The sequence below is a fragment of the Corynebacterium sp. HMSC077G07 genome, from assembly GCF_001809225.1.
Classification (GTDB): domain Bacteria; phylum Actinomycetota; class Actinomycetes; order Mycobacteriales; family Mycobacteriaceae; genus Corynebacterium; species Corynebacterium jeikeium_D.
On record NZ_KV796522.1, the window covers coordinates 1 to 49,834 of the forward strand.

Here is a 49,834-nt window from a genome sequence, read left to right on the forward strand (position 1 = left end):
TTTTTGACATAAACGCAGTCAGTAACTCGGATCGCCAGGCGACCTGCTGGCGCCAGCCAGAAACGCAGCCACTACCAACAGGCACCTAGATAATCAGCAGGCTTACTTCAGCTGCTCCATGCGCTGTGCAATCGACTCGAGCAAGGACTGCCAGGAGTCCACGAACTTCTCCACGCCCTCGCGCTCCAGGACAGCGAAGACGTCATCGAGGTCGATGCCAATCTCGCTGAGCTGAATCATAACGGCGTTGGCTGCGTCACCCTGGCCGCTGACGGCGTCGCGAACCTCGCCCTCGAAGCCCGCGGCAGCACGCAGCGTCTTCTCCGGCATGGTATTCACAGTCTGCGGTGCAGCCAGCTCAGTGACGTAGAGAGTGTCCGGGTAAGCCGGGTTCTTCACACCGGTCGAAGCCCACAGCAGGCGCTGCGGCTTAGCACCGGCGTTTTCCAGCTGTGCCCAGCGAATATTCTGCGCCGAGAAAGTCTCCTCGAACTTGGCGTAAGCTGCACGGGCATTGGCCAGACCAGCCTTGCCGCGCAGAGCCAGGGCCTCCTCGGAGCCGATCTTGTCCAGGCGAGCATCGATTTCGGTGTCAACGCGGGAAACAAACAGCGACGCAACAGAGTGAACCGAAGCCAGGTCTACGCCGTTGTCCTTCGCACGCTCAATGCCCTCGATGAACGCATCAATGACCTGCAGGTAGCGCTCCACCGAGAAAATCAGGGTGACGTTTACCGAGATTCCCTCGGACAGAGCCTGGGTGACAGCCGGCAGGGAAGCATCGGTCGCCGGAATCTTAATCATCGCGTTCTGCTTGCCGACGCGCTCCCAGAGCTTACGGGCCTGCGCAATCGTGGCCTCGTAGTTGTCGGCGTAGCGAGGATCGACCTCGATGGACACACGGCCATCGACACCGTCGGTTTCTTCGGATACACCAGCGAAAAGGTCACAGGCATCGCGGACGTCGTCGATTGCCATCGCGAACACAGCATCTGCCGGGTTCGCACCCTCTGCAGTGAGCTGCGCCAGCTGAGAGTCGTAATCCTCACCGGCGGTCATCGCCGAAGAGAAGATTGCCGGGTTAGTAGTGACACCGACAACCCGAAGCTCTTCAATAAGATTTTTCAAATCGCCCGAGGTGAGGCGCTGGCGCGAAAGATCGTCGAGCCACGCCGAAGTCCCTACCTTGGCGAGCGCTTCCATCGTGGTGTTTCCCATAGTGTTTAACGCCTTTCTGTCAATACCGCTTCGTTGCCTAAAGACTTCGCTAAAAGTTGTATGTCCTTAAACTACTGTGCGTCACAAACAATACTGGCGCTACCGGAGCGCGGTACGGTTTTCACAAATCCCGTCCCGACAACGGCCGATAGCGCCAGGTTTTAACAAACTTACTTAGCAGCCTCGATGGACTCCTTGGCGGCATCGACAACAGCCTCTGCTGTGATGCCGAACTTCTCGAACAGCTCCTTGTACGGAGCCGATGCACCGAAGTGCTCCAGGGAGACAGCGCGACCAGCATCACCCAGGTGGCGGTACCACGGCATTGCAATACCGGCCTCAACCGAGACACGAGCGCGGACGGACTTCGGCAGAACCTGCTCGCGGTAGGCATCGTCCTGCTGCTCGAACCAGTCAAGACACGGAACGGAGACAACGCGGGCGCTGACGCCTTCCTCAGCCAGCTTGTCAGCAGCTTCGACAGCGAGGTGAACTTCCGAACCGGTAGCCATCAGGATGACGTCCGGGGTCTCCTTGGCGCCGTCGACAAGCACGTACGCACCACGACGGACGCCCTCAGCGGCCTTCTCCTTGGTACCTTCCAAGACCGGAACGTTCTGGCGGGTCAGGGCCAGAGCCTTCGGGCCTGCCTCGCCCTGAAGAACAGCGGCCCAAGCCTGAGCGGTCTCGTTAGCGTCAGCCGGGCGGACAGTGGACACACCCGGGATAGCGCGCAGCGAAGCCAGCTGTTCAACAGGCTGGTGCGTCGGACCGTCTTCGCCCAGACCAATGGAGTCGTGAGTCCAGACGTAAATAGGGGAGATGCCCATCAGCGATGCTAGGCGGACAGCCGGACGCATGTAGTCCGAGAAGATAAGGAAGGTGCCACCGTACGGACGGGTACCACCGTGGAGCAGAATGCCGTTGAGGATCGAGCCCATGGCGTGCTCACGAATACCGAAGTGCAGGTTGCGGCCGTACGGGTCGGTGGTCCAGGTGCCGGTGGTGATGGACTTCGGGCCGAAGGACGGCTCACCCTTCAGGACGGTGTTGTTGGAGCCAGCCAGGTCAGCCGAGCCACCCCACAGCTCCGGCAGGGTCTTGCCCAGTGCCTGCAGCGCGGCCTCAGAGGCCTTGCGGGTAGCAACGCCCTTCTCGTCCGGCTCCCAGGTCGGCAGCTCAGCGTCGAAGCCCTCCGGCAGCTCGCCAGCGGTCAGACGGTCCAGCAGAGCCTTGCGCTCCGGGTTAGCATCAGCCCACTCATCAAACTTGACCTGCCACTGTGCGTGAGCCTCAGCACCGCGCTCAACTAGCTTGCGGGTGTGCTCAATGACCTCGTCAGCGACGTTAAAGCTCTTGTCGGTATCGAAGCCGAGAGCTTCCTTGATGCCGACAATCTCCTCGCCACCAAGAGCAGCACCGTGCGAAGCGCCGGTGTTCATCTTCGTCGGAGCCGGGTAAGCGATCACAGTGCGAACGCGAATGAAGGTCGGACGCTCCGTATCCTTCTTGGCCTCCTCGACAGCAGCCTCGAGTGCTGCGACGTCCTCGCCGCCGTCGACCTCAATGACCTGCCAGCCGTAAGCACGGTAGCGATCCGCGACATTCTCGGTGAAAGCAATGGTGGTGTCGTCCTCGATGGAGATGCCGTTGTCATCCCAGAAGACAATCAGGTTGCCCAGCTGCTGAGTGCCGGCCAGCGAGCCGGCCTCGGCAGTGACACCCTCCTGAACGTCACCATCAGAAGCGATGACGTACACGTAGTGGTCGAACGGAGACTCACCCGGAGCAGCTTCCGGGTCGAACAGCCCACGTTCCCGTCGCGAAGCCATGGCAAAACCGACAGCCGACGCCAGCCCCTGACCCAGCGGGCCAGTGGTGATTTCCACGCCGTCAGTGTGGCCGTACTCCGGGTGACCCGGGGTGAGTGCATCCCACGTACGCAGCGCCTTCAGGTCATCGAGCTCCAGGCCAAAACCGCCGAGGTAGAGCTGGACGTACTGCGTCAGAGAGGTGTGACCACAGGAGAGAATGAAACGGTCACGGCCAATCCACTTCGTATCCTTCGGGTCATGGCGCATAACGCGCTGGTAAAGAGAGTAAGCCAGCGGTGCGAGGCTCATCGCAGTGCCGGGGTGCCCCGAACCTGCCTTTTCAACGGCGTCTGCAGCCAGCACACGGGCCGTATCTACGGCCTTCGTATCCAAGTCAGACCAGTCCGAGGGGTAGTTGCGCACAACCCGTGCTTCATGCTCAGTCGACAGTGTCACGTGAATGACTCCTAGTATCCAAATGGATTAGTAAAATTCTCTTCCATACTAACTAGGATTGCGCGCTCCGGGTTCAAACCGGGCCGAATAGCTGAGAGATAAGTCTCAGAGGGCGCGCCGCACATGCTTTACGACGGTCATTATTGGAACCGTTATGATTACCGGTAAACTGATTGCCTGCCCCTCATTTAATTTTGCGGAAAAACTCGTCGGGAACTTTCCGACCGTTACATCCGACTATCTGTAAACGGGGGGTTTGTTTATGGCGCGTGAAAGGGACATTGCTTTGTTGGAAACAGTCAAGGCGTATATTGCACTGACTAAGCCAAGAATTATCGAGCTCCTGCTCGTCGCGGCCATTCCCGCAATGCTTCAGGCTGATCGCGGTCATGTTCACGTTGGACTGATTCTTCTCACCTTGTTCGGTGGTTGGTTGGGTGCCGCAGCTGCGCACACCTTCAACATGGTCATGGATTACGACATTGACCAGAAGATGCGCCGTACTCGCCGTCGCCCGCTCGCGCGCAACCAGGTTAGCCGTCGAGCGGCAGCGATTTTCGGCACTGTCTTGATGATTGCGTCGTTCCTATGGCTGTGGTTGCTGTGTAACTCGCTGCTGGCCGCCGTTTTCATTCTGATTACGATTGCCTTCTACATCTTCGTCTACACGTTGTGGCTGAAGCGCCGTACTGATCAGAACGTAATTTGGGGTGGCGCTGCGGGTTGTATGCCGGTGATGGTCGGCTGGGCCGTAATCACTGACAACAACCCGGAGATTACGGGGCTCGCTCACTGGTGGCAGGCATTCATCCTGTTCCTGCTTATCTTCTTCTGGACTCCGCCGCACACCTGGGCATTGGGCCTGCGCTACAAGGAGGACTACAAGGCCGCTGGCGTGCCGATGATGCCAGTGGTCAAGCCGGCAATCGTCGTTTCCAAGCGCATTATTTACTACACCGCCGCGACCGTGATTACCACTCTGCTGTTGGTTCCGTACGCGGGTTGGATCTATCTGATTGGCGCCGTTGGCGCTGGTGCCTGGTTCCTGTGGGGCGCCATTGACCTGCACCGCCACGTTAAGACCGGTGGCAAGATCAAGCCGATGAAGCTGTTCTTCATGTCGAACAACTACTTGTCTATCGTCTGTGTGGCGCTTTCTCTCGATGCCGTACTCGGATTGCAGACAATTTCGAGCATGTTCTAGGGCAGCTGCTGAGCTCCTTTGAAGAGGCCCTTTCCGGTTGCGGGAAGGGCCTCTTTTTGTGTGTGGAGATGGGCACGGGCTGCAAATGTGAAACTGTGCGAGTTTATGACACTTTCAGGCCATTTTTCGCGCGATTTCTGTCATAAACATAGTCAGTAACTCGGATCGATAAGTGGGCAGACCGCCCCCTTGCACCGCCCGCGCAGCCCGCACCGCCCGCGCAGCCCGCTAGCCACTGGGAAACGCACATCCGAGCACACGGAGCCGAGCAGACAGCAGAACCGCCTAAACACGCACAACCAAAGCGCGTGTTTAGGCGGTTCGAGAAGGAATCAACGGCCGGTAACCACAGTCGTTAACACAGCCGCTGACCGGCAGCTAGCTACGCGGTAACCTCGACGTTCTTCTCCGAAGCAACAGTGGCGGCAGCCGCATCGCCTTCAAGCGAGCCAGTGACTTCTGCGCTCCCACCGACAGTGCGGTAACCGTGCTGGAAAAGTACTGCAGTCAAAGCGGTGCAGATACCAGATCCGGCAACGTGAACCGGCACCAATGCCTCCGGTACACCGGACCAATACTGAATCATTCCAACTACGCCCTGAGCCAAAATGAACACAACGAGTGCGATGGCAACCTTACGCACAGGTGCAAAGGCTTCCGAGGCCAGCAGACCGAAAATGAGGCCGATAACCAGGCCAAGGTAGAGGTACATAAAACCAGCGTGGATATGCGCCAGGTCAACAATCGGTAGCTGGAGGCGATCCTCCGGGAGCACCGAAGCATCTCCAGCGTGTGGTCCCGCACCGGTGACCATAGTTCCGGTAATCAGCGTCATCGTCAGGGCCAAGCCGGAGGCGGCAGCCAGATAGCGCAGATAGCGCGGGTACATGCGGGTAGCAGTGCCGTCGTCAGGCTCCGAAATCTTGACGAAAAGCATGCCAGCGAGCCAGACCAGAATCATCGAAGGCAGGAAGTGCAGCGCTACGGCGTACCACTTCAGGTCAACCCAAACGGAGATACCGCCGATAACAGCCTGGACGATAACGCCGAGACCGTTGAGGAAGGCCAGCAACTTTATTTCCTGACGGCGACCGACACGCATAACCGAAAGGAAGAGCAGAAGTGTCAGAGCAACCAGCACAAAGGTGAGCAGCCGGTTGCCAAACTCAATAATCTGATGGAGCATTTCTGCTTCCCCCGCGACAGGAACGAAGCTGCCTGGGTGACATTCAGGCCACGAAGCACAACCGAGACCTGAACCAGTAACACGGACGATAGAACCGGTTACCGCAATTGCCGCCTGTGCAATCAAAACCAGCAGGGCATAGAGCTTCTGGCGCCCGATTGGTGTCAGCGGCAAAAACGATAGGGGCAAACTTCGATCTGCAGTATTCACATTAAGAAATTCTACCCATGCTGGCGGAAAATGGTAATAAGCGAAACCCCTGCGTTGGGCTGCGCTTTTCTATGCAGATTTCCCGACAGATTCCTAGTCATTCGGCATATCAAAACGGAACCAGCGAGCCGCCAGTGCAGCGCCAAGGACACCCCATGCGATTAGCACCCCGATAGCTGACCAATGGACGGACATGGCCAATGCCGCGGAGATCACGTCGGTAAGCGCGACGGACGGCAAGAGGTGTAGCAGTACAGAGCTGATGTCATCTAACGATGGCGCGACGGCCACATACGTAGTAGCACCAATGAGGATGAACCAGATCAGGTTGGCCAGACCTAGGATTAGCTCGGCTCCCAACGTACCGCCCATGAGCAAGCCCAATGAGGTAAAGACGAACGTTCCCAGAAGCATCCCCACATAAGCCAGCAGCCAGCCGCCAATCGACAGCTCTGCGCCAAGGGAGAGCCCCACGAGACTAAACAGTACGTACTGCAACGTGACGGTGGTGCAGACCGACACAATCTTGCCAGCGATAATGCCCCAGGGTGGCACACCTGAGGCACCGATGCGCTTCAGGGCTCCGTAACGGCGGTCAAAGCCCACGGCAATTGCCTGCCCGGTAAACCCTGCAGACATGACGGAAATCGCCAGCACCATGGGGAAGATACGCTCGAGCGGATCATCGAGCTCCAACACCGGCACCATCACCAGGCCGATGAGCATCGCCAACGGGATAATGATGGTGAGGAGCATTTGCTCACCGTGTCGCCAGAAGAGCTTCGTCTCCAACCACGCCTGCGACATGACCAACTTCGCCATGTCCGAACGCTGTGGCGCTGGGGCGAAAGTGCCCTTCGCAAAGCGGGAGGCATCAGACCTCGGTGCGGTAGTCATTAGCTCCTCATCTCCGTTCCAGTGATCTGCAAGAAGACATCTTCAAGCGATTGCGTCGCCCTATTCATCGAGGTGATCAGCACCTCTTGCTGCTCGCAACTCTGCGCCAAGACAGTCAAGGCGCGCGGTGAAGCCTCACCAATCAGGGAAAACTCTCCACCGCCAGAACGCTGCAGACGCTGTGGAAGACCGGACTCGCTGAAGTTGCGGTTGACCTCTTCGAAGTCAAGGCTGCCTCGAACGCTGATCTTCATAGCAGTGCTTGACGACGTTCCCTGGAGAGCCGATGCGCCTGCGCTAGTGATCTCCTCGGTGGTACCGGCCACAACTAAATGGCCCCGGTCGATAATCGCAACGTCGTCGGCAAGCGATTCGGCCTCGTCCATGAGGTGCGTTGTCAGGACCACGGTGACCCCATCACGGCGCAGCGACGAGATGAGATCCCAGACGGCTAGACGGGACTGAGCATCGAGGCCTGCTGTCGGCTCGTCGAGGAACACAAGCTCCGGGCGTCCGACCAGGGCACATGCGAGCGACAGTCGCTGCTGCTGACCGCCAGAGAGCCTGCGGTAGTTCGTCTTACGATGGCGTTCTAGGCCAACGACTTCAAGGAGCCAATCAGTGTCCAGCGGGTTTGCGGAGTAACTGGCAACGAGGTTCAGCATTTCGCCAACGCGAACACCGGGGTAGGCACCTCCGCCCTGGAGCATGATGCCAATGCGACTGCGCAGTGCTGTGGTTTGAGTGACCGGGTCGAGATCAAGAATGCGAATTCGCCCTTCATCCGGCTTGATGAAGCCCTCACACATTTCAACGGTTGTGGTCTTACCAGCACCGTTGGGGCCGAGGAGCGCAAGAACCCTACCTCGATCCAGGGAAAGCGAAAGGTCTGATACAGCCTCAACGTCATCGAATTTCTTCGTTACGTTCTCAAGGCGCAGAGCAGGAGAATTGGCAGCGTTATTCACGGTTAGTCAGTCTAATCTCACAGTTTTAATGAAGGCGAAATACCTTAGATCGCGTCGAGTACGCCAAGATGACGAACATGACTGCGACGAAGAATACCAACGCCAGTAGGTAAATCTGAGCGACGGTGCCCGGAGGCAACCCCAGGCCGCGTGGTAGTACTACAAAACTGAAAATTGCCGAGTACAGAACCACGGCAATGCGAAATTGTACCCGGTTGGCCCAAGCGGACAGGGGCACGATGGCCCATAGCAGGTACCAGGGGTGCACGACGGGGAAGAGGATTACTAGAGCGAACATCGCGAGGCCGTAGCCGCCGAGCGGGTGAATGCGCCCACGGAACGTCGCTAACAGCATGCGCAGGAGCCAGGCAGCCACCAGCACTACGCCAATGCCGCGGGTAAACAGCAAAGCACTGTCGCTGATATCGCCAAGCCCCAGAAGCCTGCCGAAGAAACCAGCGATAATCCCGAGCAGGGTAGTCAACGACATCCAACTGCGCACCGTTGCGGCGCCACCCTGCGCGGTGATCCAACCAAAGCCCAGACCAGTTGCTAAGGAAACAACGACTGCCGTGACGACGGTTATTGCGCCCGTCACTACCGCGGAAAGAGCAACGGCCTTCCAGGTGCTGCCAAACTTTCGGGCCAGCCACATGCCGGCAAAGCCGAGCGCCACGAAACCGGTGACTTTGACCATTCCGGCGAGGCTGATGAGCACGATACCGCCTGCATACAGCGCCCACGATCTACCTCGGCTTTGGTTCTCGTGTCCGATCGGTCCGGGTTCTGGCAGCTCATCGGGCACCATCGATTGCGCAGGGCCGTGGATAGCTCGCAGACACAGTTCGAGACCAACGAGCAGGAGAGCCAGCAGCAGGGCCTCATTGTGGATACCGCCCACCAGGTGCAGCAATACCAGCGGATTGAGCGTGCCCAGCCAGAGCGTGAACTGAGAGCTAACGCCGCAGCGGCGACCAAGCTGCACCAGCGCCCAGGACACCACGAGAAGCGAAACAATGGCGACGAGTCGATGCAGAAAGACGGAAGCGATCACCCCGTCGCTGGTTATTTTGGCGATACCCCATGCCACTGCGAGGGCTGTGGGGCCGTATGGGCTCGGAGAGTGCGACCAAATCAATGGCACCGATCGGGCAAGTGGGTCGTTGGCTCCCAATAGGTCAACAGGCCCTGCGAGGTAGGGATCCATACCCCGCTCCACAATTGCAGCCTGCGCCAAATAGGAATAGATATCCTGCGTAAACAGGGGAGCGGTAAACATCAAGGGCAATACCCATGCCGCGTAGGTGCGTATGAGCATCGGAGTAGTCACTGCGGTGACGCGAGTCCGCGCACCGGCCAGAACGAAAGCGCCGACACCCAACCAGGCTGTGACTAACATGCCAATGCCCACGAAGGTGACGATTGTCGTTGCCACCAACATTCGACCGAGGATTAGCCCAAGTGGTGTACCCCAAAACTCATTTCCAACCACCGGTGTCGCGCCTGCGCCGATCCCGGCGACCATAATAAAGACCGCCCCGAGAGCACCCAGCCAACGCAGCCAGGTGAAGCGTCGGAGTTCGCGGTAATTGATGCGGTGTTGGAGCGGCTGTTCTGAGCCCTGGTGGAGGGTTGCCGACCTAGAACCGGCCAGACCAATCTTCGGAATGGCGTCACGCACCCCGAGAGCGTCGTCGAAGGTGGACGAGCGGCGCGGGGTAGGTCGGTTAGTTTTCACAAGGTCACATAGTAGACGATTCGACACGCCGAAAGGGCGTTCTAATCAGCGACGTTGCATTGATATTTAAATGCGTTGGACATTGTGACCCAATTACGACACAATTATGTTGTCTAATACACCAGCGGCGCAAGTGGGATACTTGCCTCGCTGAGCCACCTAGACACCCATTATTATCCAGCAGTCCAATCGCAGGAGGTGACTCACCAGTCATGGCAGATCGGAAGCCGACAGTCAATGATGGTGATACGCGCAAGCGCATTCTCCAATTGCTTCTGGAACACAACCCGGCGTCCGCGACTTTTATCGCAGACACCCTGGGACTATCCGCTGCAGGCGTCCGCCGTCATATTGACATTCTGGTGGACGAAGGTCTTGCCGAAACCGCTCCGGCACCCAGCACCGGCCCCCGGGGCCGAGGCAGGCCAGCAAAGTCCTATCGCCTGACAGATCGGGGCCGCGCTAGATTCGGGCACGCTTACGACGATCTTGCCAGTGCAGCTCTGACCGCACTGCGCAAGGCCGGTGGTGAGCAGGCAGTTGCCCAGTTTGCCCGTCAGCGCATTGATGACATTCTGCTCGGCGTCACGCCAGTGGGGCAGGACGCAGAGAAGGAAGAGGTCGTAGAGGCCGTCGTCGATGCTTTCCGACGGGCCGGGTACGCGGCAACTATCAACCAGAACACTGGCGGCGTGCAAATTTGCCAGCACCATTGCCCAATTAGCCACGTAGCCTCCGAGTTTCCGGAGCTCTGCGCGGCGGAGCATGAAGCCGTTAGTAAATTATTAGGTCAGCACACCCAACCGTTGGCGACTATCGCTGATGGAAACGGTATCTGCACTACGAATATCCCACTCACTCCCGTAACAAAGACACTTACTGAATCGCCACAAGAAAGGAGCGGAGAATGACCCTCGCCCATGAGAACTCCACCGACGTGGCTGAATCCACGAAGGCTGCCACTCCGCAGACTGACGAAGAGATTATCGAGTCCATTGGTGCCTACCAGTTCGGTTGGCACGACCCGGATACCGCTGGCGCTTCCGCGAAGCGTGGCCTGTCTGAAGCGGTCGTTCGCGATATTTCGGCTAAGAAGAACGAGCCGGAGTGGATGCTTGAACGTCGCTTGAAGGCTTTGGAAATCTTCGACCGCAAGCCGCTGCCCACCTGGGGCGCGGATTTGTCGGGCATCGACTTCGACAACATTAAGTACTTCGTTCGCTCCACCGAGAAGCAGGCCCAGACCTGGGAAGACCTGCCGGAGGATATTAAGAACACCTACGACAAGCTCGGCATTCCGGAGGCTGAGAAGCAGCGCCTGGTCGCAGGTGTCGCCGCTCAGTACGAGTCTGAGGTTGTCTACCACCAGATTCGCGAGGATCTGGAGGCCCAGGGCGTTATCTTCCTGGACACCGACACCGCTCTCAAGGAGCACCCGGAGCTGTTTAAGGAGTACTTCGGCACCGTCATTCCGTCCGGTGACAACAAGTTCTCCGCTCTTAACACCGCAGTCTGGTCCGGCGGCTCCTTCATTTACGTGCCGAAGGGCGTCCACGTGGACATCCCACTGCAGGCATACTTCCGTATCAACACGGAAAACATGGGACAGTTCGAGCGCACGCTCATTATTGTCGACGAAGATGCCTACGTGCACTACGTCGAGGGCTGTACCGCTCCGATTTACAAGTCCGACTCGCTGCACTCGGCTGTTGTGGAGATCATCGTGAAGAAGGGTGGCCGCTGCCGCTACACCACGATCCAGAACTGGTCGAACAACGTCTACAACCTGGTTACCAAGCGCACCAAGTGCGAAGAGGGCGCAACCATGGAGTGGATTGACGGCAACATCGGTTCCAAGGTCACCATGAAGTACCCGGCAGTGTGGATGACCGGTCCGCATGCCAAGGGCGAGGTGCTGTCCGTGGCTATGGCTGGCGAGGGCCAGTTCCAGGACACCGGCGCCAAGATGGTGCACATGGCTCCGCACACGAGCTCCAACATCGTGTCCAAGTCCGTGGCCCGCAACGGTGGACGCGCTGCCTACCGCGGTCTGGTGCAGGTCAACAAGGGTGCCAAGCACTCGCACTCCAACGTCGAGTGTGACGCACTCCTGGTGGACACGATTTCACGTTCGGACACGTACCCATACGTGGATGTCCGCGAGGACGACGTCACCCTCGGCCACGAGGCAACGGTTTCCAAGGTCTCTGACGATCAGCTTTTCTACCTGATGAGCCGCGGCATCGAGGAAGAAGATGCAATGGCCATGGTCGTGCGCGGCTTTGTCGAGCCCATCGCCAAGGAGCTCCCGATGGAATACGCCCTCGAGCTCAACCGCCTCATTGAACTGCAGATGGAAGGTTCGGTCGGTTAATACCAATGACTACGACGATTAACAACGAAAACCAGGCTGCTCATAGCCGCCGCGTGCTGGCGAACAAGGGCGACGTTTTCACATCCTTCAACGTGGAGGACTTCGCCGTGCCGCATGGCAAGGATGAAGAGTGGAAGTTCACGCCGCTGCGTAAGCTCCGCGGTCTCCACAACGGCACCGCAGCAGAGCCGGTTGCAGCCTCAATTTCGGTCGAGACTGCTGGTCAGGATGGCGTCGCTGTGGACGTCGTCAAGCGTGACGACGAGCGCCTTGGTCGCGCCGGCGCCCCAACGGACCGCGTGGCAGCACAGGCGTACTCCAACTTCGACGATGCGCACATCGTGACCTTCGCGAAGAACTCGGTTTCCAAGGAGCCTGTCGTCATCGACATCGACGGTCCGGGCGAGGACAACGTGTCCTACGGCCATATCGTCATTGACGTGCAGTCTCACGCCGAGGCCGTCTGCGTCATTAACTACCGAGGCAGTGGCACGTTCGCGGACAACATCGAGTTCGTAATCGGCGACGGCGCCAAGCTGGGTGTCGTGACCATGGTGAACTGGAACGAAGATGCCGTTCATGGTTCGGCGCACCACGTTCATGTCGGCCGGGATGCTACGCTGCGCCACACTGTCGCAACGTTTGGCGGCGAGGTTGTCCGTATCGTTCCGCGCGTTGCTTTCACGGCACCCGGCGGCGACGTCGATCTGCTGGGCGTGTACTTCGCCGATGCCGGTCAGTACTTTGAAAACCGCATGCTGGTCGACCACGCTGTGCCGAACTGCCGCTCCAACGTGATGTACAAGGGCGCGCTGCAGGGCGAGCCGAATGTCGCTCATCGTGAGGCCCGCACCGCGTGGGTGGGAGACGTGCTCATTCGTGCAGAAGCGACGGGCACCGACACCTACGAGCTCAACCGCAACCTGCTGCTCACCGAAGGCGCGCGTGCCGACGCAGTTCCGAACCTGGAAATTGAAACCGGTGAGATTGCCGGTGCTGGGCACGCTGCCACCGTTGGCCGCTTCGACGAGGAACAGCTCTTCTACCTGCTCTCGCGCGGTATTCCGGAGCTGGCCGCTCGCCGTCTGGTGGTTCGCGGCTTCTTCAGCGAGGTCATCAACCTGATTCCGGTCGAGTCCGTTCGCGAGAAGCTTGAAAAGCTCGTTGACGAAGAGCTCAACACCGCTGGCTTCTAACCGCTTATCTTCTTTCTCACCCTTTCCGTCCTGTCAACCCGGAAGTGCCGGGGACAGGCCACTTACACCGATTAAAGGAAAAGATTTCACTATGAGCACTTTGGAAATCCGTAACCTCCACGCGCAGGTGCTGCCGACCGATGAGTCCGCCGAGCCCAAGGAGATTTTGAAGGGCGTCAACCTGACGATCAACTCCGGCGAAACCCACGCTGTGATGGGGCCGAACGGCTCTGGTAAATCCACCCTGAGCTACACCATCGCAGGTCACCCGCGTTACGAAGTCACCGAGGGCGAGATTCTCCTCGACGGCGAAAACGTGCTGGAGATGAGCGTCGACGAGCGCGCTCGCGCTGGGCTCTTCCTGGCAATGCAGTACCCGGTCGAGGTCACCGGCGTGTCCATGTCCAACTTCCTGCGCTCTGCAGCAACCGCTGTCCGCGGCGAGGCTCCGAAGCTGCGCCACTGGGTCAAGGAGGTCCGTGAGGCAATGGCTGACCTGGAGATCGATTCGTCGTTCTCCGAGCGCTCCGTCAACGAGGGCTTCTCCGGTGGCGAGAAGAAGCGTCACGAGATTCTGCAGCTCGACCTGCTGAAGCCGAAGTTCGCCATCCTGGACGAGACCGACTCCGGCCTGGACGTCGACGCTCTGCGCGTTGTCTCTGACGGCATTAACCGCTACCAGGACGAAAACGACGGCGGCATTCTGATCATTACTCACTACCAGCGCATCCTGAACTACGTGAAGCCGGACTTCGTCCACGTCTTCCACGATGGTCGCTTCATCACCTCCGGTGGCCCGGAGCTTGCAGACGAGCTGGAAGAGCACGGCTACGAGAAGTACATCAATGCCTAACGCCGAACTACTCAGCCCATCACTCCGCGAGGACTTTCCGATTCTGTCGCGCACTGTCCGTGACGGAAAGCGGCTGGTCTACCTGGATTCCGGAGCGACCTCGCAGCGCCCCAAGCAAGTCATCGATGCTGAGGTGGAGTTCCTAACCCACCACAATGCACCGGTGCACCGCGGTGCCTACGAGATTGCTGAGGAGGCCACGGACGCCTACGAAGATGCCCGCGAAGCCATTGCAGGCTTCATCGGCGCCGACTATGACGAGCTGGTCTTCACCAAGAACGCCACCGAAGCGTTGAACACAGTGGCATTCGTGCTTGGCGACGACCGCGCAGGTCAGTACCAGGTCGGCGAGGGTGACGAGATTGTCGTCACTGAGCTGGAGCATCACGCGAACTTGGTGCCGTGGCAGGAGCTGGCTCGCCGCACTGGTGCGACACTGCGTTGGTATGGCGTGACTGAAGACGGCCGCATTGATATGGACTCGCTGGAGCTCAGCGAGAAGACCAAAGTTGTGGCCTTTACCCATCAGTCAAACGTCACCGGTGCAGTAACCGATGTGAAGGAAATGGTGCGCCGTGCTCGCGAGGTCGGAGCGCTGGTAGTCCTCGATGCCTGCCAGTCGGTGCCGCATATGCCTGTCGACGTCAAGGAGCTCGATGTGGACTTCCTGGCGTTCTCCGGCCACAAGATGCTCGGCCCCAACGGGGTCGGCGCGCTCTACGGTCGCCGGGAACTGCTCGAGGCACTGCCGCCGTTCCTCACTGGTGGCTCGATGATTGAGGTCGTCACCATGGAGAAGACCACCTTCGCGGCGCCTCCGCAGCGCTTCGAGGCGGGTACCATGATGACCTCCCAGGTCGTCGGCCTGGGTGCTGCGGTGAAGTACCTGGATGCCATCGGTATGGATAAGGTAGCTGCTCATGAGCACCACCTGACCGCGCTCGCACTGGAGAAGCTGCAGGAAATTGATGGCGTGACCATCATCGGTCCGACTACTCCAGAACAGCGTGGCTCTGCAGTCTCCTTCAAGGTCGAGGGCATTCACCCGCACGATCTTGGCCAGGTTTTAGACGACCAGGGCGTGTGCATCCGCGTCGGTCACCATTGCGCGTGGCCAATTCACCAAATCCTCAACGCCCAGTCGACCGCCCGGGCATCCTTCTACATCTACAACACGGAAGAGGACGTTCAGGCGCTTGCCGACGCAGTGCGCCATGCACAGAAGTTCTTCGGTGTCACCCCGTAGCTTTAAGAAAGGAGAAGGACATGAAGCTCGAGCAGATGTACCAGGAAGTTATCCTGGATCACTACAAGCATCCGCAGCATGCGGGTTTGCGGGAGCCTTTCAATACGGAAGTGCATCACGTCAACCCGTCGTGTGGCGATGAACTCACGCTTCGCGTCACTCTGAACGACGACCTCACCGTCGTCAATGACGTCTCCTATGACGCCGTGGGCTGTTCTATCTCGCAAGCCTCCACCTCAGTTATGGCTGAGGAGATTGTCGGCAAGACTGTCGACGAGGCCATGGCCAAGCTTGCCGAGTTCGAGAAGATGGTCACGTCCCGAGGCAAGATTGAGGGCGATGAGGACATTATCGGCGATGGGATTGCCTTCGCTGGAGTTTCTAAGTACCCCGCCCGCGTGAAGTGCGCACTTCTCGGATGGAAAGCTTTCCAGGCCGCAACCGCTGAGGCCCTGGCCAACGCTGCTGAAGGCAACGGCGTTGGTACCGCGACTGTAACCGTTACCAATGACGAGGAAGGCCATCGCCATGACTGAACCAATCGCTAATGACGCCACCTCGCCCGCACAGCCTGATGCTGTCGACGAGGACACCATGACTACTGGTGCTCCCATTGATGAGGGGGATGCGTACGAGTCCATCACCGTCCCGCCGGCACCGGAGCAGACCGAAGCCGATAACAAGCTGGCTATCCAGGTTGAAGAGGCAATGTACGAGGTTGTTGACCCGGAACTTGGAGTCAACGTCGTGGACCTGGGCCTGGTATATGACATCTGGATTGAAGAAGGCGACATTGCCGCTATCTTCATGACACTCACGTCCCCGGCCTGCCCGCTGACCGATATGCTCACCGACCAGACTGCCTCCGAGGTTATGAAGGTCGAGGGTATCCGCGACTTCCGCCTCAACTGGGTCTGGTCCCCGGCATGGGGCCCACACATGATCACTGAGGACGGCCGCGAGCAGATGCGCGCTCTCGGTTTCTCGGTCTAGATGATCAGTGACAGCGGTGATTAGGGAACCGCTACGCTAAAAGTGCTTGGCGACGAGCTCCTGGCTCGTTCAGCTAGGCACTTTTTCGTTTGTTTTTTGAGTTGCTGACTGCGTTTATGGCCGGGATCGGTAGGGCGATGCGAGTTACTGACTGCATTTATGTCAAAAATGGCTCAAAAAATGGCCTGAAAGCGTCATAAAATTGCACAGTTTCACATCTGCAGCCCGTATTCACACGAGCATCCCCGCAATTTTTTCGAGCTGTCCGACTCGGAGCTAAAAACGACCCCACCTGGCGCTGAAAAGTGCCAAGCGGGGTCGCTATTGTCTTCGACTGCTAATCCAAGTTGTGAGAGTTAGATGCGAGATGCATAGCTACTCGCATCTATTCACAGCTCTTCGCAGCTATTCGCGACTCATGTCTGCGGTGGCCGGGTCAACGAGCTTGGAGCCCGTGACCTTCTTATGGATGAACCACAGCAGGACGAATACCGGAATACCCAGGTACGGAGTGAGGATAGCGAAGATATTTTCGCCAGTGCGGATCGGATCAAGTGCCTGTCCGGCCACCACAAAGAAGCACATAATCAGTGCCAGCACAGCACCGGCAGGGAAAAAGTTCGCCTTGTAGGGAAGCGAACCCAACGGGATGTTCTGGGCCTTCAGACACTTGCGGAAGCGGTAGTGACTGTAAGAGATGCCAAACCAGGTGATAAAGCCCGCGAGCGCAGAAAGTGTCAACAAGAAGGTGTACGCCACGCCATCGCCTACCAATGAAGTAATGAAGCCAGCCATACCGATCACAGCGGTGGCAATCAGAGCGCGCAGCGGAACGCCGTGCCCGGAAAGCTTGCCGAAGTAACGCGGAGCGTGTCCCTGGCGGGCCAGGGAAAACAGCATACGAGTGGACACATACATACCGGAGTTACCCGCGGACAAGACCGAAGTCAGAATGACAGCGTTCATCAGGCCAGCGGCAATCGCGATACCTGCGCGTTCAAAGACCAGGGTGAACGGTGAAATGGAAATGTTGTCCTCGGCGGCGTTCAGAAGATTCGGGTCCGTGTACGCAATAAGGAAACCAATAACAGCGATGGCACCGATGTAGAACAGCAGGATACGCCAGAAGATAGTGCGAATCGCGCGGGGAATCGTACGCTCAGGATCCTCGGCCTCACCTGCTGCTACACCAACCATCTCGGTGCCCTGGAAGGAGTATCCGGCTACGACGAAGACAGCCAACAGTCCCATTCCGCCATTGACGAATGGGGCGTCGCCCGTGGTCCAGTTTTCGAAGCCGGGGGAGGACCCGCCCAAGATGCCGAAAATCATGCCGACACCAAGAACGAGGAAGACGATGACGGTAATGACCTTGATGGTCGCAAACCAAAACTCACCCTCGCCGAATGCACGTGCGGACAGGGCATTCAGCCCGAATAGAATCGCGAGGAAGAGCGCGGACCAGATGATTGAAGGCACATCCGGGAACCAATAGCGCATCACCAGCGCAGCAGCGACGAGCTCTGCGGCCACAGTAATCGCCCAGTTAAACCAGTAGTTCCAGCCCATGGCAAAGCCGAAGGATTCTGAGACGTATCGGCGACCGTACTCCTGGAAGGAACCGGGCACCGGCAGGTAAGCGGCCATCTCGCCGAGAGACTGCATAACCAGCCACACCATGATGCCGATAAGAGCGTAAGCGATAAGCGCACCGCCTGGACCGGCCTGCGAAATGGTCGCACCGGAGGCAACAAACAGGCCCGTACCAATGGCACCACCAATGGCAATCATGTTCAGGTGGCGAGCTCTCAGCCTGCGCTGAAGCTTATGGTTTTGTGAGGAAGTCTCCTCAGATTGCGTCGAAGTCATTCATTTATCATAAGCGTTTGTACTCCGGTGAATGCAAAAACCACACCGCTTTAATTGTTGGTATCACCCCACAAATCGGCTGATGTATATGCTCCCGGTCAACGAGTTCTCCATCTCCCAGGTCCCCGCACAAACCCAGCGATGAGCTTTCCGCACGTACGCGGACTCATTTTCAGCAAAGGCACGGCCACTTTCGCCATAGCGCGAAGCGTCGTCAGTGGGGATGTCCCTATCAAATAGGCAAAAATGTCCTTCTCCGGCAACGAAAAGAACGCCCGGAAAAACGCACCCGTCTGTCGTGCATCGAACCCCAGCAACGCCGCGAGCCCACGTTCGCGTAGCCATCGCTGCAATCGCATGCTTAACGACGTCCCCAGCGTCCGGCTTCCCTTCTTTTCCATATCGGCCAAGAAGCGGTCGACATCTTCGATAACCGAACCCACCGAGTAACCAGTGGCAGGATGCATCCAACCACCAGCAAAGCCGAAGAGAGTGCCCATGGATGGTCCACTGTGCGTCACGTCACCGCGGCGAGAGGGAAGGTTTGCCAGTAGGGGAAAGGACACCACTTCTTCGTCGATGGCCAGATCTTCCGAAAGCCCCAGGGACTTCAACCGTGCACTTTGGCGTCTACGCAACAGCGCTAGAAGTACGGAGTCATCGGCCTCACCGCCGCTGCCGACTGGCGCACCGGCTTCGCCACGATACCCGTCAACCATAGGAGTCGGAGTAGCGAGAATGGTCTCTTCAATGAGGAAGGTCCTGTCATCCAAGAAAATGCGATAGGAGAAACTAGCCGGCTCTGTCGCTGGGTCAACCGGTTCAGCCGGAGTGAAGTCCATGAAAACTGCGCGGCGGTGGGCGCTGGGGACGTCGTCAAGCGAAAAGATGTGCCCGATGGCGAGCTGCCGTACCTGCCCACCTCGCCCGACTGCGGCGTGCGTGCGCCCGGTGGTGACAATTGTGATGTCAGTACCCGTGGTTTCGGAATCGGTGAGTGCGCGGCGTTCGATGTGGAAACCGCCAAGTTCTTGCAGGCAGTCCTTGTTAACAACGCCGTAGTTGCGGGCAAGCTGACGTTCGGTGCCGTCGGCAAGAATGACGCTGGGTTGAAAAGTGGCGGCGAGGAAGTCGCTGGGCAACCAGTCGGGGAGTTGGTCGCACCAGAGACCAATCGTCGAGGGCAGTGTGCCACCGGCTGGGTCATAAGCGGTGACATCCCAGCCGCGAGCGGATGCACGGTGGGCGGCGATTCTTCCGGCGGGCCCGAGGCCGACGACGGAGGCGGTCACGGGAAATGAAGTCATAACTGGTAGGCTACTCGTTCGTGATTGTGACCCATGACCTTGAAGTCCGAGTCGGCGCCCGTACCCTGCTCACTGCTCCGGGTGAGCAGCTGCGCGTCCAGCCGGGAGACCGGATTGGACTCGTCGGGCGAAATGGTGCTGGCAAAACGACGACTATGCGTATTCTCTCCGGTGAAACTGAACCCTATGGCGGTTCAGTAGTGCGCTCTGGCTCGATTGGTTACCTGCCACAGGACTCGCGCGAGGGCAACATCGACATCTCCGCCCGCGACCGTGTGCTGTCGGCGCGAGGTCTTGACCAAATCCGCCGCAGCATGGATCGCCAACAGGAGATCATGGAGACCGCGACCACTGACACGAAACGCGATGCGGCGATTCGGAAGTTTTCGCGTCTCGAGGAGCGCTACCACGACCTCGGCGGCTACGAGGCGAACGCCGAGGCAGCCCGCATTTGCGACGCGCTGGGGTTGCCGGAGCGCGTACTCGACCAGCCGCTGAAAACGCTTTCGGGTGGTCAGCGCCGCCGCGTCGAGCTTGCTCAGATTCTCTTCGCCGCTACCGAAGGCTCGGGCAAGTCCGCCACGACGCTGCTTCTCGACGAGCCGACGAACCACCTCGATGCGGATTCGATTACCTGGCTGCGCGAATTCCTCAGTAAGCATGAGGGCGGCTTGATTATGATTTCGCACGATGTCGAGCTGCTCGAGGCCGTGTGTAACAAAGTCTGGTTCCTCGATGCGGTGCGCGCCGAAGCTGATGTGTACAACATGGGCTGGAAGAACTACCTGTCGGCACGCGCGACCGATGAGGCTCGACGTCGCCGTGAGTTCGCCAACGCGGAGAAGAAGGCCAGCGCACTGCGCAAGCAGGCCGAGAAGCTAGGCGCGAAGGCGACGAAGGCCCGTGCGGCCAAGCAGATGGTGGCTCGTGCTGAGCGCATGATGGACAGTCTCGACGAAGTCCGCGTCGAGGATAAGGTCGCCCACATTTCCTTCCCCGAGCCGGCGCCCTGTGGCAAGACTCCGCTCAACGCCACGGGACTGACCAAGATGTATGGCTCGTTGGAGGTCTTCGCCGGTGTTGATCTTGCGATTGACAAGGGTTCCCGCGTGGTTGTCCTCGGCTTCAATGGTGCTGGTAAGACGACGCTGCTGAAGCTACTCGCCGGTGTGGAGCGCACCGATGGCGAAGGCGGCATTGTCTCCGGCCACGGCCTGCGCATCGGCTACTTCGCCCAGGAGCACGACACGATTGATCCGGACAAGACTGTCTGGGAAAACACCGTCTACGCCTGCCCTGACGTCAACGAGCCGGAGCTGCGGAGCCTGCTCGGTGCCTTTATGTTCTCCGGCGACAAGCTGCAGCAGCCAGCGGGAACCCTCTCCGGTGGTGAGAAGACGCGTCTGGCGCTGGCGACGCTGGTTAGCTCCCGCGCAAACGTCCTGCTTCTCGACGAGCCCACTAACAACCTCGACCCGCAGTCCCGCGAACAGGTTCTCGATGCACTTCGCACTTACACCGGGGCCGTCGTTCTGGTTACCCACGATCCAGGTGCGGTCAAGGCGCTAGAGCCCGAGCGCGTCATCGTGCTTCCCGACGGCACCGAAGACCTCTGGAGCGACGACTACATGGAAATCGTCGAGCTGGCTTAAGACGGATCCATTGGCCCTGGCAGGTAACCGTCCTGCTGAGCGAGCCTATACATCTCCGACTTGTTAAGGCTGTTCTCGGCCCGGCCAGCTGCCGCATACTTGGCTCGAATACGACCCAAGTAGTCCAACACGGTGTTCGGTGTCAGCCCTGTCATCGACGCGACTCGCTTCGTCGACTCACCGGAGGCGTAAAGCTCCAGTACCTCACGCTGGCGTTCTGACAAATCGACAGAGTCGAGCAGGGGATCAGAGTCAACTACCGATGCCCATTCTGTAGTCAGCGCACCCTTGCCAAGTGCCGCCAGCCGTACTGCAGACACGATTGTCTCCCGGGTTTCCGATTTTTGCACAACCCCCATCACTCCGGTACGCACTGCCTTTCGGACAAGGTATGGGCTTTCAGCTGACGAGAGGATGAGCACGTGATCGGTAACCAATTCCAGCGACAGAACGTTCTGCGCTGGATCTGAATTATCCGCCAGCCGTAGATCCAGCACGACCACATCCAGGCGGTCATCGGTGCCCACATCGGCCAGTAGCTCCGGCACAGTTTGATAACAGCCGACGAGCTCAAAGTCTGGCTCTGCAGAAAGCAGGGTTTCGAGCCCCTGCAGAGTCAAGGCATGATCATCAATCGCAGCAACGCGAAGCAAACGATCCGACTGCACGCTGTAATCTCCGATGTTGTCGGAGTCAATTGCAGCCGAGACGTCGATGGAAGCATTGCTCATTCCCGCAATATTCTCCCTAGTCACGTGACATCACTATCCTCTCACCGGCTTCATCAAACCTTTGCACTCCATTGTCATCAGAAATAGATGCAAATGCACGTCTGCCCGGGGGCAATAGGCGAATTGTTACCGATCCTTCTTCGGCGTTATCGATTGCTTCGAGGAAGTTCGGCATCAACTTGGCCACCGCGGAATCGTCGTCGACAAGCGGAATACGGCGCACATCGGTGCTATCGGAAACGGCCTGCGTGTGATTGCGGTCATCGAGGAGCCGGACATGAACACCTCTTGCGCGGGCATCCCAAACAGCTTGGTGAAGGGACCCAACATTTAGATGCGGCGAACGTAGGACGTCTCGGAGAAGCTGCTCTGTAAGCCGCGCACGCAACTGCAGTCGCGGGGTCGGTTCTTCCAAAACTGCAGCGGCGCTAAAAATGGGGCCGACCCGGCGCTGCAGCCATTCGTAGTTACTCTGGCTGCTAATTTCGTACTCTTTTGCGGCCCCGGCAGCGTACAGCGCACGATTATAATCCTGAATAGACTGCGGAACGGTGCGCATAAAAAAGCGGACCATGATGGACGTCAAAATTCCCGCGACCAACATCACGGAGCGAACTAACAGGTCAACTCCAGAGATACTGATGTGGGTCGTATCCGAGGGGGCAAAGGGGAAGAACTTGAGAAGCTCCACCATGATCGCGCCACCGAGCACTGAATTCAGCGCAACCCAGGGGCGGCCGCGGATGGCGAGCAATGCAGATGCAAAAGAAATTAAGCTAAAGTGCCAGAAATACGACCATTCCAAATTATTTGGAATGGGCTGGTAGAGCCCCACCACAGCTAATACAACGATCGCGACACCAGTTACGATTGCACGGGCTAACGGCAATTGTGAATGGCGGCCATACATAATCAGCCCGAGAAGGCCGATCGCTAATGCCAGACTGATTTGCCCGGCCGCGGTAAATAATTGTCCATTACTGACTAGAACCATGAACAACACGCCGACGATCGCGCCGTAGAACTGCCAGGAAAAAACAATTGACATTCCCATGAGGTCATACAGCGATGTCGTGTGAGCGGAGGAATCGACTACATCTTCCTCTTCCACAGGAGAGGTATTACCGTGCCATTTGAGAATAACCTGAGTACCTTTCCCAGGCTTTGAATTAACGAGAGCATCTCCACCGCGAAGGGCCTCCATTCGCCCTTTAACGCTCAACCGGATACCTGCACGATGCGGGTCAATTCCCTCGGGGTCGAACCCGGTGCCATCGTCACGAAAATCAATGGACACCTCTCCCGAGGCAACACGAATGTGGCATTTCTTTTCCGCTGCGGCACCTGCGTGACGCTTGGCATTATTTGCCACCTCGGTTGCGGCTAATAGGAACGTGTTAGCAACTTCTCCTGGCAGCCGAACTGGACCGCCTTCTTCGCTGGTGTCTAGCGTTACCGAAATGTCGGGGCTCACCGACATCAATTGCGCCCGTACAGCCTCAGCAAAAGTTCTACCGCTTACTGTTTGCCGAGGCGAGAAAAACAGCCCAGTCTGCTCGTCTAGCGAGAAGTCAATCTTAGAGCCCTTACCGATTGCAGACAGTGCGGCCAATACATAGTCATGGACATAGGCGTTGAAGCTGCTCATCGCCTCGCCGCGGACACGCATACGCTCCGCTCTCTCATTGACCTTCCGAGAGTTCTCGTAGGTGAAGTCAATAAGCCTTGCGACGGGTTGTGCAGAGCCTGCAATAATCACAAATGGAAAAGTGTTGATGAGATTGAAACCAACATCCGACAACATGTCGAGCCAAAAAGTGTGTCCCAGCAACCACGAATTAATGACCGCAATAAGTCCGGGAACAAATACCATCACGGACAAACTGATGTGGAGTGGCACTGTCAGAGCAAATGCAGCGAGGGCTAAACCTGAAAATGGGCTATACCAGAGCGCATTTCCAACGAGGTTATGAGGGAGATCCCAATAGGTTGAAACCAACATCAGGAAAACCAACATGATGTACATCGGCACACGCAGTGCGGTGATAAGGCCTCGCCGCGTATTATTAATCACAGCCCAAATCAGCAACATATCGCTGAGAATGAATATGAGCAGTGATGCAAAAGGGAACCAGTGGCTCAGAAAGTTTTCAAAGGGGACAGAACGAACAGCCGATTCAACCTGCCACAAAAAGCCGGTGACGGCAATAATAATCGCGCCGGATCGCAGCACAGACATTTCAATTGATGGTGACTGTCCGGCAAGTGCCGAATCGGGATTCCACCTCTCCATGCGACAATCACATTCCTTTTGCTTATTGCCACTAGACAAAACTAATTAGTCTCTACATGCGGTATGGAGCCGAGCGAAATTCTGAAGAATACGCCCACTTCGAGCAACATCCAACTGTCGCGCGGCCGACACCGCTTTAAGATCTGTTCCTGGTAAATAGTAGCCCTCATTTGCGTAAATCTGGAGACGCTGGGCAAATGTGTTGGCATCTAATTCCGGGTGAAACTGCGTCGCATATGCATTGCGGCCCAACCGAAACATCTGTACGGGGCAGTCCTTACCAGTTGCCAACAACGTAGCGTCGCCAGGCAGTTCTTCGATGGCCTCCTTGTGGCCGACGATGGCGTGAAAGTGGGCCGGTAAACCATCAAGAATTGGATCTGATTCGCCATCTGGAGTTGCAGCTACTTCGATTACAGCTGCCTGCTCCCCGTGCTTGCGGGAGACACGGCCATGGCCAGCAGTACCGAGCAGGCCGACGCCATAACAAGCTCCGAAGAAGGGGAAGTCTCGTTCGAGCACTTCTGCCAACAAATCCTCGAACCAGGTCTCGACTTCCTTCTGTAGATAGCTCTTATCGTCATCAGAGGCGTTAAAGGGTCCTCCGCCAACGATTACGCCCGAGTAGTTATCTAGATTCAGATTCCCCGGACGAGACTGTTCCAGGCGAATTTGATGCAACTTTGCCGGCGCCAATGCACACCTCCTGGCAAATGAGAGATGTTCAGCGTGAGTTGCGGCATCTTCGCCGCGTGTGGAAAGCAAGAGGAAGGGCTTGGCGGAGGTAGACATTTGCGGGAACAAATTTCGTGAAAAAGGGAGCTAGAGGGGGACGGAGACTACTGCACCACTAGCAGGCTCGGATTGGCTGCATGCGTACATACGTGCATAAATCGGGGGATGATTGACGAGACGGCCTGGAGGTCCACATCAGATACCTTTAGTCGAATCGCGTCGACTTCCAACGGGTCAAAGTAACCGACGTCGGTGTAGAAAGACATTCTGCGGAGCAGTCCGTTAGCATTCATCTCCGGATGAAATTGGGTAACCCAGTTATTCGATCCGATCGAGTACATCTGCACCGGACAGGTTGGACCTGTGGCAAGCAAAGTTGCGTGATTGGGAAGTTCCGCAACGGATTCCTTGTGGCCAGTCAACGCATAAAAAACCGGAGGCAACACCGAAGCTATTGGATCTTGAGTGGCGGCTTCGGTGAGCTCTACCCGGGTAGAACCCGCTACTTCGCCGTGGCGCAGGTTAACCAAACCACCCGAAGTAAAGGCTGTGTAGCTAGCGCCGTAGCAGATAAGCAGTGCGGGGACAGGACTCCTAAGTACGTCGTAAAGCACATCGTGCGAATACTTCTGCAAACCCGAATGCTCAAGGTCGGTGATGTTAAATGGGCTGCCTCCGACAAATACGCCGTCATAGGAGGTCAGGTCGGGCAACTTAGCGCCGACAGCGTCGATGGTAAACAGATCCAACTGGCTGGGCTCAAGCCCGGTGGAATCCAGAAAGTCCTGGTACTCGGCTTGCCCCGCACCATCTGCGGGGCGGAGCGCCACCAACAAAAACTTACCCACACTCATAAATAGACAGCTTAGTCCATATTGGGTGAAATCTATGCATTGTCACCGGTCAAACGGGATAAATGTACGGAAGAAAGCCAGAACCCGCTCCCGTATTAGGGGAGCGGGTTGCACGGCACGCTATCAGGCCTAGCCTGAGTGGCTAGTCCTTGCGCCGTAAGCTGTCTTCAACTAAATCAAGCACGGAATCCAATTCGTCGACAGTGCGACCAGATGCCAGACGAACGATGATGCCATCGAGCATCAGCTCGAGAAAAAGCTGCATCGTGCGAACCGAATAATCCGACCGTAGGGAGCCGGATGAGGATGTCTGGGTCAATCGGTGGGCAACAGCGTCATCCAATTGATCCTGATGACCCAACCATTGGCCCTTAAACTCCGGATCGCTGCGAAGGCGACGGGCAATCTCAAGGCGAGTTCCCAGCCAGCCATGCTTGTCTGGGTTCGCCACGATGTCACGCATTACTTCCACTAAGCCGGAAGCCTCCGCGACTTCCGCCATATTTGCGGCATCTTCTTCGGCCAATGCTAAGAACAGACCTTCTTTGGATCCGAAGTGATGGAAAATAGCACCGCGAGACTTACCGGTAGCGGACTCCAGACGAGAGACCGTTGCGCCGTCGTAGCCGAATTCTGCAAAGCACTGCCGAGCGCCGTCGAGAATTTCGTGCCGCCGTTGAGCTAAATCCTGGTTACTCACTTTTGGCATAAGGAAACTCTTTTCTTGCCGGCGACGCCCAGGGACATGTTTCACTGCATGACGTGGCAGCGCCATTCCTATACTTCCCAAGCCTCATTTTGGTTGGGGTAGAGAAACCCGAGGCCGGCAGGGCGCTAGCCCGTGGGGTATGAATCCGCGGGCTAGCGCTACCTACCGGCCTCTAGAAGCGCTGCTTGTAACAAGCCCTAGCGCGCACGAGTCAAAGGGAAACTAGTTGCCCTTGATCATGTTGCGCAGGACGTACTGCAGAATACCGCCGTGGCGGTAGTAGTCAGCCTCACCAGGGGTATCGATGCGGACCACAGCGTCGAAGTCGAAGGACTCGCCGTTTTCCTTGGTAACCGTAACCTTGACGGTCTTCGGGATGGAGCCGTTGTTCAGCTCCTCCAGACCAGCGATGTCGAAGGTCTCAGTGCCATCGATGCCCAGGGACTTCCAGGACTCACCCTCCGGGAACTGCAGCGGAACAACGCCCATGCCGATGAGGTTCGAGCGGTGGATACGCTCGAAGGACTCAGCGATAACAGCCTTGACGCCCAGCAGCAGGGTGCCCTTAGCTGCCCAGTCACGGGAGGAACCGGTGCCGTATTCCTTACCACCAACGACGACCAGCGGAGTGCCAGCCTCCTTGTAGTTCATGGCAGCGTCGTAGATGAAGGCCTGCGGGCCACCCTCCTGGGTGAAGTCGCGGGTGTAGCCACCGGTAACACCGTCAAGCAGCTGGTTCTGCAGGCGGATGTTAGCGAAAGTGCCGCGCACCATGACCTCGTGGTTACCACGACGGGAACCCAGGGAGTTGTAGTCCTTGCGCTCAACGCCCATGGAGTCGAGGTACTGAGCAGCCGGGGTGCCCGGCTTAATGGAGGAAGCCGGGGAGATGTGGTCGGTGGTCACCGAGTCACCCAGGGCAGCAAGGACGCGAGCGCCCTTGATGTCGGAAACCGGTGCCGGCTCCATTTCCATCTCGTCGAAGTACGGTGCCTTGCGGATGTAGGAGGACTTGTCATCCCAAGCGAAGGTCTTGCCCTCCGGGGTCGGCAGGTTCTGCCAGCGCTCGTCACCAGCGAAGACATCCTTGTAGTCCTCGTCGTACAGCTCGGAGGAGATGGAGGCCTCGATGGTTGCTTCGATCTCTTCGGTGGACGGCCAAATGTCGCGCAGGAAGACATCGTTGCCCTCTGCGTCCTGACCCAGGGCGTCGGTTTCGAAGTCGAAGTCCATGGTACCGGCGATCGAGTAGGCGATAACCAGGATCGGGGAAGCCAGGTAGTTCATCTTCACGTCAGGGGAGATGCGGCCTTCGAAGTTACGGTTACCGGACAGAACCGCGGTAGCAGCCAGGTCGGCCTCGTTGATGGCGGAGGAAATCTCAGCCGGCAGCGGACCGGAGTTACCGATACAGGTTGCACAACCGAAGCCGGACAGGTAGAAGCCCAGAGCCTCGAGGTCCTTCCACAGGTCAGCGCGCTTGAAGTAGCCGTTAACAACCTGGGAGCCCGGAGCACAAATGGTCTTGACCCACGGCTTTGCCTGCAGGCCCTTCTCGACAGCCTTGCGTGCCAACAGACCAGCGCCAATCATGACCGACGGGTTGGAGGTGTTGGTACAAGAGGTGATGGAAGCGATAGCGACCATACCGTGGTCGAGCGTGTACTCGCCGCCCTTCGGGGAAGTGACGGTAATCGGGGAGCTCGGGCGACCTTCAGCGCCGTTAGCGGCGGACTCGCCGTGGCCCTCGCGGGACTCGTTGTAGTCTGCGGCCAGCTCGGAGGTCGGTGCGGAAGCCTTGACAGCGCCCTTAATCTCGCCGTCGGAGTAGTTGTGCAGGTCCTTGCGGAACTGCTCCTTGGCGGAAGCCAACTCGATGCGGTCCTGCGGACGCTTCGGGCCAGCGATGGACGGAACGACGGTGGACAGGTCCAACTCGAGGTACTCGGAGTACTCAGCCTCCGGAGTGTTCTCGTCCAACCACATGCCCTGAGCCTTGGCGTAAGCCTCGACGCGCTCCAGGGTCTCCTTGTCACGGCCAGTCAGGGCCAGGTACTTGACGGTCTCATCGTCGATCGGGAAGATTGCGGCGGTGGAACCGAACTCCGGCGACATGTTACCGATGGTCGCACGGTTGGCCAGCGGCAGCTTGGAGACGCCAGCGCCGTAGAACTCTACGAACTTGCCGACGACGCCGTGCTGGCGCAGCATGTCGGTGACGGTGAGCACAACGTCGGTTGCGGTAACGCCCGGCTGAATGTCACCAGTCAGCTTGAAGCCAACGACGCGCGGAATGAGCATGGAGATTGGCTGGCCAAGCATTGCGGCCTCAGCCTCGATACCACCGACACCCCAGCCCAGGATGCCCAGGCCGTTCTGCATGGTCGTGTGGGAGTCAGTACCAACACAGGTGTCCGGGTATGCCAGGCCGTTGTTCTCGAAGACAACGCGAGCCAGGTACTCGATGTTGACCTGGTGGACAATACCGGTTCCCGGAGGAACAACGCGGAAGTTGGAGAATGCGCCAGTACCCCAACGGAGGAACTTGTAGCGCTCATCATTGCGCTGGTACTCAATCTCGACGTTCTTAGCCAGAGCGTCTTCGCTACCGAAGGCCTCGATGATGACCGAGTGGTCGATGACCATCTCTGCCGGGTTCAGCGGGTTAACCTGATCCGGGTCGCCGCCGAGAGTCTTAACAGCCTCACGCATGGTAGCCAGGTCGACAACACAGGCGACGCCGGTGAAGTCCTGCATAATAACGCGAGCAGGGGTGAACTGAATCTCGATCGACGGATCAGCCGAAGGAACCCAGTTGGCGACAGCCTTGATGTGCTCCTCAGTGATGTTGGCGCCATCTTCGTTGCGCAGCAGGTTCTCACCGAGAACCTTCAACGAGTAAGGCAGCTTCTCCATACCCGGCACGGCGTCAAGAGCGAAGTAGTCATAAGACTTGTCTCCGACCTCAAGCTTGCGCAGGGCGTTGAAAGAGTTCTTGCTTTCAGCCACAGTCAGCTCCATTTCTATTCGGGTGAATTGTCGCCTTAACTGAAGAGTCCGGCACTCGAATTTCGGCTCTCCACAAGGCATAGGTGCGATCACGCCGCCCCTTATCAACCAATTAAAGCAATAATCACGACGCGGGGCACACGAGCCCACACACACGTTTTTAAGGAAGCGTTACCGTCCTTGCATCAACAATAACAGTACGAACGTTCTGTATGTAGATTGCTCGCGGCGCGCCGAGTCACGCTACCCCCGTTCACATCCAGAGCAGGCCATTATAGATAGGACAAACGAAGCAGCATCTCCGCCAAATTGGGGCGCGTGGAAACCATTCTCACGCAAAACAGGAGCACGATACGGAAGGCAATTAATGCATACGCCAGCAGATTCACAGGCAGCGAAAGAAACCGTCGAGAAGGTGGTCGCTCAGCTACGCACCGACAACATCGTGACAAATAACCCACAGCTCCGAGAAGCGGTCCAGCCAATTGTCGACGATGCAGCAAATCGGGGGGTACCCAATTTCAATATCATCTACCTAGATAGCGAGAAGATTTACCCCGTCGCCGAACAAAAGAACACCGACATCTTTTCCTTTGCCCGCCAAGTAGCGAACCAAGTCGGCGGCACCACTGTCGTGCGCACACCGGGCAATGTGGCCACCGCATCTGCCGATTTCCCCCGCGCAGCCATTGAACGCGCCGACCACGCAATGATGGAGACTCCACGAGACTATCCGGCGGGCCTCGATGCCTATTTGCACGAGCTCACTAACTACGTCGTTCCGTGGACTCTTTACAGCCTCATCGCAGGCGTCGTTATCGTCGCACTCTTCGTCGGACTGACGTTCTACTGGCTACGCACACGCCCAACCGCTTAAGAGTTCACTTTACGACGGACGCTGAAGCTAACGGTCTCACTGAATACATTCACCGTCCCCGGTTTTCCACCCCACGGCAAGGGACAGGGTAAATGCCCCAAAAACTGGTAGCAGTGGAGAACTCAGTCACTATCTCAATTGGATAACACTGTTGCAGTCGCCGTAACCGTGTCAACGATTTTCGCCAAGGTCAAGCATGAGCGCTTGACCGTTTCTTATGCCCGGTACCCCAGGTAAAGGTCCGCGGCAGTCCGGCACGCCGATAAGTCATCACATAGTGACATAATTCACACAGAAAACTGGGGTTCATCATAACCGCAGGCCACGGCATATAACGAAACGGTTACAAAGTGGGGGACAGTTGGTAATTTTGTTACTTATGTTTTTTTAGAGCTTTTTGACCCGTAAAGTGCTTCGTGATGCCAATAGTGGACTCAAGGGTCCAGTATTGACCAATGAAAACTCGCGGGAGCGCCGCTGTTGCTTTTGGTTCTGGTTTCGGTTCGACGTTTTTCGAAGTTCCACTCAAGACCTGGAGGCAACAACGGGAAGATATCCAACGATGGGGAAGTCGCTGGTGTCGATTCTGAGGCGTGAACGCACCCATAGGAGAAATGTAGGAGTAACGCGGTGCCGAGTAATCGCAAAGTCCGTGCATCATATTGGACTCGTCCAATTGCCGGTATTATCACGGCGGGTCTTCTGGCGACGAACACTCAGGTCGCAGCTGCACAACCACTGAATCCGAGCGACGCCCAGATCCGTCAAGCGCGTGAGGCGGCCTCTAACGCCGAGTCGTACTTGCAGTCCCTGGTCGCCGAGGTAACTTCCAGCGAGCGCCGGGTATCTGACCTCGAGCTACGCATGGGCACTCTCCGCGAGGATGTCAACAAGGCCATGGTGGACCTTGAGAACGCTCGAGATGCCGCTAACCGTGCGCGCGAGGCGGTCGACGAGGCGCGAACCCAACTCGACCGTTCCCGCGCTGAGCTCGCTAGTGCCCAGAAGCAGTTCGACGAGCTAGCACGCACCATCATGCGCCAGGGACGTTCCAGTGGCTCGATTCTCGAGGGTGCGCGAGATGCATCCGAGGCTATTAACCGTCTGTCCGCTTTGCGTCGCGAAGCGGATCGTCAAGAGCAGACCGTTGACTCTCTGGATAAGAATCGAACCGAGGCTGCTAACCAGGAGTCCACGCTTCGCAAGAAGAGTGACGAAGCTCAGCAGGCGGAAGCCACCGCAAACCAGCGAAACACCGATGCTCAGAACGCGTACTCCGAGGCAAACGAGGAGCTTCAAAAGGAGCAAGCTGATTACCAGCAGGCTCAGGTCGATCGCGATGCCGCAAAGGCATCTTTGGATGCAGCCCGAAACGCGGTCAACGAGCTGAACTCCCAGCGCCAGAATTATGAGAACGAGCAGGCCCGCAAGGAAGCGGAAGACGCCGCTGCCAAGAAGGCCGCTGAGGAAGCCGCAGCTAAGACTCGCGCCGAGGCGCAGTCGAACCAGACTGATGAGGATTCCTCTTCTGAGTCCACAAATGAAAGCTCTAGCACCACTGGTTCTACGAGCTCGACTGGTTCCAATAGCTCCACCGACTCGACTGGTTCGAGCAGCTCCACGGATACTACCGGCTCGACTCGCTCGACTGGTTCTAACAGCTCCACTGGCTCCACCAGTTCCTCTGAGACGACCGAATCTTCGGATTCCTCTGAGTCCACCGATACCTCGGATTCGTCTAGCACCGGCAGCTCGTCGTCAAGCGGCACCCCGGCACAGACTGTGGCGCCGACGAATCCGGAGACCGGTCAGAGCACCTCGGGTTCTTCCAGCCAGAAGGTCGAGACTGTCATCGCACGCGCGATGGGGCAGCTCGGTGTCCCATACGCATGGGGCGGTGGCAACGCCAACGGCCCGACCAAGGGCATCCGTGACGGCGGAGTAGCTGACTCCCACGGCGACTACAACAAGATTGGTTTCGACTGCTCGGGCCTGACTCTGTACGCCTACGCCGCTGTCGGCATTGACCTGCCTCACTACACCGGCTACCAGTACCAGCGCGGAAAGCACTACCCGGCATCTCAGATGAAGCGTGGTGACCTGCTGTTCTGGGGCCCGAATGGTCATGGCCACGTCGCTATCTACCTGGGCGATGGCAAGATGATTGAGGCACCGCAGTCCGGTTCTGTGGTTAAGATCTCGCCAGTCCGTTATAACGGAATGACACCGAACGTTGTCCGCCTCGTCTAGTTTCTAACGACGTGTTCTACAGGTCGGGCGACCGACCTAAAGAAGGGTTTCTCTGTGACCTACCCAACGCCCACTGACCACACGGACCTCGAGCGCGCATACGCGGAGCTGGGGAAGGTTGTGGTTGGCCAGGAGCACCTGATTAAGCAGCTCTTCATCGCGATGCTCGCAGGAGGTCATGTCCTGCTCGAAGGTGTTCCGGGTGTTGCGAAAACTCTGGCAGTGTCTACTTTTGCCACAGTGATGGGTGGGTCCTACTCCCGCATCCAGTTCACTCCGGATTTGGTGCCATCAGATATTGTCGGCACCCGGATTTTCCGCCAGGACACCTCGGAGTTCATTGTCGAGCCCGGCCCGGTCATGTCAAATATCGTGCTCGCTGATGAAATCAACCGCGCACCGGCGAAGGTGCAGTCGGCACTGCTGGAAGTCATGGCAGAGCACCAGGTGTCCATCGCAGGGGAGTCCACGCCAGTACCGGAGCCGTTTTTGGTTCTGGCCACGCAAAACCCAATCGAAAACCAGGGTGTCTACCCACTGCCGGAGGCCCAGCGGGACCGTTTCCTATTTAAGGTCCTCGTGGGTTACCCCACTCCGGCGGAAGAGCGGGAGATTGTCTACCGCATGGGAGCCACCCCTCCAGTCGCGCAGCAGATTCTCACCCCAGAGAGTGTTCGGGAACTGCAGCGCGCTACCCGCGAAGTCTTTGTCCACCACACACTGATTGACTACATCGTGGCCGTCATCGAACTCACCCGCAATCCGATGCGGGCGGAGTTGAAGGATGTCGACCGCTGGCTTTCCTATGGCGCATCACCGCGTGCAACTCTTGGTGCTGTCGCGGCCGCCCGCGCCCACGCGCTGTTTTCCGGTCGCGACTATGTCGTGCCGGACGATGTGGTCTCCGTGCTTCCCGACGTACTGCGTCATCGCTTGGTCCTGTCCTATGAGGGCCTGGCCGATGGCGTTACTCCCGAACGGATTATTGACATCGTGTTGTCTCACGTGCGCCTTCCCCAAGGCGCGAGCACTGGCTCCGATGAGGGCACTGCCTCCTAATGTCAGCTCGTGAAGACGATCTTGCACGCGTCCTGGCGTACTTAGAGCTAACTGTTACGCGTAAGCTCAACGGACTTTTGCGCGGCAGCTTTCTCTCCACCGCTACTGGAGATGGCTCTGAGCCGGTTGGCTCCCGCGAATATGTCATCGGCGATGATGTTCGCCAGATGAACTGGGCAGTGACAGCCCGCACTGGAGTGCCGCACGTTCGCACCTCCGAGGCCGAGCGCGAGCTGGAGTGCTGGATCGTCGCCGAACCCGCCGCACGTTTGTCCACGGGCTTGGCCGATACCACCAAACGACATCTGCTCACCGCCGCTGCCGGCGCTGTAACGATGCTTAACGACGCCCCGGGGTCCCGAACTGGATTAATCGCCGGTGGCACTCCAGTGCCCGCGGGCCAGGGCCGTGCCCACAGCTTGATGCTGCTCAAGCACTTGGCTGACGCGACCGCTGAGCACAATCTCGCCGCGGATATTGACACAGTAATGACCCAGGCTCCGCGCGCTGGATTATTGGTTGTCATCTCGGACTTCCTTGGATCACTCGATTGGGCGCGACCGCTGCGCGTTGCCTCGGCCTCGACAGAGATTATGGCAATCCGCCTGGTCGATCCAGCCGATGAAGCCTTACCCGGCGATGGCCCGGTGGTCATGGCGGATTCAGCAACTGGTGAAACCATTGAACTCAACATCAACGACAAAACCCGCGCCGAGTACGCAGCTCAGGCTAGTGCCCACCACGAGCGTGTAATCAATGAACTGCGCAAATGCCGTGCTCGCGTTATTACCTTGCGTACGGATTCCGATTGGGTACTGGATTTTGCCCGACAAGTTGGCCAACATTAGCGTCTGAGTAACCGCTTGTTAGTGCTATTTTTAGGCCACCGACTAACCGGCTATAGCCACTGGTTTATACGCGACTGTTTAGGCGACTGGATGTGAGGAAACTGATACCGCGATGACGTTCCTAAACTCAACTTTTGCGCACCCAGGTTGGCTGCTCGCGCTCGCTCTGCCTCTCGTGGCAGCCGTGGCCTATTGGATCAGCACTAAGCAGCGAAAGCAACGTGCCATTGCCTTTGGCAACTTCACCATCGTTGGGTCACTGGGGAATAAGTCGTCGGCACGCCTACGCCATGTCGTGGCTATCAGTGCGCTGTTGTCTCTAGTTCTGGTCATCATTTCGTTGGCCGGCCCGATTTCGGAGACCAAAGTCGCCCGCAACCGAGCGACGGTCATGTTGGTGGTCGACGTTTCGCTGTCCATGTCGGCCACGGATGTTGCGCCCGACCGCATCACTGCTGCTAAAGAAGCCGGCCAAGAGTTCGTGGAGAACCTTCCCGACGACCTCAATATCGGCCTGGTGACGTTCTCTGGCCGCGCTCGCACTGCGGTCAGCCCGACTACCAACCATGACACCGTGAATCGAGCCCTTCAGGCTGCTGAGTTAGATCAAGCGACTGCTACCGGTGATGCCATCGCTGCCGCGCTCGATGCCATCAATCAGTTCAGCGACTCAGTCCAGGGCGGGGGAGAAGGCGCCCCACCAGCGACAATTGTGCTGCTTTCCGACGGCAAACAGACCGTCCCGCAAGAGCTCGACGATCCCCGCGGCGCGTATACCGCCGCCGCCGAAGCCGCCAAGGCCGGGGTGCCTGTCAACACGATTTCGTTCGGTACCGCGCAAGGCGCAATCACGGTTCAGGGCGAGTTAATTCCAGTGCCTAACGACGACGATTCGCTGCGAGAAATCGCACGTCGTACAAAAGGTGAGTTCTTCAGCGCCGGTTCCCTCGAGCAGCTCCGGGATGCATATGACTCGCTGGAGGATGATATCGGTTACGAACTCAAGCGGGCCGAGAATCCGAGGCCCTATCTGATCGCAGCCTTCGCGATGCTGCTAGTGACCGTGGGCTCACTGCTTGTGACCAATCGTCGAATTCCGCAATAGGGCCGGGTTAGGGTGCCGTCGTAAAGCAATTGGATGGAACCCAGCAGGCAGGAGACCATGAGCATTGAGCAGTCGTCTTATGGTGTCCTCAGACTGCGCTACTAAACTGGTTGCCTATGTCTTCTGATAATTTTGACGCTATTTTGCTGTTGTCTTTCGGCGGTCCCGAAAAGATGGCCGATGTGCGTCCCTTCCTGGAGAATGTCACCCGCGGCCGCGGAATTCCGCCGGAGAGGTTGGACGAGGTCGGTGCTCACTATGCGCACTTCGGCGGCAAGTCCCCGCTCAACGATTTAAACCGTGAAATTGTCTCCAACCTTAAGGCTGAGCTCACTCGCCGTGGCTATGACTTGCCTGTTTATTTCGGCAATCGCAATTGGCATCCGATGGCTGAAGACACCGCGGCAAAGATGGCTGATGACGGCGTTAAACGAGCGCTCGTTTTCGCCACTAGCGCCTGGGGCGGATACTCCGGCTGCCGCCAGTATCACGAAGACATTGCTCGGATGCGCGAATCTCTGGGCGACCGTGCTTTTGACATGGAGAAAATTCGGAGCTTCTACGATCATCCGCTCTTTATAGAAGCCTATGCAGATGCCGTGCGTGAGGCGTTTGCCAAGCTACCGGATGACCGCCGTGAGGACACCCGGCTTATTTTCACCGCTCACTCTATTCCGGTCTCTGCGGACAAGGCATCTGGGCCGGTAGAACTCGGCGGAAATCTTTACTCTCGCCAGGTCAACGAAGCAGCGCGGCTCGTCGCCGATGCAGTCGGTATCACCGACTTTGACGTCGTCTGGCAGTCCCGCTCGGGCCCGGAGCACGTGCCGTGGTTGGAGCCTGACATCGTCGACCACGTTGAAGCGGAGGTCACCCAAGGCCTTCGATCCGCAGTAGTGTGCCCGATTGGTTTCATCTCGGACCATGTTGAGGTCGCCTGGGATTTGGATGCTGAGCTACAGGATGAAATGGCTCATCACGACATAGTCATCGAGCGTGTCGCAACACCTGGCCCGACGGCTACTTTCACTGACATGCTCGTGGAGCTCATCGAAGAGCGCATCGCAGATGCCGAACCCCGCCGCCTGGGAAGTGAACCGCTACTCGGCTCGGCCTGCAACGGCGCCCCCTGCGCCGCATCCTGTTGCACCCCGGCAAAGCGCCGCCCACACTGATTCCCTTGGCCTCAATTGGACCGCAGGGCAAGGCAAACCTCTAGCGGGTCCACTCCTGAATCGCGTATTCCACCGCGCTCATCCGCGCCTGCCGAATCTTTCGCCACAGCGGGATGAGCTGCGCATCAAACGCGGCGCTGCCGTGCCCCGACTCGCTGCCCTGTGCCACCGCCAGAATCGACGACACCCGATCAGCTCTGGCGAGCACTCCCAGTGCACGGCGCGGCACATCATCCGGAACAAAAGCCATGTCCAGATGATCATCAAGCATGCCGACCATCAGCCGGGGATCCACCTTCGGGGTACCACTGCTTGACGACGTCAGCGGTGAACGCGGCATCGCCGCAATAGTGGCAGCCGCAACTCGCGCCGCATCCGCCAGCTGCAAATCCGCCTCGCCAGGGGAGAGATAAGCCGGCTCCGGGATGTGTCCTTCGAGCGTGTACCAGTGCCACTGCAGCAGACCGGGCACCGGCGATGTCACTGGTACGAGCGCATGGTTCCAACCCGGCTCCGCATCCGCAATCACAATGGCTGAGCCTGCTGCGCGTGCGGCCTCAGCGGCGTCGGTTCCCGCAGGCAGTGCAGGTGCGTCACCGGATCCGGAGAGAATAAGGCGGACGAGGGGACGATGGTCACTGTGCCAATCTCCCGCGTCAGTAACTGCTCGAAGAAGGCGGAGCATGTCGCTTCGATCGAGATCAGCGTCGCAATCGATGACATTCGGAACCATGGCGTCGGCAAGCACGAATGTCCCCGGAACTGACGTGGGCCCGCCGAGCGAGTCAAGAGCATCGAGGAGATGATCGTAGTTTTCCAAACCCGACAACCATGCGCCCAGCCAAAGGGCGATGTGCTGAGTTGGACTCCAGACCTGGTCGAGAACACTGCGCTGCATAGTGCAGCTCATCCTAGTGCAGTGTGTCGCCGGTTCCGTAACCCATGCTGTTAATCTCAGTATCCATGAGCTTTCAAGACCCGTATCGCAATCAGGACGTGTTTGCTGGCGCACGTGGCCACCGCCGTCGTATCCCGCAGCCGGCACGCGAGGTAACAGCAGAAAATGGTGTTGTCGTCGAGGCGTCCTATGACGGATTCGTCGGTGCGATTATCGGGTTAGAGAAAACTTTTGACGGCTGGTGCGTTCGGCTGGAGGACCGCCACGGAAAGTCGCGGCTGTTTCCCATGCACGAGCGCGGTTTTCTCATCGATGGCAAACCTGTGACTCTGGTACGGCCGAAGGCACAACCAAAGAAGCCCTCGCAGGATCTGTCGGCATCGGGCTCGCGCAAGGTCCACAACGTCAAGGCTAAGGTTGCTCTACCCAGCCGTATCTGGGTCGAGGGTATTCATGACGCGGCAATTGTCGAGAAAGTATGGGGCCACGATCTGCGTGTTGAGGGCGTAGTCGTCGAGTATCTGGAGGGCTTGGACAATCTCCCGGAACGCTTGGCCGAATTTGGTCCAGGTCCGAAGCGCCGCGTCGGAGTCCTGGCAGACCACTTGGTGGAAGGCAGTAAAGAAAGCCGCATGACTCAGCAGCTCGGCCCGCATGTGATGGTCACTGGCCACCCATTTATCGATGTCTGGCAGGCGGTCAAGCCCTCGTCGGTAGGCATTGAAGAATGGCCGGAAGTTCCTTACGGGGAGGACTGGAAGACAGGAATCTGCCGTCGCTTGGGCTGGGGAGACGACCCCAAGGAGGGCTGGCGACGCGTCTACGCAGGTGTACACACCTACCGTGATCTGGAGTCGGATTTGATTGGTGCAGTTGAGCGCCTGGTCGACTTCGTCACTGAGCCACATATGCAGTACTGATCCCGAAATACTGGCTCCACTCGCCCCACATTTGTTCTGCAAAGTAGGTAGGGTGAGGGCGTGATTCCTCTCCTTTGGCTCGGAGCAAGCCTCCTATTGGTTCTCGGTGAACTCGCGGTCGGAGATTTAGCACTGTTAATGCTCGGAGCTGGTGCGCTGGCAGCGTCCGGTGCGAGCCAGCTTGGAGCGCCGCTTTGGCTGTCAGTGGTTATCTTCGCCGTTGTATCCGCCGCACTTGTGCTGACAGTTCGCCCTGTGTTGCGCAAAAAGATGGCAAAACCGGACAAGTCCGCTGAACTGGAGTCGCGTCCGGAACTGCTAGCGGGCCGTCATGCTGAGGTCATCGAGCCAGTTTCCTCGTCAGCGGGTCTGATTAAGGTCAATGGCGAGTTGTGGAGCGCGCGCAGTCTTCTGACTGCGCAGACTTTCGATGCAAAGGAAAGAGTCACGATTGTAGAGATTTCGGGCAATACCGCAGTAGTGGACAAGCTGCTCTGAGCAGTCAACTCACTTAAAGGGCGCTCGGAGCACTCTTAGTTACTGACCATTAAATAACTGACCACACAGTTTCTAGCTACGAGGGAATCCCATGGAAGGCTTTATCATCCTCGTCGTTTTCATTCTCGTGGTTGTTACCTTGGTTCTCAAAGCGATTGTCCTGGTCCCTCAGGGCGAAGCGGCAATCGTAGAGCGACTGGGACGATACACGCAGACACTGAATAGCGGCCTGAACTTCATCATCCCGATCATTGACCGAGTGCGCGAGAAGGTTGATACCCGTGAGCGTATGGTTCCCTTCCCGCCACAGGCAGTGATCACCGAAGACAACCTGACTGTGGCTATCGATACCGTCGTGACCTTCCAGGTCAACGAACCGGATCGGGCAATTTACGGTATCGACGACTACATCTTCGGCGTCGAACAGATCACCACCGCAACGCTTCGCGACGTCGTGGGTGGCCTGACACTGGAAGAGACACTGACTTCCCGTGACTACATCAACCGCCGTCTGCGCGGCGAGCTGGACGAGGCCACTGCCAAGTGGGGTCTTCGTATCGCTCGTGTGGAGCTGAAGGCCATTGAGCCGCCACCGTCGATTCAGCAGTCGATGGAAAAGCAGATGAAGGCCGATCGCGAGAAGCGCGCCATGATTCTGACTGCGGAAGGTACCCGCGAAGCCGACATTAAAACTGCTGAGGGCCGTAAGCAGGCACAGATTCTCGCCGCCGAAGGTAACAAGCACGCAGCAATTCTGGCTGCTGAAGCTGAGCGTCAGGCAACCATTCTGCGCGCTGAGGGTACTCGCGCCGCTACCTACCTTGAGGCACAGGGTAATGCTCGCGCTATCCAGAAGGTCAACGCAGCTGTTAAGGCTTCACAGTTGACACCTGAGATTCTTGCCTGGCAGTACCTGGAGAAGCTGCCTGAGCTGGCAAATAAGGACGGCAATACTGTTTGGATGATTCCGTCGCAGTTTGGCGACAGTCTCGAGAGCTTCGCTAGGGCTTTCGGCAAGAAGGATGCCGACGGTGTCTTCCGCTATGAGCCTCCGGCCGTGAGCCGAGAGACCAAGGAAGAGGCTGAGCAGGGCCGCGACGAGAACTGGTTCGACATGTCGACTAATCCGGAGTTGGCTCGTGCAGTTGCCGCGGCGAACGAGGTCGCTAACCGCCCGGTTGATGATCCGGTAGCTGCAGCAGCTGGTAATACCCCTGAGAGGAAGAAGAATCGCCGCGCTGATTCGGCTCAGCCCGCTCAGCCTGAACAGTTGGGTGGCCAGAACGGCCCGGCAGCGGTTGAACCTGCGACACCGGCTGCGCCCGCTGCGCCGGCCACACCGGCTGCGCCGTCAGTTCCTTCCGGCAAACGTGACCTGCCCTCGGCTCCTGGCACCGGCAATACCAATGCAGGCGGCGGTACACACTCCGCCGAGCGTCCAGATTTTTCAGGATGGTCACGTGACCCTTACGCCCCAGAAAATGGGCAGTAAGCTTTTATAACTCATCAGCTCGCTGAAGCAGGTGGACGGCCAGGTTCCATCCGGCCAGCTCCGCCTGCCAGCCAGCTGCTGCGAGGCGCTGATTGACGGCCTGCTTTGAAACTCCCAATTCTTCCGCGGCCTCTACCTGTGAATAACCAGCGCGAACCAAACCAGTTGCCTCGCGGCCTTCGGGGGACCTGCGAGAGATAACGTGGTGCAGCAATGTGAATGCTGCACCAATATCCTCCGAGTAATCCTTACCACGCGGATTGTTAGTCCGAATGCGGGTTTTTACCGTGCCGGCCCTGCCTCCCTTACCGATGACTGAGCTCGATGCCAGATGCGCTTGCTCAATGTCGTCCTGAGGACAAACACCGATACCTATCGCCCAGTCACCTGCGGCCAATAGCGCCAGCACAAGCGTGGTGACTCCCACAGCATTTTCAGGAGCTGCGCGAAGCTCTTCGATACCTGCAACCTCAACAGTTCCTACGCCTTCCAGGCCGGAAAGTGCCTGCGCAGAGGCCTGAACGTGATCTGCCCTGCGAGTAGATCGACCGCGATACCTGGCAAAGACTGAATACATACGCTCTAGTCTAGCCCCACCCCTTGACAGTTGGGCTAAGACACTTTCCTTCCCTCCGCACACTCACGGGCGCCCCACACCAACTCGCCGAAAACTCACGTCTAGCTCAAGAGCGCCAAGCGGTGTTTTAACGTTTCGAAGAACCGGTTACGACAGGGAACTTGGCGTCCGCAAGAAGTCCCAGCAAGCCAAGCACGAGCAGAATTCCCGTGGCCACCGCAAAGCGCACGTCGAAGCCGACCAACAGCGCGTCGCCAAGCAGAACGACGGCGAGTGTGTTCGGCGCCGAACCTAGGGCAGTGGCGATGATATACGGCACGATGCGTATCGACGACAGTCCACAGGCGTAGTTGAGAAACGAAAATGGCACGCCAGCAATCATGCGCAAGCTGAGCACTGTGAGCCAGCCGCGTTGCTCCAACCGATGGTCGAGACTGAGAAGACGGCGGTTGGTCAGGTGCGTGCGAAACCAATCGCGCCCCAAAAACCGCACAATGCATAGGGAGAGAAGGGCAGAAACCGTCGTCGCAGTAATTGCCAGCAGGAAACCGAGCACTGGCCCGAAGAGGATTCCGGAAGCCAAAGTGAATACGGTGCGGGGGATTGGGAACTGAGTCAGTGCAACGTATGCGAGGAAGTAGAGGAGCGGGAACCAGTCACCGGCATCGATGGACCACTGCCGGATGGTAGCGACCGTGGGAACATCGACGTACAGCGTGACGACGACCCCCACACCTACGGCTAGCACCAGCAGAACCTTTTTGAGTGTAGGGGTAATTCGCACATCGGATACGTTCACCCATTTGAGGTTACCGGGGATTGCGGGGAAGCGTGTGACCTGCGCGTTGGAGGCTCTGCGAGGAGGGGTAGTCAGCGGCTAAAGGCGTTTGCCCATTATTTCACTAGGATGGGAATCAAGGTCACTATGCCTTGGCTCGAGCACTTGACGTGCCCGTCAGCACAAACCGAACGTAAGGGTATTGCACAAGTAGCTGAAAAGTTCAGTGCACGGACACTCGGGTGAGTCTTAGCGTCTGACTAGTGGCTCTTATTGACTATTGGAGGAAGCCAACGCCTTTAGATCCCTTTCCGTCGCGGAGAATTCGGAAATTGTCGCAGCCGAATTTCCTCGGCCGTGGATTGATGGGGGCGTTGCTTAGAAAATGTAAGGGAGAAGGTCTGTCGTGACTGACCGAACGACCCCCGAATCACCTTCCACGCTGCCACCAAACTTCGAGGAATTGCAGAATTCCTGGTATCAGGGCGTGGCCAAGGTATTCGCGCGGGTGCACAAGCAAGACGTTGCAGATGTACCGCTCGATATTTGGAAACGACTGATTCAGACCACCTACGACGGTGTCGATGTCCGCCCGCTCTACACCCGCGCGGACGAGCTCGCGGAAAGCCCAGCTCCGGGCCAGTTCCCATTCGTCCGTGGCGCAAAGGTCACTTCGGACAACACCAACGGTTGGGGTGTTCGGGAGACCTTCGGTCGCCAGTACCCGGGTGAGGATGCCCTTGACCCAAAGGCGGTCAACGAGACTCTGCTGACTGCCCTGGAAAACGGAACCACGGACATCCGCCTGGACTTCACCGGCTCCCTCGAAGCCGCTGATGTGCCGGCTCTGCTCAACAACGTCTACGTCGACCTTGCTCCGATTGCCGTGCATGCCGGTAAGAAGACTGCGCAGGTTGCGGAAGCACTGACGTCCTACATCGAGCAGGCAAACCCGACTAATCCGGACGCCGTCGCAGTCGAGCTTTCCGCGGCTCCGCTGACCTCCGCTTTTGCCGGTATTGACGATATTTCTCTCGACGAGGCCACTCAGCTGGCCGTCAAGGCGGCTAAGCAGCCGGGCGACGTCCGCGCCCTGCTTGTCGACGGCGTTGTTTTCTCCAACCTGGGCGCAAACAACATCCAGGAGATTGGCTACAGTCTCGCCGTTGGTGTCGCCTACCTGCGTGCGCTGACCGAAGCCGGATTGAGCGCTGAAGAAGCGCTCGGCCAGATCGCTTTCCGCTTTGCCGCTACCGACGACCAGTTCGACACCATCGCGAAGTTCCGCGCTGCTCGCGTTCTGTGGGCTCGCGTTGCTGAGGTTATCGGTGCCCCCGAGGCTGGCCGCGCTCCGATGCACGCCGTAACCGCCCCGGTCATGTTCAGCCAGCGCGACCCGTGGGTCAACATGCTGCGTGTAACTGTCGCGTCCTTCGCCGCAGGCGTCGGCGGTGCCTCCTCAGTTGAGGTTCTGCCGTTTGACTACGCAGTTGTCGGCGGCATGCCGAACGTCTCCAAGACTTTCAAGGCTCGCATCGCTCGCAACACCAACCTGTTGCTGCTGGAAGAGTCTCACCTTGGTTACGTCGCTGACCCGGCAGGTGGTTCCTACTTCGTCGAAGACCTGACCGAGGAAATGGCCGACAAGGCGTGGGAGATTTTCACCGGCACTGAGGCTGCCGGCGGTTTCACCTCCGCGGAGTCCGATGTTCGCGCCGCCCTGGACGCTACCTGGGAAAAGCGCCGTGCCGATATCGCACATCGCCGCACCAAGGTCACCGCTATCAACGAGTTCCCGAACCTGGCTGAAGCCCCGCTGGCTCCCGAGGCCCGCCCGGAGGGCGACCCGATTCGCCGTTGGGCAAGCGACTTCGAGGCACTGCGCAACCGCTCCGATGACTTCCTGGCTGAAAAGGGCAACCGCCCGCTGATTGGCATGCTGCCGCTGGGGCCGCTGGCCAAGCACAACATCCGCACTGGATTTACCTCCAACCTGCTGGCTTCCGGCGGTATCGCCGTCGCAAACCCCGGCCAGGTAGTGCCGGGCGAGGCCGGTTTCGAAGAGGCAGTGAAGGCCTCACCGATTGTCGTGCTGTGCGCAGCCGACAGCGAGTACGAGGCCTCGGGCCAGGACGCTGTCAAGGCCGCCCGCGCCGCAGGCGCTAAGGAGGTTCTGGTGGCCGGCTCCGAGAAGAGCTTCGCTAATGCCGCTGAGGACGCTCGCCCTGACGGATACCTGAACATGACCATCGATGCTGTCGCGGAGCTATCCCGACTGCTGAACGAACTGGGAGCGTGAAGGAAATAATGACCACCATCCCAAATTTCGCTGACATCTCCCGCAACACCGACGATGCAGCCGCTGCCACCAACAAGGCAGCTGCCGCGGAAGCTGGTGAAGTGTGGACCATTCCAGAGGGCATCGATGTCAAGCGCGTCTACGATCGCGCTGACCGCGACGCCGCTGCTGCCGAGGGCCACCCGGTAGATTCTTTCCCGGGTATCGCCCCATTCATGCGCGGGCCGTACCCGACCATGTACACCAACCAGCCGTGGACTATTCGCCAGTACGCTGGCTTCTCCACCGCAGCTGAGTCCAATGCCTTCTACCGCCGCAACCTCGCGGCCGGCCAGAAGGGCCTTTCGGTCGCTTTCGACCTGGCTACCCACCGTGGCTACGACTCGGACAACCCGCGTGTGTCCGGCGACGTCGGTATGGCCGGCGTGGCAATTGACTCGATTTACGACATGCGTGAGCTCTTCCAGGGCATTGACCTGGGCGGCGTCTCGGTGTCTATGACCATGAACGGCGCTGTGCTGCCGATTCTGGCCTTCTACATTGTCACCGCTGAAGAGCAGGGCGTTTCGACCGAGCAGCTGCGCGGTACGATCCAGAACGACATTCTCAAGGAGTTCATGGTTCGTAACACGTACATCTACCCGCCGAAGCCTTCGATGCGAATCATCTCCTCGATCTTCGAGTACACCTCGGCAAAGATGCCGAAGTTCAACTCGATTTCGATTTCCGGCTACCACATTCAGGAAGCGGGCGCGACGGCCGACCTTGAGCTCGCTTACACGCTTGCCGACGGCATCGAGTACCTGCGGGCCGGTATTGACGCTGGCCTGGAAGTTGATAAGTTCGCTCCGCGTCTGTCCTTCTTCTGGGGCATCTCGATGAACACCTTCACCGAGATCGCCAAGCTGCGTGCAGGCCGCATCCTCTGGTCCGAGCTGGTTGGCAAGTTTGGCCCGAAGAACCCGAAGTCCCAGTCCCTGCGTACTCACTCGCAGACCTCTGGTTGGTCGCTGACCGCTCAGGATGTCTACAACAACGTCGCGCGTACTGCTGTTGAGGCTATGGCCGCAACACAGGGCCACACCCAGTCGCTGCACACCAACGCACTGGACGAGGCTCTGGCACTGCCGACTGACTTCTCAGCCCGTATTGCTCGTAACACTCAGCTGCTGCTTCAGCAGGAGTCCAACACCACGCGTCCGGTTGATCCGTGGGCTGGTTCCTACTACATCGAGTGGCTGACTAATGAGCTGGTCAAGCGTGCACGCCAGCACATCGACGAGGTCGAAGAGGCCGGCGGTATGGCACAGGCCACCATCGAGGGCATTCCGAAGCTGCGTATTGAAGAGGCTGCAGCTCGTACGCAGGCCCGTATTGACTCGGGTCGTCAGGCTCTCATCGGCGTGAATAAGTACCAGGTCGAAGAGGACGAGGCCATCGAGGTTCTCAAGGTTGAGAACTCCCGCGTGCGCCAGGAGCAGATTGACAAGCTGGCTCGCCTGCGCGCCGAGCGCGACGAGGAAGAGGTTCAGAAGGCACTGGCCGCTCTGACCGACGCTTGCCGTAACCCGGGTGAACCGGGGGACCTGGACAAGAACCTTTTGAAGCTCGCTGTCGACTGTGCTCGCGTCATGGCCTCCATCGGTGAAATCTCCGACGCCATGGAAGAGGTCTTTGGCCGCCATCAGGCCGAGATCCGTACTCTCTCCGGCGTCTACAAGGACGAAGTTGGCAAGGAGGGAGCCGTGTCCAACGTCTCCAAGGCCATCGCCATGGCCGATAAGTTCGAAGAGCAGGAAGGTCGCCGTCCCCGTATCTTCCTGGCCAAGATGGGCCAGGATGGTCACGACCGTGGCCAGAAGGTCATCGCGTCCGCCTACGCGGACCTCGGCATGGACGTTGACGTGGGACCGCTGTTCCAAACTCCGGAGGAGGCCGCCAAGTCGGCAGTCGACTCGGATGTCCACGTCGTCGGTGTTTCTTCGCTGGCCGCCGGACACCTGACGCTCGTTCCTGCCCTGCGCGATGAGCTGGCAAAACTGGGTCGTGAGGACATCATGATTGTTGTCGGTGGTGTTATCCCACCGGGCGACTTCCAGGAACTCTACGATGCCGGCGCCGCGGCTATTTACCCGCCGGGCACTGTCATCGCTGATTCGGCAATCGACATGATGACCAAGCTCTCTAACGAGCTGGGCCTCGACCTTGCCGTTGACGAAGAGTCCTAAATAACTACCGCATCCGCGCTGGGCTGACTGTTCAGCTCAGCGCGTTGTCGGAATTGAGAAGTAGCGATGAACGAGTATCTTGAAGAAAACCTGGGCACCCTCGTCACTACCGCTGGCACGGTCGTTGAGGGAAAGACCGCTGTAGCCCCCGAAGTCGTCCGCCGTGCGCGACGACGGATCGATGTCGACGACCTCTTTGAGGGCGTGCGGGCTGGAAACCGCACTAAGTTGGCTCGGGCAATCACGCTGCTGGAGTCGACTGCTCCGGCGCATAAGGTGCTGGCTCAGGAACTACTGGTGAAGTTGCTACCATTTTCCGGCAAGGCCATGCGCGTCGGACTTACCGGCGTCCCCGGCGTCGGTAAATCAACCACGATTGAAACCCTCGGGCTAAAGCTGATCGAGGAAGGCCACCGCGTTGCGGTGCTGGCCATCGACCCGTCGTCGACGAAGTCCGGTGGCTCGATTCTGGGCGACAAGACCCGTATGTCCCGGCTCTCGGCCGCGGATGAAGCCTTCATCCGTCCGTCGCCCTCTGCGGGCACACTCGGTGGTGTCGCCAAGGCAACGCGTGAGGCCATGGTGGTGCTCGAGGCCGCAGGCTACGACATTGTCATCGTCGAAACTGTCGGCGTCGGCCAGTCCGAGGTCGCGGTGGCACAGATGGTGGATACGTTTGCGTTTCTGGCACTCGCCGGCGCTGGTGACCAACTCCAGGGCATCAAGAAGGGTGTGCTGGAGATGGCCGACGTGATTTCTATCAACAAGGCGGATGGTAAGAACTTGCGCCCGGCAAAGCGCGCTGCGCGTGATCTGATGACGGCCATGAAGATGGTGCGTTCCTCAGACCAAGTCTGGACGCCACCGGTACTGACTATGTCGGCATTGGAGGACGACGGCATCGACAAGTTCTGGCAGGCCATCGAGAACCATGTCGAGGCTATGCACGAGAATCATCTCTTTGATGAAAACCGCGCTAACCAGCAGATTAAGTGGATGTGGTCCATGGTGCACGAAACGCTCTTGCAGCGACTCAACACCAACGAGGCTGTGCAGACAGAGAGCACCCTGGTGGAAAAACAACTCCGCTCGGGGCAGCTGACACCGACGCTCGCCGCCCAGCGCATCATGGAGGCATTTGACCAGGGAAGGGCATCGAACGCCGGGCTCGCCAACTAGGTTCTAAAGGGCGCGGGGTTTCGTCGTAAAGCGAGTAAAGCGAGCGTATCCGTGTGCGCCTACTGACCGCGGTGATGGGGCGGATCGCTGTAGAGCGTGTGTTCGGCGAAGTGGAGAGCGTTGACCACGAGGTTGGTGAGGTGCTCGTCGGGCTGAGAGTAGAAGCTAGACGTGCCCTCCTTGCGGGTCTGCACCATATTGGCCATGCGCAACTTCGCCAGGTGCTGAGAAATCGCGGGGACGGGGCGATCGAGCGTACTAGCGATCGCGGTGACGGTCATCTCCCCGTCACGAAGGAGCGACAGGATGGAGAGACGCGTCTTGTCTGCCATCAACTTCAGTACGCTAGTGGCAACGTCGAGCTCGGTGCTCGTAGGAGCCTTCTCAGTCATTTGGAGGGGTTAGTCCTTTCGAAGTCGACATGCCAAACGCTTACTATGTTCAATAAGTTGAACATTACTACGTATTGATACCAGTATTCAATTTCAGATGTCACATTAGGCTGTCACGAAAAAAGGAGAGTGCACCTAAGGGGCAGCGACCAAAGGTACTGAAAAATCCTTCAGTAATATCATCTGCATGGATTGGTTGATGGGTACCTTCCCGTGGCTGGTGGAGGACTTAACGTGGTGGCAAGTACTGTTTTTCGCACTCGACTACACGATTAAGTTCATCGCGATTGGATGGGTACCGGAAAACCGAAGCCCATCGGCTTCGACGGCGTGGCTGCTGCTGATTCTGCTGATTCCATTTATCGGCCTACCTCTGTTCCTCTTCCTGGGCTCGCAGCAGATTACGGGCCGTCGGCATGAGGTACAGGCACTGGCACAGGAGCTCATTGCGGAACGTACCGAGCATCTGCCCGACGTACCGGACGATGCCGAGATAGAAGATGACGTTGTCAACGTATTCAAGCTCTCGCGCCAGCTCACGGGAATGCCGGCAATTGCCAGCGCAGAAAAGGGACTTTTCACCGAATTCGACGCCTCCATTGACCGCATGATTGAGACCATCGATGCGGCCCAGAAATCAATCCACGTGCAGTCCTACATCTTTGCACTGGATTCCAGCACGGAGCCTTTCATACAGGCTCTTGAACGCGCGCACGACAGGGGACTAGAGGTCAAGGTACTGGTCGATCCAATTGGTTCGTGGAAGTACCCCGGCTACTACAAGCTGAAGAAGCGCCTGGACCAGGCTAAAATCTCCTGGCACCCGATGCTGCCCGTGAGCTTGCTGAAGCTCACCTGGCGCCGCCTGGATCTGCGTAATCACCGCAAGCTCGTAGTTGTTGACGGCGACATTGTATTCATGGGCTCGCAGAATTTGATTGAGCCCGAATATCAGAAGAAAAAGAACCATAAGATCGGCCGTCGCTGGGTGGACACGTGGATTGAGCTCGAGGGCGATATTGCGCTGGCCTTCGACGCAATTTTCGCGGTTGATTGGACCAGCGAGCTATACAAGACCCCAGACGCCACCAGGGACTATTCACTCCACAACACCGAAGTCAACGACAACTACAACGTTGTCCAGGTGCTGCCGTCGGGTCCGGGCTTCAGCACGGAGCCGAACCTGCGCGTCTTCAATAACATGATCTACCAGGCACACGAGCGGATTATCGCCGTCAGCCCGTACTTCGTCCCCGACGAATCCATGCTCATGGCGCTGACCTCTGCCGCATATGGAGGCATCGACGTCCAGCTCTACGTCAACGAAGAGTCCGATCAGTTCATGGTCGGCCACGCGCAGCAGTCCTACTACCAGGCACTGCTAACCGCTGGCGTGAAGATCTACCGCTATCCGGCGCCTGCGGTCCTGCACTCCAAGTTCATGGTTATCGACGACCGCATGGCCATGTTCGGCTCCTCCAATCTGGATATGCGCTCGTTCGGCCTCAACTACGAGATCACGCTTCTTTCCGCCGCCGGTTCCATCGTGGACAAACTGATCACGCTTGCCGACGAGTACCGCGACAAATCTTTCCTGCTCACCCAGGAGGAATGGAATGACCGGCCCCTTCGCCAGCGCTACCTGGACTCTGTTTTCCGCTTGACCTCGGCGCTGCAATAGGGCAGTCCCATTGGTCCGACAGACAAAGCAAAAATCGGGTTAAGTAAAGAAAAGTGTGTCCGCATG

The 49,834-nt window shown here is 58.2% G+C and carries 40 protein-coding genes; 22 read left to right on the forward strand and 18 right to left on the reverse strand.

Features of this window, described 5'->3' with window-relative positions:
- Nucleotides 1-102: 102 nt before the first annotated feature.
- Nucleotides 103-1,218, reverse strand: coding sequence for a transaldolase (gene tal / locus HMPREF2562_RS01670; protein ID WP_049193475.1), 1,116 nt, complete (start codon nt 1,216-1,218; stop codon nt 103-105).
- 170 nt (nt 1,219-1,388) lie between these two features.
- Nucleotides 1,389-3,488: a transketolase gene (gene tkt / locus HMPREF2562_RS01675; RefSeq protein WP_070549501.1), complete on the reverse strand. Its 2,100-nt coding sequence runs from the start codon at nt 3,486-3,488 to the stop codon at nt 1,389-1,391.
- Nucleotides 3,489-3,777: 289 nt separating this feature from the next.
- Here tkt and HMPREF2562_RS01680 point away from each other — a divergent pair, with 289 nt between their 5' ends.
- Complete coding sequence (locus HMPREF2562_RS01680; RefSeq protein ID WP_172954651.1) at nt 3,778-4,692, forward strand: heme o synthase; 915 nt, start codon at nt 3,778-3,780, stop codon at nt 4,690-4,692.
- 382 nt (nt 4,693-5,074) lie between these two features.
- On the opposite strand, the gene HMPREF2562_RS01685 is transcribed toward HMPREF2562_RS01680, so the two are convergent.
- The 4 genes from HMPREF2562_RS01685 to mptB form a co-directional block, all read right to left on the reverse strand.
- Complete coding sequence (locus HMPREF2562_RS01685) at nt 5,075-6,088, reverse strand: COX15/CtaA family protein (RefSeq protein WP_016422745.1); 1,014 nt, start codon at nt 6,086-6,088, stop codon at nt 5,075-5,077.
- Nucleotides 6,089-6,181: 93 nt separating this feature from the next.
- On the reverse strand, nt 6,182-6,985 hold the full coding sequence (locus HMPREF2562_RS01690; RefSeq protein ID WP_070549503.1) for an ABC transporter permease: 804 nt from the start codon (nt 6,983-6,985) through the stop codon (nt 6,182-6,184).
- Nucleotides 6,985-7,953, reverse strand: a complete 969-nt coding sequence (locus HMPREF2562_RS01695; RefSeq protein ID WP_070547106.1) for an ABC transporter ATP-binding protein — start codon at nt 7,951-7,953, stop codon at nt 6,985-6,987. Before HMPREF2562_RS01695 ends, HMPREF2562_RS01690 begins: the two co-directional genes overlap by 1 nt.
- A 25-nt stretch (nt 7,954-7,978) precedes the next feature.
- A complete protein-coding gene (mptB, locus tag HMPREF2562_RS01700) occupies nt 7,979-9,718 on the reverse strand; it encodes a polyprenol phosphomannose-dependent alpha 1,6 mannosyltransferase MptB (protein WP_049193480.1) in 1,740 nt (579 codons plus the stop codon).
- Between the two features lie 185 nt (nt 9,719-9,903).
- Here mptB and HMPREF2562_RS01705 point away from each other — a divergent pair, with 185 nt between their 5' ends.
- The 7 genes from HMPREF2562_RS01705 to HMPREF2562_RS01735 all read left to right on the forward strand — a co-directional run bounded on the left by HMPREF2562_RS01705 (nt 9,904) and on the right by HMPREF2562_RS01735 (nt 16,353).
- Nucleotides 9,904-10,602 (forward strand): helix-turn-helix transcriptional regulator, encoded by a 699-nt coding sequence (locus tag HMPREF2562_RS01705; RefSeq protein WP_048734176.1) that lies wholly within the window; start codon nt 9,904-9,906, stop codon nt 10,600-10,602.
- A complete protein-coding gene (gene sufB / locus HMPREF2562_RS01710) occupies nt 10,599-12,065 on the forward strand; it encodes a Fe-S cluster assembly protein SufB (RefSeq protein ID WP_016422750.1) in 1,467 nt (488 codons plus the stop codon). Before HMPREF2562_RS01705 ends, sufB begins: the two co-directional genes overlap by 4 nt.
- 5 nt (nt 12,066-12,070) lie before the next feature.
- Complete coding sequence (gene sufD, locus HMPREF2562_RS01715) at nt 12,071-13,261, forward strand: Fe-S cluster assembly protein SufD (protein ID WP_070549505.1); 1,191 nt, start codon at nt 12,071-12,073, stop codon at nt 13,259-13,261.
- 91 nt (nt 13,262-13,352) lie between these two features.
- Nucleotides 13,353-14,114: a Fe-S cluster assembly ATPase SufC gene (gene sufC / locus HMPREF2562_RS01720; RefSeq protein WP_016422752.1), complete on the forward strand. Its 762-nt coding sequence runs from the start codon at nt 13,353-13,355 to the stop codon at nt 14,112-14,114.
- Nucleotides 14,107-15,360, forward strand: coding sequence for a cysteine desulfurase (locus HMPREF2562_RS01725; protein WP_016422753.1), 1,254 nt, complete (start codon nt 14,107-14,109; stop codon nt 15,358-15,360). Before sufC ends, HMPREF2562_RS01725 begins: the two co-directional genes overlap by 8 nt.
- A 20-nt stretch (nt 15,361-15,380) precedes the next feature.
- Nucleotides 15,381-15,896, forward strand: coding sequence for a Fe-S cluster assembly sulfur transfer protein SufU (sufU, locus tag HMPREF2562_RS01730; RefSeq protein ID WP_016422754.1), 516 nt, complete (start codon nt 15,381-15,383; stop codon nt 15,894-15,896).
- Nucleotides 15,889-16,353: a metal-sulfur cluster assembly factor gene (locus HMPREF2562_RS01735; RefSeq protein WP_016422755.1), complete on the forward strand. Its 465-nt coding sequence runs from the start codon at nt 15,889-15,891 to the stop codon at nt 16,351-16,353. The genes sufU and HMPREF2562_RS01735 overlap by 8 nt, the downstream gene beginning before the upstream one ends.
- A gap of 405 nt (nt 16,354-16,758) precedes the next feature.
- Here HMPREF2562_RS01735 and HMPREF2562_RS01740 read toward each other — a convergent pair whose 3' ends face one another.
- Nucleotides 16,759-18,222, reverse strand: a complete 1,464-nt coding sequence (locus HMPREF2562_RS01740; protein WP_042388689.1) for an amino acid permease — start codon at nt 18,220-18,222, stop codon at nt 16,759-16,761.
- A gap of 98 nt (nt 18,223-18,320) precedes the next feature.
- Nucleotides 18,321-19,529 (reverse strand): lycopene cyclase family protein, encoded by a 1,209-nt coding sequence (locus tag HMPREF2562_RS01745; RefSeq protein ID WP_016422757.1) that lies wholly within the window; start codon nt 19,527-19,529, stop codon nt 18,321-18,323.
- A gap of 20 nt (nt 19,530-19,549) precedes the next feature.
- Between HMPREF2562_RS01745 and HMPREF2562_RS01750 the strand changes: the two genes are divergently transcribed.
- On the forward strand, nt 19,550-21,181 hold the full coding sequence (locus HMPREF2562_RS01750) for an ABC-F family ATP-binding cassette domain-containing protein (RefSeq protein WP_038625400.1): 1,632 nt from the start codon (nt 19,550-19,552) through the stop codon (nt 21,179-21,181).
- On the opposite strand, the gene HMPREF2562_RS01755 is transcribed toward HMPREF2562_RS01750, so the two are convergent.
- The 6 genes from HMPREF2562_RS01755 to acnA all read right to left on the reverse strand — a co-directional run bounded on the left by HMPREF2562_RS01755 (nt 21,178) and on the right by acnA (nt 29,512).
- Entirely contained in the window at nt 21,178-21,936 is a 759-nt protein-coding gene (locus HMPREF2562_RS01755) for a response regulator transcription factor (protein ID WP_239660007.1), read from the reverse strand. The two genes, HMPREF2562_RS01750 and HMPREF2562_RS01755, sit on opposite strands and share 4 nt — an antisense overlap.
- Nucleotides 21,929-24,205 (reverse strand): sensor histidine kinase, encoded by a 2,277-nt coding sequence (locus tag HMPREF2562_RS01760; RefSeq protein ID WP_016422760.1) that lies wholly within the window; start codon nt 24,203-24,205, stop codon nt 21,929-21,931. The genes HMPREF2562_RS01755 and HMPREF2562_RS01760 overlap by 8 nt, the downstream gene beginning before the upstream one ends.
- Nucleotides 24,206-24,250: 45 nt before the next feature.
- Nucleotides 24,251-24,997, reverse strand: coding sequence for a glutamine amidotransferase (locus HMPREF2562_RS01765; RefSeq protein WP_083295683.1), 747 nt, complete (start codon nt 24,995-24,997; stop codon nt 24,251-24,253).
- 47 nt (nt 24,998-25,044) lie between these two features.
- A complete protein-coding gene (locus HMPREF2562_RS01770; protein WP_016422762.1) occupies nt 25,045-25,794 on the reverse strand; it encodes a glutamine amidotransferase-related protein in 750 nt (249 codons plus the stop codon).
- 142 nt (nt 25,795-25,936) lie between these two features.
- On the reverse strand, nt 25,937-26,503 hold the full coding sequence (locus tag HMPREF2562_RS01775) for a TetR/AcrR family transcriptional regulator (RefSeq protein ID WP_016422763.1): 567 nt from the start codon (nt 26,501-26,503) through the stop codon (nt 25,937-25,939).
- 222 nt (nt 26,504-26,725) lie between these two features.
- Entirely contained in the window at nt 26,726-29,512 is a 2,787-nt protein-coding gene (gene acnA / locus HMPREF2562_RS01780) for an aconitate hydratase AcnA (protein ID WP_080971469.1), read from the reverse strand.
- 367 nt (nt 29,513-29,879) lie between these two features.
- Here acnA and HMPREF2562_RS01785 point away from each other — a divergent pair, with 367 nt between their 5' ends.
- The 6 genes from HMPREF2562_RS01785 (at nt 29,880) to HMPREF2562_RS01810 (ending at nt 36,826) form a co-directional block, all read left to right on the forward strand.
- Nucleotides 29,880-30,389: an Rv1476 family membrane protein gene (locus HMPREF2562_RS01785; RefSeq protein WP_070549507.1), complete on the forward strand. Its 510-nt coding sequence runs from the start codon at nt 29,880-29,882 to the stop codon at nt 30,387-30,389.
- Between the two features lie 630 nt (nt 30,390-31,019).
- Nucleotides 31,020-32,639 carry a DIP1281 family NlpC/P60 protein gene (locus HMPREF2562_RS01790; protein ID WP_070549509.1) on the forward strand — a complete coding sequence of 540 codons (1,620 nt, stop codon included), beginning with the start codon at nt 31,020-31,022 and terminating at the stop codon, nt 32,637-32,639.
- Between the two features lie 54 nt (nt 32,640-32,693).
- Nucleotides 32,694-33,698 carry an AAA family ATPase gene (locus HMPREF2562_RS01795; protein ID WP_016422767.1) on the forward strand — a complete coding sequence of 335 codons (1,005 nt, stop codon included), beginning with the start codon at nt 32,694-32,696 and terminating at the stop codon, nt 33,696-33,698.
- Entirely contained in the window at nt 33,698-34,546 is an 849-nt protein-coding gene (locus tag HMPREF2562_RS01800) for a DUF58 domain-containing protein (RefSeq protein WP_070549510.1), read from the forward strand. Before HMPREF2562_RS01795 ends, HMPREF2562_RS01800 begins: the two co-directional genes overlap by 1 nt.
- A gap of 112 nt (nt 34,547-34,658) precedes the next feature.
- Entirely contained in the window at nt 34,659-35,651 is a 993-nt protein-coding gene (locus HMPREF2562_RS01805; protein WP_070549513.1) for a VWA domain-containing protein, read from the forward strand.
- Nucleotides 35,652-35,767: 116 nt separating this feature from the next.
- Nucleotides 35,768-36,826: a ferrochelatase gene (locus tag HMPREF2562_RS01810; RefSeq protein WP_070549514.1), complete on the forward strand. Its 1,059-nt coding sequence runs from the start codon at nt 35,768-35,770 to the stop codon at nt 36,824-36,826.
- A gap of 40 nt (nt 36,827-36,866) precedes the next feature.
- Here the strand turns inward: HMPREF2562_RS01810 and HMPREF2562_RS01815 are convergent, their stop codons facing one another.
- Complete coding sequence (locus tag HMPREF2562_RS01815) at nt 36,867-37,724, reverse strand: hypothetical protein (protein ID WP_070549516.1); 858 nt, start codon at nt 37,722-37,724, stop codon at nt 36,867-36,869.
- 65 nt (nt 37,725-37,789) lie between these two features.
- On the opposite strand from HMPREF2562_RS01815, the gene HMPREF2562_RS01820 reads away from it, so the two are divergent.
- The 3 genes from HMPREF2562_RS01820 (at nt 37,790) to HMPREF2562_RS01830 (ending at nt 40,634) form a co-directional block, all read left to right on the forward strand.
- Nucleotides 37,790-38,644 carry a DUF3097 domain-containing protein gene (locus HMPREF2562_RS01820; protein WP_070549519.1) on the forward strand — a complete coding sequence of 285 codons (855 nt, stop codon included), beginning with the start codon at nt 37,790-37,792 and terminating at the stop codon, nt 38,642-38,644.
- A gap of 60 nt (nt 38,645-38,704) precedes the next feature.
- Complete coding sequence (locus HMPREF2562_RS01825) at nt 38,705-39,142, forward strand: NfeD family protein (RefSeq protein WP_070549521.1); 438 nt, start codon at nt 38,705-38,707, stop codon at nt 39,140-39,142.
- A 91-nt stretch (nt 39,143-39,233) separates the two neighbouring features.
- A complete protein-coding gene (locus HMPREF2562_RS01830; protein ID WP_070549523.1) occupies nt 39,234-40,634 on the forward strand; it encodes an SPFH domain-containing protein in 1,401 nt (466 codons plus the stop codon).
- A gap of 4 nt (nt 40,635-40,638) precedes the next feature.
- Here the strand turns inward: HMPREF2562_RS01830 and HMPREF2562_RS01835 are convergent, their stop codons facing one another.
- Nucleotides 40,639-41,211 (reverse strand): hypothetical protein, encoded by a 573-nt coding sequence (locus HMPREF2562_RS01835; protein WP_049190712.1) that lies wholly within the window; start codon nt 41,209-41,211, stop codon nt 40,639-40,641.
- 127 nt (nt 41,212-41,338) lie between these two features.
- Nucleotides 41,339-42,010: a TVP38/TMEM64 family protein gene (locus HMPREF2562_RS01840; RefSeq protein ID WP_052317814.1), complete on the reverse strand. Its 672-nt coding sequence runs from the start codon at nt 42,008-42,010 to the stop codon at nt 41,339-41,341.
- 385 nt (nt 42,011-42,395) lie between these two features.
- On the opposite strand from HMPREF2562_RS01840, the gene HMPREF2562_RS01845 reads away from it, so the two are divergent.
- The 3 genes from HMPREF2562_RS01845 to meaB all read left to right on the forward strand — a co-directional run bounded on the left by HMPREF2562_RS01845 (nt 42,396) and on the right by meaB (nt 47,695).
- Entirely contained in the window at nt 42,396-44,288 is a 1,893-nt protein-coding gene (locus HMPREF2562_RS01845; RefSeq protein WP_070549525.1) for a methylmalonyl-CoA mutase family protein, read from the forward strand.
- Between the two features lie 8 nt (nt 44,289-44,296).
- Nucleotides 44,297-46,516 carry a methylmalonyl-CoA mutase gene (scpA, locus tag HMPREF2562_RS01850; protein WP_070549527.1) on the forward strand — a complete coding sequence of 740 codons (2,220 nt, stop codon included), beginning with the start codon at nt 44,297-44,299 and terminating at the stop codon, nt 46,514-46,516.
- Between the two features lie 66 nt (nt 46,517-46,582).
- Nucleotides 46,583-47,695, forward strand: coding sequence for a methylmalonyl Co-A mutase-associated GTPase MeaB (gene meaB / locus HMPREF2562_RS01855; protein ID WP_070549530.1), 1,113 nt, complete (start codon nt 46,583-46,585; stop codon nt 47,693-47,695).
- Between the two features lie 59 nt (nt 47,696-47,754).
- Here meaB and HMPREF2562_RS01860 read toward each other — a convergent pair whose 3' ends face one another.
- Entirely contained in the window at nt 47,755-48,087 is a 333-nt protein-coding gene (locus tag HMPREF2562_RS01860; protein WP_016422780.1) for an ArsR/SmtB family transcription factor, read from the reverse strand.
- Between the two features lie 187 nt (nt 48,088-48,274).
- Between HMPREF2562_RS01860 and cls the strand changes: the two genes are divergently transcribed.
- Nucleotides 48,275-49,768, forward strand: a complete 1,494-nt coding sequence (cls, locus tag HMPREF2562_RS01865; RefSeq protein WP_065419942.1) for a cardiolipin synthase — start codon at nt 48,275-48,277, stop codon at nt 49,766-49,768.
- Nucleotides 49,769-49,834: the final 66 nt, after the last annotated feature.

Excerpts from the sequence above, each read along its gene's own strand:
- tal (WP_049193475.1), bottom strand. The coding sequence starts at position 1,218 with ATGGGAAACACCACGATGGAAGCGCTCGCCAAGGTAGGGACTTCGGCG.
- HMPREF2562_RS01690 (WP_070549503.1), bottom strand. The coding sequence starts at position 6,985 with ATGACTACCGCACCGAGGTCTGATGCCTCCCGCTTTGCGAAGGGCACT.
- HMPREF2562_RS01705 (WP_048734176.1), top strand. The coding sequence starts at position 9,904 with ATGGCAGATCGGAAGCCGACAGTCAATGATGGTGATACGCGCAAGCGC.
- sufB (WP_016422750.1), top strand. The coding sequence starts at position 10,599 with ATGACCCTCGCCCATGAGAACTCCACCGACGTGGCTGAATCCACGAAG.
- sufD (WP_070549505.1), top strand. The coding sequence starts at position 12,071 with ATGACTACGACGATTAACAACGAAAACCAGGCTGCTCATAGCCGCCGC.
- sufC (WP_016422752.1), top strand. The coding sequence starts at position 13,353 with ATGAGCACTTTGGAAATCCGTAACCTCCACGCGCAGGTGCTGCCGACC.
- HMPREF2562_RS01725 (WP_016422753.1), top strand. The coding sequence starts at position 14,107 with ATGCCTAACGCCGAACTACTCAGCCCATCACTCCGCGAGGACTTTCCG.
- sufU (WP_016422754.1), top strand. The coding sequence starts at position 15,381 with ATGAAGCTCGAGCAGATGTACCAGGAAGTTATCCTGGATCACTACAAG.
- HMPREF2562_RS01735 (WP_016422755.1), top strand. The coding sequence starts at position 15,889 with ATGACTGAACCAATCGCTAATGACGCCACCTCGCCCGCACAGCCTGAT.
- HMPREF2562_RS01740 (WP_042388689.1), bottom strand. The coding sequence starts at position 18,222 with ATGACTTCGACGCAATCTGAGGAGACTTCCTCACAAAACCATAAGCTT.
- HMPREF2562_RS01745 (WP_016422757.1), bottom strand. The coding sequence starts at position 19,529 with ATGACTTCATTTCCCGTGACCGCCTCCGTCGTCGGCCTCGGGCCCGCC.
- HMPREF2562_RS01760 (WP_016422760.1), bottom strand. The coding sequence starts at position 24,205 with ATGGAGAGGTGGAATCCCGATTCGGCACTTGCCGGACAGTCACCATCA.
- HMPREF2562_RS01765 (WP_083295683.1), bottom strand. The coding sequence starts at position 24,997 with ATGTCTACCTCCGCCAAGCCCTTCCTCTTGCTTTCCACACGCGGCGAA.
- HMPREF2562_RS01770 (WP_016422762.1), bottom strand. The coding sequence starts at position 25,794 with ATGAGTGTGGGTAAGTTTTTGTTGGTGGCGCTCCGCCCCGCAGATGGT.
- HMPREF2562_RS01775 (WP_016422763.1), bottom strand. The coding sequence starts at position 26,503 with ATGCCAAAAGTGAGTAACCAGGATTTAGCTCAACGGCGGCACGAAATT.
- HMPREF2562_RS01785 (WP_070549507.1), top strand. The coding sequence starts at position 29,880 with ATGCATACGCCAGCAGATTCACAGGCAGCGAAAGAAACCGTCGAGAAG.
- HMPREF2562_RS01800 (WP_070549510.1), top strand. The coding sequence starts at position 33,698 with ATGTCAGCTCGTGAAGACGATCTTGCACGCGTCCTGGCGTACTTAGAG.
- HMPREF2562_RS01805 (WP_070549513.1), top strand. The coding sequence starts at position 34,659 with ATGACGTTCCTAAACTCAACTTTTGCGCACCCAGGTTGGCTGCTCGCG.
- HMPREF2562_RS01810 (WP_070549514.1), top strand. The coding sequence starts at position 35,768 with ATGTCTTCTGATAATTTTGACGCTATTTTGCTGTTGTCTTTCGGCGGT.
- HMPREF2562_RS01815 (WP_070549516.1), bottom strand. The coding sequence starts at position 37,724 with ATGCAGCGCAGTGTTCTCGACCAGGTCTGGAGTCCAACTCAGCACATC.
- HMPREF2562_RS01820 (WP_070549519.1), top strand. The coding sequence starts at position 37,790 with ATGAGCTTTCAAGACCCGTATCGCAATCAGGACGTGTTTGCTGGCGCA.
- HMPREF2562_RS01830 (WP_070549523.1), top strand. The coding sequence starts at position 39,234 with ATGGAAGGCTTTATCATCCTCGTCGTTTTCATTCTCGTGGTTGTTACC.
- HMPREF2562_RS01835 (WP_049190712.1), bottom strand. The coding sequence starts at position 41,211 with ATGTATTCAGTCTTTGCCAGGTATCGCGGTCGATCTACTCGCAGGGCA.
- scpA (WP_070549527.1), top strand. The coding sequence starts at position 44,297 with ATGACCACCATCCCAAATTTCGCTGACATCTCCCGCAACACCGACGAT.
- meaB (WP_070549530.1), top strand. The coding sequence starts at position 46,583 with ATGAACGAGTATCTTGAAGAAAACCTGGGCACCCTCGTCACTACCGCT.
- HMPREF2562_RS01860 (WP_016422780.1), bottom strand. The coding sequence starts at position 48,087 with ATGACTGAGAAGGCTCCTACGAGCACCGAGCTCGACGTTGCCACTAGC.
- cls (WP_065419942.1), top strand. The coding sequence starts at position 48,275 with ATGGATTGGTTGATGGGTACCTTCCCGTGGCTGGTGGAGGACTTAACG.